Source organism: Nostoc sp. 'Peltigera membranacea cyanobiont' 210A, from assembly GCF_002246015.1.
Lineage (GTDB): Bacteria > Cyanobacteriota > Cyanobacteriia > Cyanobacteriales > Nostocaceae > Nostoc.
In genome coordinates, this window is the sequence record NZ_NOLJ01000004.1 from 194028 (window position 1) to 251698 (window position 57671).

Sequence of the window (57671 nt, forward strand, 5' to 3'; positions counted from 1 at the left end):
GTGGCAAAATTAACATTGAACTGACTAAAAGTAAGTCCAATCTTTAAATCCACACAATGTGTTTTTTTGCAATATCTATCAGCTAGCAAAGAACAGGGGGTTTACGTCGAGCTTGGAACTGTCTCATAATGAGAATCTTTTCTGCCATTGCTACCAGCACCTGTTGATTACCAAAAAACTAAAAAACACCGCGATCTGCTGATGAACATTTAACTTGCATATTTTCAGAGGACAGGAATTGTGATTAAGTATTAACCAGAAGCTATAGGGCTAGTATTTTATTTTTAAAATACGCGTAGTGACGTGGCAAGGCTAAAATAGTGCAGTTAAAAATATCTCAAATATTGAGATTTGAGAAACATAACTAATTTTCTATTGTACATATTTAGGCTTGCCATGTTATTACAAGAAAACTAAGACTTTTTTTTTAAAGTTACGGTTTTTATATAAACATTTATAATTAATACGAGTTTACTCATCATTAAAGATTTCAGACAGCTTTAGACCGTAATCTAGACCTCATATAATATAAAATATATTTTTTGTAGATAAAGTAGCATTAAACTATTTAATTACAGGTAACAATTAATAATTCAGTGTATGTATATTAGTATATTACATACGATACGAGCTAGATTTTTGAACTTATATTAAAGTAATATACTGTGATTTTATGAAATTTTATTCTTGATTAATTTGTATATAGATATTATACTTAGTATTTATACTTTCCTAATAAAAAATTATTGTATACATTTTAAAATCAGTTTTTGAGTGCTTGATAATTACATTCTAATTTGAATTTGATGTTTATTAGCATCATATTAGCTACATAAATTAATCAAAATTAGCTTTAGCAAGCATAGAAATTTTCGGAGATTAATAACATGATGCTATTTACTAATTAGTCAGTATTAATATCAAGCAATAATACAGGGTAGTTAGAGATTGTTTATGATAAGATAAGCGCTTTTGACTTGAGTTGACACTGACAACAAGAATCTGAACCTTAGCAAACAGGTTATCGTAACATGTTCGCCCGCAAAATCCTAGTTGTTGAGGATGAAAAAAATATAGCCTCAAATATTAGAAAAAGTTTACAAAAATTAGGTTACTTAGTATCAGAAATAACTGAATCTGGTGAAGAGGTAATAAAAAAGGTAGCAGAAACTCATCCACATTTAGTATTAATTGATATCTGTCTAGCTGAAATAGACGGTCTCCACGTAGCTGACATTATTCAGAATAACTTTCATGTGCCTGTAGTATATCTAACGGAGTATTCGGAATATAAAACATTACATAAAAATCAGCTAAGTGAGCCTTTTAGTTACATAGCCAAATCATTTATTGAAAGTGACTTACATTTTGTGATTGAAATGACCCTGTACAAACATCAGAGCAAAAAAATATTATACGAAGAAAAACAGAGGTTGATGACAATTATTAATAGTATGGGTTGTGCAGTGATTGTTACCTATGCAAATGGTTGTATTGAAATGATGAATCCCATAGCAGAACTAATCACTGGTTGGAAGCAAAGTGAAGCGTTGGGGAAAGATTTGATAGAAATCGTTAACTTAGTTAATAAAGATGTAGGAGAAAAAATTGAAAATTTAGCCACTTATGCAATCGAAGCAGGTGAAATTTTCAATTTACCAGAAAACTGTACATTAATTACCAAAGATGGCAAAGAAATAGCGATTGGGGATAATGTTGCACCTATCCGCGATCGAGATGGCAATATTACTGGCGCGGTTTTAGTTTTTCAAGACATTACTAAACGTAAGCAGACAGAGGCACAACTGATCCGCAATGCGTTTTATGATGGGCTAACAGAATTACCGAATCGTGTTTTATTTTTAGATCGGCTCAGACAAACTATTGAACGTAGCAAACGCAGAAGCGATTATTATTTTGCAGTTTTATTTTTGGATTTAGATGGCTTCAAAGAGATTAACGATCGCTTTGGGCATGGAATAGGGGATGATTTTTTAGTAGCGATCGCTAGACGTTTAGAGTCATGCTTACGCAGTGGCGATACTCTAGCACGATTTGGTGGTGATGAGTTTACTGTTCTTTTGGAGGATATTAAAGACATTACCGACGCTACCAATGTTGCCAAACGTATTCAAGACTCTTTACGATTGCCAGTGAATCTCAATGGATATCAATTATCTACTACAGCGAGCATTGGTATTACTTGGAATTTTAGTAGTTATGAGGAGCCGACAACTCTGCTGCGGGATGCTGATATTGCTATGTACCAAGCTAAACGCCAGGGAAAAGCTACTTATGCCATATTTAGTTAAGAATGAAATATGCTACTCTAGGCGCTACTAAGGTTATGGTATACAACCGAGAAGCCCTATAAATCTGTCATCGAAAAAACCGAAAAACAGAATTCAGCAGTCAGTAGCCAGAATGGGCTAAACCTTAGCTATCCGCTAACAGAAGTGAATTCTTTATGACTGGCGGACTTAGACAAGCGCTCAGGCAAAGGCTGAAAATAGGTTTAAGTTTGCCACTTTGATTCTGAATTCTGCATTCTTCTTCAAAACTTATAACCTCTAGCAATCCAATAGAGCCAGTCTGCGATCGCTTCTTGAGTTTCACTGTCAGCATCAATGGCTACTACTTCAGATAATTTTGCAGAATATACATCATCATCCTTACCATTAATATAAGCAACCTCTACAAACATATCTTTTAAACACTCATCATCTGGGGCCATTCCCAGTACTTCGACTTGTTTCTCCTCGACAGCACCTGATTTGCGTCCCTTCTTAGTCCATGTAGCCAAAAAGGGAAAATTCAGAACCTCTTCGAGGTAGTAGTACCAACCCATAGCCCGGTCTTCTTTGTCTTCAGCATCTACAATAATCTCTGTTTTAATGCGATGCTCTCGGTTTTCGTCGGCTTCAACACTAGGCATAAGATAACACTTTGCGTATAATTCATTTTGATAATACTACCAAAATGTTTCTAAAATCATACTTAAATATATCTATTATGTCCGCTTAATTACTTATTCACCTCTAAGAACCCCACCCTTTAATTGCCTCTTTGCAAACTCTTAGGGCAAGGTGGGGTGAAATCAATACTTTTCGGGTTTTGGGGGAAAGGGGAAAGGTTAAGGGTTTGAATTTACCTTTACCCCTTTCCCTTTAACTTTTCCCCAGACGAAAACAGAGATTGTTGGGTTTATCCGAAAAGTATTGGGGGTGAAATGACTGTGGAAATCATAACTAATTATTTGGGATATAAACTCTACAAAAAACCGCTTGTCATTGACAAGCGGTTTTCTAGTTATTGTTCTTAAGGGAAACTTATTCGTTGCACCAAGATGCAAAGTTTTTCTTAACGCTCAAGCGCAAAATTTATCAGAGATTAAACAAGTCTCAAATCAGGATAATTTGCTAACACATCATCAGATGTGAGGGTATCATTTTCAGCTTGAGGAGTCCAAAGAACTTCAATTGCTAGAAGCTTCTCGCTAGGGATACTACCAATTTGCCGCAAAGCTTGACGCAAATCGTCAGCACTATTAATCGCTGTGGGGATTTCAAACTTACCTAGTGTCGCCGCCAGCAAGGTGACGATAATGTATTCACCAGGGCCTTCGGTAAATAGGCGGGTGGGGTTGTCGAGTTCACCAGCTGGAGGTAAAGCATCTTTAGCAAGGGCTGCTTTGAGCTGGTTGTTGACATTAGAAAGAGTTTCTTCGCTAAACTTGCTGCGTTCTGCCAGTGAAAGCCGATTAAACTGACCTTCAGCTGAATTCAAGCTGGCTTGTTGAGTGCCACCACCTGCATATACAAAGTATTCGGGATGGCGGAGTAAAGCTAGGCTTGCTTCTTGGAGAATTTCTGCTCTGCCTTCTGGGGTGTTAGTATCAGCAGTTTCAGCAATGTGGTTGAGTTCATTTTGCAATTCACGGGCTTGAGCTAACAAACCTACTTGCAAACGAGTTACAGAAACAGGAGAGTTACTGCTGTAATCTGCTTCTGGAGTTTCACCGCTAGAGACGCGGCGGAAAGTTTGCAATAAGAAATTAGCGATCGCCAAGAAAATTAAGATGGTAAATATACCACCAAATCCTCCTCCAATACCCCAGAAGGGAACTATGAAGGGAAAGCCAAAGCCACCACCAAAACCACCACCAGGATAGTATCCGCCCCCACCAGGAGGTGCATAAGTGCGTGGTGTATAGGTGCGGCTAGAAGGCGCTCTAAAGGAGCCACCACCGATACGACCCCCACTGCGGGCTGCTAATGCGCCATCAGCGTGACCAAGAGCCAAAGCTAACACCAAGCTTAGGGCTAAGAAGGTTTTTAACAGCGGTTTGATGGTTTGTTGTAGTTTTTTACGCATAAGACAATCGCTTGAAAAACGGAATTATTAATTATGATTTCTCCCTATTCTGGGAGGAGTGTTGCAGGATGTCGCTAACGCTAGGCCGTAACAAGCAACTTTGTAGCATTCACTTTTAGAGGCTACATATTCAATTTACCGCGTCTTATCTTGGGTAAGTAGCGATCGCAGGGGGGATTTCTCGACTGGGGAACCGTACCTGAAGACATGTTTATCCTCACAGAAATTGCGATGTCTACGACGGTCACTGAGCGCAGCCGAAGTGCGGGCTATGTCTACGGGCAATAGTTTGCTATGCCTTGGAGTAGAAGTTTCAGACTACAGTCTACAGTTTTGAATTATACAGGTAAACAACTCACCGCTGAACGTAGCTAAATTTCGGAATTTTCGCAGTAGTTGTTCACTGAGCAATTTCGCTACAAGTGTTACCTTTGATTTTTTGTTCACTATGCACAGAAACTCTCAAATAATGAGAGATTTGCAACAAAAATAAAATCAACACAATAAAAAAACAATCTTCCTGCCTAATCTTCTAAAATAGGCTTCAAATTTGTCTACCAAATTTGTTTTAAAAGAAATAAAATAATAGTGATGGCTTTGAAAGTAATCCTAATTGTAAATATTAAAAACTATTTGAAATATAGTCATCAACTTTATTATGGAACATATTTCTCAACTAACAGCCGAAATCAGAGACAAAGCTGCATACCCAGATATCCTAGTTATATCCCGGATTTTCATGCCGAAAGAAGCTGTAATTGGGGAATATATCTACAATCGCTGTCTTCAAGATCCAGAACGAGTAATTGTGCTGGCAGCTAGTTGCTCAGGAGATCGAGTATTTGATGAAGGTCAACAGTTTCCTGTGTATCGCTGGTATTATCCTAGATGCTGGCGTAGCGGCTATGTGGGAAATATCCTGAAGCCTTTGGTCAATATCGTCTGCTCATTTGTCCTAGCAATTAAACTCTATTTTCGCTATCACTATCGTTATATAGAGTGGGGCCACGGCTATGATTTTCCTTCACTGTTGCTATTGAGCTATTTGTTACCTATTCGCTTTTTTATCTATCTACACGGCAACGATCTTCTTTGTACTTTACACAATCCCGTGCTGCGATCGCTATTTAAATTAACACTCAAACGCGCCGAAGGTATTGTTTGTAATAGTTCTTATACAAGAGACTACCTAAGAGCTGCTTTCCGATTAGATACTCCTACCCACGTCATTAACCCCGTAATCAGACCAGAAAAATTTGGTAATAATGTAGCCAGTCCCAGTAGTCTTGATGATTTACGGGTTCGCGTGCGTCAGGCATACAACATTCCTGATTCAGCAATCGTTATTCTCTCCATCGGCAGACTAGCAAAACATAAAGGTTTCGACCGAGTAATTGATAATATCCCAATCCTGCTAACTTTTGGGGTTGATGTCCACTATATACTCTGCGGGCAAGGGCCAAGTGAGTCGGAACTGAAATCTCTGGCGCATCGTTTGCGAGTTGATAAGCGCGTCCACTTTGCCGGATATGTACCAGAGCGAGAATTAGCAGGTTATTATACAGCTTGTGAGATATTTGCTATGCTGACTTTATCGGATACTAAACCTAATAATATGGAGGGTTTTGGTATGGCTTATTTAGAAGCAAGTTACTTCGGTAAGCCTATAATTGCCCCTCGTTTAGGCGGTGTTCTAGATACAGTTCAGCATGAAGAAAATGGGATACTGGTTAATCCCAATTCTGGTTATGAAGTTTTTCAAGCTTTCAATCGGTTGTGCAAAGACCAACAACTACGCGAGCAACTCGGTCGTAAAGGTAAAGAATTAGCCAAGCGTAGAACCCTTCATCGATCGCTTTATAAATCAGAGGGGAAAAACGCAATTTTGTGAAATAATTTTATTAACTAAACCGGATTGAATCATAAAATTCAAAAAATACCAAAAAGGGCAATTTACTATAAGTCATATTTCTGCATAAGCTTTAACAAATTACTTCACAAAAGAGCAAAATTAAAGTGTAAAATCTCGTTTGTGATGTAATTAAATGTGCAATGAAAAATATCTGGTTTAACATAGAGCAATTCCTTCGGTGTTACGCAAAGCGCCGAATTCAATCTTTTGTATTTACAGTAATTGGATGTCTTGCTGTTGTAAGTGTGATTACCTTTGGGGCAATGTATGTTGTGGCTCAACCTGCTTCAACTTCATCTGAACGTCCCGCTGTTAAAGCACCAAATTTCGGGCGACACTTTCAAGAATTTGGACGTGAAGGCTCTATCTTGATTTACGACTCAAAAAATAACCGCATCTATGAACACAATCCTCAACGTAATGCAACCGCAATTGCTCCAGCTTCAACATTCAAAATTTTTAACGCGCTGGTGGCATTAGAAACAGGTGTAGTTCCTGATGATGTGGCAGTTCTCACTTGGGATGGAATTCATCGAGAGATTGATGCCTGGAATCATGATACAAATTTGCGTCAAGCCTTTAAGGATTCAACTGTTTGGTTCTATCAAGTATTGGCGCGTAGGGCTGGATATGAACGGATGCAGCAATTTATTAATAAAGTAGGCTACGGGAACCGTCAGATTGGCACTGTCGCAGACATCGATCATTTTTGGCTACAGCAGCCTTTGCAAATTACACCCAAAGAGCAAATTAAGTTTTTGCAACGGTTATATCAAGGCGATTTGCCTTTCTCGCAACGGACAATAAATCTTGTCAAAGATATTATGGTACGCGAACAAACTCCAGACTACACACTGCGAGGAAAAACGGGATGGTTAACGAGTACTAAACCAAACATTGGTTGGTTTGTGGGTTATTTAGAGCAAAACAAAAACGTCTATTTTTTCGCGACAACCCTTGATATGCAAAAATCGGAAGATGCACCCGCTCGCATTGAGATTACACGACGTAGCCTCAAGGATTTGGGCTTGCTGACTCAAATCAACTAGCCACCACCAACAATAGTTACCACTTCTAAGCGATCGCCTGGCTGCACTTTTGTTTGTGGCCAAAACTGGCGGTGTAAAATTTCACCGTTATACTCCACAGCCACCAAGCGGGGGTTAAAACCCAACTGTTGGAGTAAGTCGGGTAAAGAAGTTTGAAATGAACAGCTATGGGTTTCCCCATTTACCTGAATCGTAATCTCGTTAGACATAAATGTGGGGAATGGGGACTGGGGAATGCGGTATTGGTTACTCACTTCGGGCTAATGACAAATACTTCGGCTTCGCTCAGTACAAGTGACAAATGACTCTTTTAAAGTTCTGGTTTAATGCGATTGAGTTGGGAGAGCAAATATTGTGTCACGAGGGTAGGCTGTTCGGCTTGCATGAGCGATCGCACCACAGCTACACGTTCGGCTCCCGCATCGATCGCATCATTGATATTATTGGCATCTATTCCCCCAATCGCAAACCAGGGAATTGAGCAATTTTTGGCTGCATAGCTGACATATTCTAGCCCTGTTGCTGCTTTACCTACTTTCGTGGGAGTTTCATAAACTGGCCCCACGCCAATATAATCTACACCTTCAGCAATTGCTGCTTGCATTTCTTCTTTATTTGTGGTAGAAAGCCCTATCAGACGTTGCGAACCCAGTAATTGCCGAGCAACAGCAATAGGCATATCTTGTTGTCCCAGATGCACCCCATCGGCATCGACAGCTAAAGCTACATCCACGCGATCGTTAACAATAAACAAAGCGCCGTAGATGTGGCATAACTGGCGTAATTTTCTCGCTTGTTCTAGACGCAAAGAATCATCGGCGGTTTTATCGCGGTACTGTAAAAGCGTTAATCCACCTTTGAGTGCAGCCTCGACATTGCTCAACAAATTTTCACTAGGGGAAGTAACAAGATACAAATGCGATCGCCACAACAATTGATGGCGCTGATGACCCATTAAACTACTTTCTAGGGTATAAACCTGATAGCGCATCTGCTTACAAGCCTTAGCCATATTTGGCTGGTAAAGCTTGCTGTATTCTTCCAACACCCGTAATGCTTCTTCTATCCGGCAAAAGTTAGCTTGCAAGACCGATTTTATACTAGCTCGTTGTTCTTCTTGAGGATGAGTTAACTCAGTCCCAAGATCGCCTGGTGTATCTCGCGCCGCCCGCAATTCTGAGGTATGCCACTTGGCTACCTCTTGTCGCAGCCGCTTGCATTCAAGAGCCAACTGGGCATTATTCAACCCAAACCGACACCATTCCTCAATGATTCGCAAGCCCTCACGAGCGCGGTCTAAATTGGCATCTAAAATGCGGTAAACAACTTGCTGTATTTGCTCTTTTTGGCTGTATGGCTCGACCATTACAACAACCCCGTTAGTGCTTTCATCGAAGTGTGAATTATCATAAGTCCTAGTAACCATAAGTTAATTAATTTGCTTTTTTTTTACTAATTTTTGCGGAATCTACGCAAAATAACGTAGTAGTGAGGGTTACGGTAGATTATCCCATGTTCCTATAGACAGTGATAAGGGTAGTTTGAGGCTACAGTTTCGCGCTAAGTTTAGTCAAGTATTTTACGGTAGACAACAAGCTTACAAAGGATTGGCAAAAGGGAATACACCAGAAAATTCACAAGAAATATATTAGTGAAAACAATGTAAATACTAGCAGCGTTAGGTCTCTACAAGGGTTTTGGATAAAGCATATTTAATTTCACTCTTATATCTAAATAGATATAAGAGTGAAAATGACGTAGGCACAATTCATGAATTGTACCTACCAATCATTTTGGGCAACGCACAATTAATTTCTGGAGATGTCCAATATCATTTATTACTATGTATTAAATATCGCCAATTGCTCAATATATGGGTAATATTATCGACATAATACTCTCTAGAGAGTATAAGAATTTATGATTACTTATAAGGAGCCGTGTTAAATATGATTCTCCCTCGTGTGTTTCCTGAGTACCGTAGAGTAGATGTTTTGTTTGCAAAGCTGAAGTTTCTGAAATCAGCAAGGCTTTTATTTTTTAGTTTTTCAGTATTATCTTTTACTGTAGGTATGGGGGCGGCAAGTATAGCGTTCTTGGGTATAAGCCTGGATAGTGCGTTAGCGTTCGCGGAGCGTTCCGTAGGAAAGCCCGCCAAAGGCATCGCTCAAATTCCATCGACACCAGATTCAACGCCTCTGAATCAGAAAACACCTTCTCAGGCTAATGTGCTATTTGTCAATCCTGGTGTTGGAGATGACAAGGCAGGCAATGGCAGCGAATCCGCTCCTGTAAAGACGATTACCCAAGCGCTGCGATTAGCTAATGCCAATACTGTAATTATGCTTTCCACTGGCACTTATAGCGCCGAGACAGGAGAGGAATTTCCCTTAATACTGAAACCGGGTATCTCAATTCAAGGCAACCCCAGCAATCAAGGTAAAGACATTATCATTCAGGGAGGCGGTGATTACCTCAGTCGGAGCTTTGCCGGTCAAAATGTCACAATTGTTGGAGCAAACCAAGTCTTGCTCACTGGGGTAACGGTGACGAACCCTAATCGCCGTGGTTACGGTTTATGGATTGAATCTAGCAATCCGGTAGTCGCAGAAAATACTTTTACTGGCAATACTCAAGATGGGATTTCTGTCTGTGGTAATGCTGCACCCACTATTAGTAAGAATTACTTCGATCGCAATGGAGCCAATGGCATCACAATTGCTGGTAACTCCAGTCCCCAAGTGAGGGAAAATGTCTTTCACCAAACGGGTTTTGGGATTAATATTGCCCAAAATGCCGCTCCTGTAATTATAGGCAATCAAATTCAGAACAATAGATCGGGAATTGTCGTACAAGCAAATGCTCGCCCGATTTTACGTAACAATATTATTCAAGATAATAAAGAAGATGGTTTAGTTGCGATCGCTCAAGCAATGCCAGATTTGGGTAGTGCATCCGAACCTGGGGGTAATACATTTCAAAATAATGCCCGCCACGACATTAACGCCAGTGCTGCTAAACAAGTGATTTCTGCTGCTGGTAACAACCTTGTGAGCGATCGCATCACTGGCAAGGTAGATATTAATGGTACAACAGCACTAGCAACCCAAAATTCTCAACCAGTTCCCAACAACGTATTACGACAAATACCATCAACTGGAGAAATCACCTTTTCGGCTCCCGAAATCTCTGAAACTACTAATGGGCAAACCAGCAACAGCATTTCAGCAAATAATCCTGTTTCTACACAATTAAACAGTCAACGGCTGCCATTAATGCCTGCCAATAATGTACCGCCTTCCCCGCCTATATCCAAACAACCACCTACTTCTAAAGTCGCCGGATTTCCTACTCCTAGCAGCTTGTCAGGTAGACAAATACCAACTAACGCACAGCCACTTGATACACCACAGTTAAATTACGTGCGGATCGATCCTAATACCATTGAGTTTACTGCCCCTGAGTCCCCATCCAATTCAGTTGCACAGCCACCAGTTTCAAGTATGAAGAATCAAACACAGCAACCATTACCAATATTAGAAACTGCTGCTTCCGGTGCTTCAGAACTTTTACCACTTCCCAATCGCAATATCCCCATTGTTAATACTCGCAATCTGCAAACAAGTTCTGCAAGTATTCCCTATAGTAGTAACTCTGCAACACAATTTGGTATACGTTATCGCGTAGTAGTGCCACTTGCAACTGATAAGGATCGAGATTTAGTAAAATTCCTTGCTCCTGGTGCGTTTCCCACAGTTTGGCAAGGTCAAAGAGTTATGCAAGCAGGAGTATTTAGTAGTGAATATAATGCTAAAGAAATGCTCAAAACACTCTCTAGTAAAGGTTTAAGAGTCATTATGGAGCCGTTGAATTAATTGGGCATGGGGCAAAACAGTTCCGTTAGCGTCAGCGGAGCGTTTAGCACGTTTTCAGTTGCGAGTGCTGAGTAAAGAAGTGAGATTCCCCACTCAGCACTCCTGAAGGGCACTGGGCATGGGACAAAAGATATGGAATTAGCGAGAAAAGCACCTCAAAATGAATATTGATCTACTTGAGATGAGCGATCGCTTTTCTAATGTGGAAGAGGCAATCGCTGTTTCATCAAAGGAGCGATCGCACACCCTTATATCTGCGCTGATTTGGCAACTTGCGTCTGAATACAGCAGGCTCAGTTTTTTCCGTTTTACCAATTACTGAGAAAGTGATTGCCCTATTAGACTTGCCCCTTACCCCCATTAATCTATGATGGCGGGTTATTTTCGATAAGCTCGCTGTGCGAACCGACGAAATGTAAACCGTTCTAGGGATGTGTTCCACCTTATAGCCCAAAGGTGTAATGCTGCACTACCCTGTTTACCCCTTAAACACTGGTAGTTTTATAAATACACCTAAAAATCCGAAATATTATGCAGTTAGGCTGTATATTACAGTGTTAATACTAAATTTAAGTGCAAGCTGATGGTAGAACCTTTAACGGCAGCAGTGATTGTCTCTTTATTTTTTTCAGAGGCAATTAAAGAAGGTCAACAGTTACGAAAACCTGGCATTACTCTACTATTCCCAAGGACGGTACAGCGGAGCCGAAACACTTTTGAAAAAAACATTAGAACTCCGGCAACGGCTGCTGGGAGAAGAGCATCCCGATGTCGCCACCATTTACAACAACCTGGCATTACTCTACACTAACCAAGGACGGTATAGCGAAGCCGAAGCACTGTATAAAAAAGCATTAGAAACCTACCAACCGCTGCTGGGAGAAGAGCACCCCCATATCGCCACCAGTTACAACGACCTGGCATTACTCTACTATTCCCAAGGACGGTATAGCGAAGCCGAAACACTTTTCAAAAAAGCATTAGAACTTCGACAACGGCTGCTGGGAGAAGAGCACCCCTATATCGCCACCAGTTACAACAACCTGGCAGGACTCTACAGTGACCAAGGACGGTATAGCGAAGCCGAACCACTGTTGAAAAAAGCATTAGATATCCAGCAACGGCTGCTGGGAGAAGAGCATCCCTCTATCTCCACCAGTTACAACAACCTGGCATTACTCTACAGTGACCAAGGACGGTATAGCGAAGCCGAACCACTGTTGAAAAAAGCATTAGATATCCAGCAACGGCTGCTGGGAGAAGAGCATCCCTCTATCTCCACCAGTTACAACAACCTGGCAGGACTCTACTCTGACCAAGGACGGTATAGCGAAGCCGAAACACTGTATAAAAAAGCATTAGAAATTGCTGAACTTAGCTTAGGAGTAGATCATCCCAGTACAGCCATTTGCCGTAAAAATCTGAAATTCTTGCGCGATAATTACACTTAAAAGCAGTGTAGGAAAAAAATTATAAATCATCTAGTAGTGCAGCATTACACGTATGAGCCATTACGTGTAATGGGGGGCGAAAAGTATTATTTTCTCGTGGTTGTGAGCAGCGTCACTAACCTTGAGTATTTTCCCAACTTAGGATCATAAGTTGGGATTTGAGTTCTGACTGGATTAAATAGTTGAATTATATTTATGATACTTTTGTGCGCGATCGCCTTTGCCATAAGTTAAGTTGAGCTAAGGAAACCCATCATTTAATACCTCAAAACGATTTCAAAGTACCTCAAAACGACTTTGAAGTACCTCAAAACGACTTTGAAGTACCTCAAAACGACTTTGAAGTACCTCAAAACGACTTTGAAGTACCTCAACACGACTTTGAAGTACCTCAACACGACTTTGAAGTACCTCAAAACGACTTTGAAGTACCTCAAAACGACTTTGAAGTACCTCAAAACGACTTTGAGGTACCTGTTGCTTATTTGATGTTATTTTTTTGACAATTTTAATAAAAACCTCAGTACAATCAACTAAAAATAATTAGGTCGATCTTAATTTGCTTTAATTTTTCCGAATTATCTCTCAGAGAAGTTTATTGTTGCATTGGCTAAAGTACATGCAGTAATCCTATAACTTCCTTCAGGAGCGCATTTTATGGCACGACTAAAACGCAGTTCACCGACTCTAGAAAACGCTCTCCGTCGAATTGCAGGAATGCGATCAATTAGCCCGACGCTAGAATTTGGCAACGGATTAAGTTTGACAGACTACGACAGCCGCATCCAAACCTTGCAAACCCAACTATCTACCTACAACACTTCACTCTCTAGCATAGATGAAATGGCAGGTCGCCTCTCTCTAATTGAAGAAGAATTGCGCAGCTACTCTGAAAAGATGTTAATGAGTGTAGCAACCCATTATGGCAAAGACAGTTTGCAATATATCCAGGCGGGAGGCAAGCCACGCAAGAAATTATCACGCCGTTCGAGCAACACCCAATCCCCATCTGAGAGTACAGCTACAATCTTGAATGGTGCAAACAACAATGGTAAAGAAACCTCTGTTGTTTTACCTTAATCGTTTAACTGCATCATGCTAATGAATTCTTAATTACGAATTACGAATTACGAATTACGAATTATTTGGTCACTGGCTCTGCGTCGGAGAACGCCACCTGATACTCCTTATCTCCCCACTCCCTACCCTGGTTTATGATCCAAACGGGTTGCTTGCTCTAGGGCGGCTTTTTCTTTGGCTCGGCGGACATAGGGTTGTAACTGGGCGCGATCGCAAGCTGTAAAAATACTCAGGTTTTCCAAGGTAATTCCCCGCATCAACATTTCTACGCGCCAGGTTTGTTGTGCTTGGGCGATCGCTGGCGTTTGTCCTTGGGGAGTTAATAGCCCTTCACTCCATACTTGCCAACGTGTCTCAAGTTCTGATTCTGAGATGGGTGTACCTGTTTCATTCAGAAACATCGCTGTTTGAGTATCTTTACGACTTTTCAGCCATTTGATTAAAGGATTATTGGTAAAAGAGCCGTAGCGTTTGCCCAAAATCCACTGATTCACAGGCACTTGACGGATAAATCCGGGAATTGTGATTTGTAGGAAGTGCCCTTGAGTATCGTAGATTTGCTGCGATCGCTCCAAACTAATTATTTCTGTAGCGGATAACCCAGCCCCAAATAACACATAAGCCAAGGCATGATCTCGTATTCCAAATTTCCTAGCTTGTTGCAAAATTTCGTGAACTAAAGTAGCAGGCAAATCAGCTACTTCTGTGGTAAGTAACCCTCCTTGTGAAGAGTTTATTATCGATTCTGCTGAAGATGACATGGCTCCATGTAAAAACAATTCCACCAAATTTTCCAGAAAATCATCCCTATCCTCCCAAAGTTCGTGAAATTCGCTGGTGAACTCAATTACGGCATATCCCAAGATCATCCCATTTAGTAAACTGGCTAATTTTTCTGCCGGTAAGTAGGTGTTTAGGTGTCCTTGCTGGATTACAGTAGCTAAATACTGAGCTACATAACGGTTTGCCTCTGTTACTCCCCTGCCTAGTGCGCGGCGATTTTCTGCCGGGAATTGGTCGGCTTCACCTACCACAGACCGGACGAACTCTGGCACTCGTTCTAATGTATGTAAAGTGTCACTTGCATAATCTTTAAGAGCTTGGTAAACATTGCCGGGAGGTGTTGCCCGTCGCACCAGCGACTCACCTAAATCCTTGAAGGCTGCGGACTCTTCCAGCACAGCCAAAAGCAGCCCATGTTTATTGCCAAAATTCCGAAATAGAGTCACTTCGTTGACTTCGGCTTTTTCAGCAATTTGGCGGGTTGTGGTAGCGCTAACTCCCTGAGCAGAAAACAACTCAAGTGCAGCTTGAATCAAGCGTTGACGAGTAGAAATGAGTTGAGATGACATAGAAAAATGCAAGTGGCACTTGCAGGGGGTATCAGAGTTCTGCTAGCATAACAAATGTAAGTGATACTTGCTTTACTCTACTGTAACTAACTAGTGACAGGGTGGATAAATCCTTAGTGGGATTATGCCCAATAAAAAGTAAATCACTGCATCATCCATCAACAGGAATTTTTATGACCGCAAATTTTGGGGCGATCGCTCCTGAGAGAGGCAACTCACCTCAACTCAGTTGGACAAATGTAGTATTTTTTGCTACATTTCATGCTTTAGCACTTCTGGCTCCTTGGTTTTTCTCCTGGCCAGCATTAGGTTTGCTAGTGTTTCTCCACTGGTTATTCGGGAGTATTGGTATTTGCCTGGGATATCATCGACTACTGAGCCATAAAAGTTTTCAGGTTCCTAAGTGGTTAGAGTATGCGATCGCCCTCATTGGAGCGTTGGCTTTACAAGGGGGGCCAATTTTTTGGGTAGGTGGACATCGCCAGCATCACGCCCACACAGAAGATATCAATTTAGACCCCTATTCTGCTCAAAGAGGATTTTGGTGGAGCCATATATTGTGGATTTTTTACCCACGTCCAGAATTTTTTGACTATGACACCTATAAAAAATATGCCCCTGACTTAGCCAAACAACCCTTTTATTGTTGGCTAGATCGCTACTTCTTGCTATTGCAAATACCCTTTGGGCTGCTGCTTTATGCTCTAGGAGGATGGTCTTTTGTATTCTACGGAGTGTTTCTCAGATGTGTCTTGCTTTGGCACTCAACATGGTTTGTAAACTCAGCATCACACCTATGGGGTTATCGCACCTTTGATGCTAATGATGGCGCTCGTAATCTTTGGTGGGTATCTCTCGTCACTTATGGAGAAGGCTGGCACAACAACCATCATACTTATCCCCACATGGCGAAATCTGGGTTGTCTTGGTGGGAAATTGATGTTACTTGGTGGAGTATCTTAGTGTTGCAGACTTTGGGTTTAGCTAAAAAAGTTGTCTCGCGTCCTCCTCAAGGTGCAACTCACGGCTAAATTGCAACTAAATTATCATGAATTTGTTATGCCGATTGCTTCTTGCAGTCGGCTTACTAATTTTATTGTGAAAAATGGGTTTAAAACCCCGTGCTTCTAGCACGGCTTTAATTAATTTGTGTTTTTTACAGAATATTTGATATAGATGTAAGGATGACACAAAAAGCTTTCAAATACCGATTCTATCCAACGCCTGAGCAGGAAGTCTTGCTCAGGCGAACGATGGGATGTACTCGTTTAGTCTACAACCGTGCCCTCGCTGCAAGAACGCAGGCATGGTATGAGCATCAAGAACGAGTTGGGTACATTGAATCGAATTCAATGCTTACTAATTGGAAAAAGCAAGAAGACTTGCAATTTCTTAATGATGTTAGCAGTGTGCCATTGCAGCAAGGCTTGCGACATTTGCAAACAGCATTTAGCAATTTCTTTGCAGGTCGGGCTAAATACCCAAACTTTAAGAAAAAGCATCATGGTGGCAATGCTGAATTTACCAAAGCAGCCTTTAGATTTAAAGATGGGCAAATATTTCTTGCTAAAAGTTCACAAGCTTTAGCTATTCGTTGGAGTAGGCAGTTGCCACTCGGCGTTGAACCATCCACAATTACGGTAAAACTTTCACCCTCTGGACGCTGGACTGTTTCAATGTTGGTAGATGTCGAGATTGAAAGATTGCCTGAATCTTCTAATCAAGTTGGCGTTGACTTAGGTATTACAAGTTTGGTTGCTTTGAGTTCAGGTGAGAAGATTGCTAATCCCAGGGGATTTAAAGCAAAAAAAGCGAAATTGCGTAAAGCTCAAATTGCTTTGAGTCGTAAGCAGAAAGGGTCAAACAATCGCCAGAAAGCAAGGCTCAAAGTCGCTAAGGTTCATGCAGAAATTAGTGATGCTCGTAATGATTTTCTTCACAAGTTGACAACCCGACTGGTTCGAGAAAACCAATTGATTGCAGTCGAAGATTTGTCTGTGAAGAATATGGTCAAAAACAAAAAACTCGCTCTCTCAATTAGTGATGCTAGCTGGGGTGAGCTAGTTAGACAACTAGAGTACAAGTGCGATTGGTACGGTCGTAACTTCGTCAAGATTGACCGATGGTTTCCTAGTTCAAAACGCTGTGGCAACTGCGGACACATTGTTGATAAACTGGATCTGTTTATCAGAGAGTGGAATTGCCCTAACTGTGGGACACACCACGACAGAGATATCAACGCTAGTAAGAATATTTTGGCTGCGGGACTCGCAGTTTCAGTCTGTGGAGCGAACATAAGACCCGATAGACTTGAGTCTAAAAGGCAGTTGCGAAAAACCAGCAATGGTAAGAAACAGAAACCTAAGTCGTGAGTCTTAGGAATCCCCAACCGTTTACGGCGGGGAGGATGTCAACAGTAGTATTTCACGGTAAAATCTAACGGATTAAATCACCGCAATACATCAAGTGTGAAAACTGACAGCATTTTTTATCGTCTTTTTCAAGAACTTCCTGGGATCTTTTTTGAATTAATTGGCAATCCACCCCAAACGGCAGAGACTTATCAATTCTCCTCAATTGAAATCAAGCAAACGGCATTCCGTATAGATGGTGTTTTTCTCCCAACACAAGGGGAAGAAAATCCGATTTATTTTGTTGAAGTCCAGTTTCAAACCGATACCGAAATTTATTCACGCCTATTTTCAGAAATTTCTTTATACTTACGCCAAAATAAACCGAAAAATTCTTGGCGAGGAGTAGTTATCTATCCCAATCGCAGTTTAGATACAGCAGATATCAAGAATTACAGTGAATTTTTCGCTAGCCAGCGCATCAGTCGCATTTATCTTAATGAATTAGGTGAAACTGCATCATTGCCAGTTGGAATTGCTACGATGAAATTAGTGGTTGATGAAGAAGAGACAGCAATTACATCTGCTAGGCAGTTAATAGACAGAACCCAGCAAGAAATCAACATCGAACCACAACGGCGGCAGTTACTAGAATTGATAGAGACAATATTAGTCTATAAGTTTCCGATGATGAGTCGACAGGAGATTGAAGGTATGTTTGGGTTAAGTGATTTGAAACAAACACGAGTTTATCAAGAAGGCAAGCAAGAAGGCAAGCAAGAAGGAGCGCGTGAAGAAAAGTTTAGAATGATACCTTTGTTGTTGAGATTGGGATTGAGTTTTGAAGAAACTGCGAAAGAGTTAGGTTTGAGCCTAGAAGAGATTCAGCAAGAAATGCAAAAACAGTCTCCAAGTCAGGATATCTAACCTACAATTACAGCATAATTCTGAATGGGCTACGCCCCGCTGCGCTAACAGAAATCAGAAGTCAGAAGTAAAACAGGCTTTATACCTGGCTTTGAGACTTAGCTTGCGTACCTCAATAACTTAAAATTCGCTGTATGCTTGATTGCGGATTTATCTACATATTCTTACTATTTCCCATTCCCATAATTTTTAATTTTTGCTATGATTTCGCTCTCTCCTATTCTTCAAGCTAGACTCTCCCAACCCTTAAAGATTGGCTCCTTTGAGGTAAAAAGTCGGGTTCTCCAGTCGCCTCTATCTGGAGTGACAGATATGGTGTTTCGCCGTCTTGTGCGTCGCTATGCCCCAGATTCGATGATGTATACCGAAATGGTGAATGCTACAGGGTTGCATTATGTCAAGCAGTTACCCAAAATCATGGAGGTAGATCCAAATGAACGCCCAATTAGCATTCAACTATTTGATTGCCGTCCAGATTTCCTGGCAGAAGCAGCAATAAAGGCAGTTGCCGAAGGTGCTGATACTGTTGATATTAATATGGGTTGTCCGGTTAATAAAATCACTAAAAATGGTGGCGGTTCTTCATTATTGCGGCAACCAGAAGTAGCAGAAGCAATTGTGCGGGAAGTGGTAAAAGCTGTTGATGTACCTGTGACAGTAAAAACTCGTATTGGCTGGAATGACAACGAAATTACTATTCTCGACTTTGCCAAGCGGATGGAAGATGCCGGGGCAAAAATGATTACGGTACATGGACGCACCCGCGCCCAAGGGTACAACGGTAATGCGCGTTGGGAATGGATTACCCGTGTCAAAGAAGTGCTTTCTATCCCAGTGATTGCGAACGGAGATATTTTTTCCGTTGAAGCGGCAGTGAAATGTTTAGAACAAACTGGCGCTGATGGGGTTATGTGTTCCCGTGGGACTTTGGGTTATCCGTTTTTGGTGGGAGAAATCGATCGCTTCCTGAAAACTGGGGAGATATTACCGACACCAACCCCAATTCAGCGTTTGGAATGTGCAAGAGATCATTTACAAGCCTTGTGGGAATATAAAGGCGATCGCGGTGTTCGTCAAGCCCGTAAGCACATGACTTGGTATGCTAAGGGTTTCGTTGGTGCTGCCGAACTTCGAGGACAGCTAAGTTTAGTTGAAAAAGTAGATCAGGGTTTGGCAATGATTGACCAAGCAATTGAAAAATTGGCTAATGGTTATGAACTAGAGGAAGAAGCAGAAGGTAGCTTGGTAATGCTTTAAGAAGTTGATTTGATCGCTAGCTTGGGGTAATATTGCTGATTGCTAAAAGTGATGCGATCGCTTGGATACTACTATTTCAGCTAGGTTTAAATTTTCTTATGTAACTCTTTTGAATTTTGAATGTTTAACTAGCCAAAATGGAGGCTCACAATGTTAGTTTCCAAACACAATGATGTTGTAATCGTCCCCGAAATCCTCTCATTAGAAGACTTCATGGCAAATCCCCCAGAGGGGATGGAGTGGGTAAACGAGCAACTAGTAGAAAAAACAGGGATGACATTAAAACATAGCGAAATTCAAGGCAACATCTACTTTTACTGGAGAAGTTACATCAATTCCAATCAACAAGGTGGGAAAGTTTACACTGAAGTACCTTGTCGTACATATAAAAAGGGTCGTCGTCTTGATGTAGCTTATCTAACGCCTGAGTTGGTAACTGAGTTTGGTGATGTTCCCACTTTGCCACAGAGTTTCCCGTTGATTGCTGAGATAGTTTCACCCACCGATTTAGCTGAAGAATTATTTCTCAAAGCGCAGGAGTATTTACAGTCCGGTTGCGAGGAAGTTTGGCTAGTGTTTCCTGAAAGTCGGTTTATTAATCACTGCTCTAAGTTAAATTTGATACCTCCATTCTCAAAGGCGATCGCCCTCTGAAGCATCGGTAACTTTAGCAGTTGATTGTAAAGACTTGAAAAACTCGCTTCAATCCCTAATAGGGATTTTATTGAATTGCAATTTCAAGGTTCAGTTGCGCGGATGGTTTGAAAGTACCATCACCCTGAAAGTCTTGTCTAGAAGTAGCGTACAGCCTTTTTCGCTCCTTCTCATTTTGTACATCTACCCATCCGCGCATTTGGTAAGAAAATTAGTCTGATTGGCGATCGCTACCACCATTAAAATAAGCGATCGCCTAATCCTTGCACACCTTAATTTACCAAATCAGGGAATACCTCTTGTACAGCAGGATGCACTAAGCGATGATTTTGCACATTCACACCCTTAGCTAATGCTGGGTTAACCTCCAATGCCAAAATTCCCAAATTTGCCAACTGGACAACATAAGGTAATGTACTATTATTAAGTGCCTGAGTTGCTGTCCAAGGTACTGCTCCTGGCATATTGGGAACGCCATAATGCACCACACCTTCTTCAATGTATACGGGATTTGTGTGCGATGTTGGGTGTAAAGTTTCTATACAACCGCCTTGGTCAACAGCTACATCAACTATTACCGAACCAGGACGCATTTGTTTGACCAATTCGCGAGATACTAATATTGGCGCTCTACGTCCTAACACTAAAACTGCACCGATGAGCAAATCGGCTTCTTTGACAGCAGCTTCAATATGAGCAGAGTTGCTGTAAAGTAATTCAACTCTAGAGCCAAAGATGGTTTCCAAGTAAGATAAGCGCTCGACACTCACATCTAAAATCTGCACGATCGCACCCATGCCTACGGCAATTTTAGCTGCTTCTGTACCGACAACGCCGCCACCTAAAATTACTACTTTGCCCGGTTTAACTCCAGGGACACCGCCCAAAAGTACACCTCTACCACCTTGTTGACGTTCTAAGAATCTGCCTCCAAATTGTACTGCTAGCCGACCGGCAATCACGCTCATCGGGGTGAGCAAAGGTAGTCTGTTAGCGCCTGGTTGTTCTACAGTTTCGTAAGCGATCGCACAAGTGCCACAATCAATTAAATGCTCTGTCAACTTGCGATCGGCTGCTAAGTGTAAATAAGTAAATAATATCTGCCCTTTTTGCAAAAATTTATACTCAGATGTTAGCGGCTCTTTGACTTTAACAACCAATTCCCGATTCCAAGCCTTTTCTAATGTGGGGACAATTTCGGCTCCAGCACTTTTGTAGTCATCATCGGAGAATCCAGCACCATTACCTGCTTGCGTCTCGACGAAGATGCTATGACCATTTTCTCGCAGCACCCGCACGCTAGAAGGACTTAACCCTACCCGAAACTCTTGATCCTTATTTTCCTTGGGAACGCCGATTTCCATATATCGCCTCTGATAATTTTTTTGTTTAACTGTAGTCTTCCAATCTCAAGCTTGCTACTTCCGTCTTGCTAGTTCCGTATTAGAGATAGCTGGATTAGAGATACCTAATCTCTGTTCTAACTTTCTTAATTCAATCTGAGTAGCCCAAACTCTTACCCTTGACTATTGCCCCAGTATTTATACAATATATAAAGAATAGTAACAATTTATTAAAAGAGCGTTTGTATAGCTCCCTACTAGGAAGCTTTTGCTGAATTTATCAAGTCATCTTGGCATTCCAGCATTGCAATCAAGCTCATAAGCTACGAAGTGTACGGTAAAAGAACGAGTTTATTCCTTAAACTTTTACCGCTTATCCCCACTTTTCACGACTTTTACCAGAAGTCTCATATCAAGTCCCCTTTGCCAAAAATAAGGTTTCTTAAAAAATGACACAAACACAACCAACAATTACACCTAAACTAGAAGAGCCTAAGTTTGGCTTTAACGAATATGCCGAACGCTTGAATGGTCGAGCTGCAATGATTGGCTTTGGTTTGATGCTGGTGATTGAATACGTCACCAATCAAGGGGTGCTATTATGGCTGGGTCTGAAGTAGTGCCATCAACAAGCACAATCTTGAAGTTGTAAGCTAGTAATTAAAAGAGTTTCAACCAGCTGGAACAACCAGTTGGTTTTGACTTCAATAATTAATAGCGGAGTACTTCGCCCTAGATAGATTAATTATACTTATTCATAAATAACTGCCCTAAAATGTAAGCAAGAGAGGAATCGAAATACCTATTAGCGATTGAAATATCGTAGACTTGCAACTAATATGTGCAAGGCGATTAATGAGTAAATTTCCTCCCCCCTACTAAAAAATCATAACTTAGTGTCTGCCTTGAATGAGAAAGGCAAATTATGGGTGAGGTATTCTTGGTAAATATACACAAAAGGTGAACTGGAACCAACCAAGCTGTGATGAATGCTGTATTACCTCGTTTTTTGAAGTCAACCTACCGAAAAGAGCCACTAATCAGTGTATTGATGACGATGGGTGTTATGGATGCCCTGATTGGCGGATTGAATGATAGCTGGTCGTTGTTTGCTTTTGGTTTGGGAACGGCAGGGATAGCGCTAGGCTTTAAGTTGTGGCGTTTTCAGCAGCGTCGTCCTTTACCAGAGGAGCCTGTAGTGCAACATTATTTGCCCTCTCGTTCTTCTAGTGCGCCTTTACCAATGTTAAGCGTTTCTAAGAAAAAACCACCTCTTTAGGATGTGCAGAGTTATGACTGAAATAACTCTGCAAAATTTATTGGGTTTAACTATATCTATAAAAGTGAGGAAAAAGAGTGAGTAGTGAGGGAAGAGGTGGCGGTAATTTTCTGCGGCCGTATATTGTCCTGGCATTTATGGCAGCTGTTGCCCTTCCAGTGAGTACCTGGGAAGGGTTTTATATTCATCAAGCTCATGCTGCTATTGAAGAAGTAACGCCAAACTTCCCCCCAGCTAACACTAACTTTGCTAATGCTCAACTACTTTATACACTCAAAGGACATAACGGAACCGTTAAATCCCTCGCTTTCAGTCCAGATGGCAGAATTCTTGTGAGTGGAGGTGCAGAAAACGAGGGTATCATTCGCCTGTGGAATCCAGCAAACGGCAAAAAGTTGGCGACTATTAACAAAGCACACAAAACAGCCGTAGAATCTTTAGTGATTTCACCAGATGGGCAAACCCTCGCTAGCTGTAGTGATGACAATACAATTAACCTCTGGAGCCTGAAAAATTTAAAATTTAGCCGCTCTTTTGTCGGACATACCACTAACGTCTTATCTTTAGCAGTGTCTCCTGATAGTAAAGTTCTCGTCAGTGGAGCTTTGGATGGAATTCGTCTGTGGGATTTGGTACAGCAGCGCCCTCTAGGCACTCTAGTAGGTTTTGATAACTTGATTTATACTCTGGCCATTAGTCCTGATGGACAGACCTTAGCTAGTGGTGATAATAAGGGTGTAATCAAGCTGTGGAATTTGAGTACTGGTAAATTAATCAGTGAATTGGCAGCTCATTCTAATGTTGTTAGCGATGTAATCTTTACACCAGATGGACAAACATTAGTCAGTGCTAGCCGCGATCGCACCATAAAACTGTGGAATATTAATACTGGAGAATTAGTCCGCACCCTTACAGGACATAATAACTGGGTAAATGCGATCGCCCTTAATCCCGATGGACAAACCCTTGCTAGTGCCGGTAGAGATGGGATTAAATTGTGGGATTTAAATACAGGTGAGTTAATAAATACACTGAGTGGACATACAGACTGGGTAAGTGCGATCGCTTTTAGTCCCAATGGTAAAATTCTTGCCAGTGGTGGATTCGATCAAAAAATCAAGATTTGGGGGATTCCAACAAAACGTAATTAACAGCGATCGGCCAAAATAATCGTGAAAGAGTAGACTATATCCCCGATTTCTTTTAAGAAGTCGGGGATATCATTTGAACGCTCCTTTCAAGGCTTGGTGAATCGCCATAGCTCAAATTCTCACCTCGTGTAGAAAGTCAGGCTATCGCTAACGCCGAAAAATTCCCCCAATCATTTCCCGTATCTGCTAAACTTTGGTCTTGCCTTTTTAGAGTTTTTGTAGTAAAAAATCAACCAAAGCTCAGATAAAATTTTGCTATAACTAGTCAAAATCAATCATGGTGGCAACCAATAGCGATGTCTACGATGGTCACTGAGCTTGCCGTTCGCGGAGCGTCTCGTAGAGAAGTGCGGGCTACGCCTACCCCAAATCTTGAAGAACTGTGAATACTTGATGAAAATACAGCCGAACTAATATCTTATCCAGCAAATTACTGTAAGTATAAACATAGGTAATTTCAAATCATCTGTGCAGTTACTTGCCCTCTAGATCGGAACAATTTCTGAACTTAGACAATCTTAGAAATGGTCATCGTCAGTAAATGCACTCAGTTAAAAGTCACGAACTCGTGTTAAGCCAAGGTTTGTAGTGCTTAACCGCTATTTTGAAGATAGGATAACTTGCTACTTAAATGATGTTTAATTTTCCCGAACTGCTTTTGATCCCCATTTCGATAGAATGACTAGGCAGAACCCTAAAACTAAAAACCGCTTTTGACTGCGACGCACATGAATCAACTGAACAATGGTTTTACGCTATTTTTAAGTCTGCTAGTCGAGGCGATGCCTTTTTTGCTTCTTGGGGTTTTATTCTCCAGTTTGCTGCTGTTTTTTGTTGATGAGCGCAAACTAGTAGAAAAAATGCCCAAAAATCCGCTGTTGGGTGCTTTAGTTGGCAGCATGATCGGCTTTTTGTTTCCGGTGTGTGAGTGCGGGAATGTACCGGTAGCGCGGCGATTCCTGATTCAAGGAGTACCCACACCAGTCGCAATTGGTTTTTTGCTAGCAGCACCAACAATTAACCCAGTTGTAATTTGGGCCACTTGGACAGCATTTCGAGATCAGCCAGAAATAGTAGTCTTACGAGTCGTATTTTCCCTAACAATTGCCACAATTATCGGGTATGTTTTCAGTTTTCAAAAGGACTTAAATCCCATAGTCCAACCTGCGATCGCTCGTTATATGAAGTTTAATCCACCCGCGCAGCCTGAAACCAAACACCGTGGTAAGCGTTACCAAGGACAACAAGAAGAAACAGTACCGAATCTGTTGCAATCCGGGACTTATATCTTAGGAGGAAAAGCAGGTATACCTCTACGGATAGATCCTAATTTAGCACCGCCTACCTCAGTCTCTACTGCTGATAAACCGCTAGCAGCTAAACTGCGCCTAGTTGTGGATAATAGCATCCAAGAATTGCGGGAATTGGGCGGAGTGATGATTTTAGGAAGTGCGATCGCTGCTGCTATTCAAGTCCTAGCTCCCCGTGAATTAATTCTCAGTTTGGGTGCTGGGCCCATTACCTCAATTGTGGTTATGCTGATATTAGCTGTAATAGTATCAATTTGTTCTACAGTCGATTCTTTCTTCGCCCTATCTTTTGCCTCAACCTTTAGCAGCGGTTCATTGTTGGCATTTCTGGTGTTTGGGCCAATGATTGACATCAAAAGTGTTGGTTTGATGTTATCTATTTTTAAACCCAAGACCATCTTTTACTTATTTGCTTTAGCAGCACAATTGACATTTGTCTTCACTCTTTTCCTGAACTTGCACGTCTTTTAAGGAAATATTTATCATTTGTCAGTTGTCCTACCCTGCGGGAAGCCGCTGGCGCGTCTATGTCCCTTGTCAGTTGTCCTTTACAAATGACCAATGACCAATACAACTCTTGGAGAGGCTGCACTTCTCTACGAGACGCTCCGCGAACGACTAAGCTCAGTGACCACGCCAACGGCTACGCGGTAGTTGAATCTCGACTTCGCTCGATTACCGCGCAGTCGAAACTCAGTACAAGTGACCAATGACCAATGACTAATGACTAATGACTAATGACTAATGACTAATGACTAATGACTAATGACTAACAAAAATCCCAAATCTAAAATCCCAAATCTGTTACTCCCTTGGCTGGATACTCTAGCAATTACTGCTTGGGGCATTTTGATGTTGAGATATTGGCTAACTAATAAGTTGAATCTGTTGATTCATCCAAATTACTTTTGGTTAGTGATTGTGACTGGTATCAGCTTCATCATTATTGGTTTGTTCAAGATGCAGGAACTTTGGCAACGGCGTCGCCGTGATGTTATGCCAAACACCCAGCATATTAGTTTATTTCCCCCTGGTTGGGGCAGTGGTTTATTGTTGACTACAGCAATTCTAGGTTTTATCATTACACCGCAAGTTTTTGCTAGTGACAAAGCACTCCAAAGGGGGGTGACGACTGATTTATTGGGAAGCACACGTGTCAAACCCCAAGCTTTTCGCGCTACTGTTCGTCCAGAGGAGCGATCGCTTGTAGACTGGGTACGCACTGTCAATGTCTATCCTGAACCAGATACATATACAGGACAAAAAGTCAAGGTGCAGGGATTTGTGATTCACCCGCCCGATATAGGAAAAGAATATTTGTTTTTAGCACGATTTGTCTTAAGTTGTTGTGCAGCAGATGCTTACCCTGTGGGATTGCCCGTCAAGCTACAAAATAATCAAGAGCTTTATTCTGCTGATACATGGCTGGAAGTAGAAGGACAAATGGTGACAGAAAATTTGGCAGGTAAACGCCAACTTACCATTGCCGCTAACTCTCTGAAAAAGATTCCTCAACCTCAGAATCCTTATAGTTATTAGTTATTTGTTGATGACAAATGACAAATGACAAATGACAAATGACAAATAACCAATGACTAAATCTAAAGCATTCCAACCACTAGATCGGATAGCGATCGCACTAATGTTACTGCTAAGTGTGCTGATTGGGTTAATCATCTTGCAAGGTGATGTGGTAACTGCTCGTGTCCGGGAATTTACTTGGCAAAATCAACAAATTGGGGCAGAAGATAATTCCTTCACCCTCACCTTCAGCCGCCCAATGGAAACAAAAAGCGTCGAGGATAACTTGAAAATCGAGCCACCCCTAGCAGGTAAATTCAGTTGGGCAGGGCGGCGGATGGTTTATACACTGGTGACACCAGCCCCTTATGGCACAAATTATAAAGTGCAGTTACAAGGAGCTAAAGATAAATTTGCGGAGCAAGAGGGCAAAAATCGGCTGATACAGGCCTTTACAGGTAGCTTCCGTACACGCGATCGCGTCATCCTTTACATCGGAACCGACAAAGAAGAACAGGGACGCTTAGTTCTTTACAACTTAACCCAAGAGCAAAAAAGGGTACTTACCCCCAAAGACCTGATAGTAATCGACTTTGAGTCATTTCCTGATGGAGAGAAAATTTTATTTTCTGCTCGCGCTGCAAACAATCAAGACTTACTTTCAGCCCAACTGTATACAGTGACAACAGGTGTTTCTGCGAAATCTGGACAAAAAGCACAACCAGAAGGCAAAGTTGACCTGACTTTAGATAGTAAAGATTATCAAAACCTGAAATTTGACTTATCACCTGATGGGCAAACTATTGTCATCCAGCGAGGAAATAAAACTAATCCTGGTGACTTTGGACTATGGTTTATGCCAGCAATCAGTGATGGTTCCGCAGAAAAACCCACCCCGAAACGCCTAAAAAGCCAGCCGGGAGGAGACTTTATGGTGACACCAGATAGTAAAGCCGTAGCTGTTGCTCAAGGACAGGGAGCAGCGATTTTACCACTGCAAGGTGATGCCAGTAAACCTTTGGATTTTCTGCCGCAGTTTGGTTTGGTACAAGCTTTCTCCAAAGATGGCTCTCAAGCCGCGATGGTAAAGTTTAATACAGATTACACGCGGGATTTGTTTTTGGTGACAAACCAAGGTGTGCAGAAACAACTATTAAAAACAACAGGTTCAATTCTCAGTTGCCAATTTGACATCGCCTCACCCACCCTCTACTGCTTGCTAACACAGCTAGTATCCAAGGAACAATACATAGAGCAGCCCTATGTGGTGGCAATTGATTTGAAAACCGGGCAACAGAAACCATTGTTAGTACTGCCTCCTGCCCAACGGAATGTGCAAATGAGTTTATCTGCCGACGGTTTGGGCTTGTTATTTGACCAAGTAGTACCGCAGACAAATCCCCCAGCATCATTACCCACAAACACTTTAAAAACTGATGATGGAGATACGATCGCTACCAGTAGCCTGTGGTTAATGCCTCTGTTGCCCATCGCTGATGCTACAACTGTTGAAATTAAACCAGAACAACTCCCCTTGGCCGGGTTTCATCCTCGATGGCTACCTTGAGAGAATAATTGCTAAGTCGATTTCGGAAGGTTAGTTAAGGTGTCGCCACCAAAAATCAAGTTGAACCTAATGGAGTTCAGTTCCATCCTTACGGAGCAGATAGCGATCGCTAATCAACTTCAAGACTACTCTACCTATTTCTGGATGCATTTTCTCAATGACTGGTTGCACAATAACGCCTTCCATGATGCAGTCGGGACTGACTACACTATTGGCATTATTGAACTGAGACACCGCTCCCCAAGTGTAAGCACCGATATAAAGCACAGGTACTCTTGGCAAAGCAAATTCCTCGCAAAAAGTCACAAAATCGCTGTAATTGAGAAAATAACTGCCGCGACGCACAGCAAATATAGCAATTCCAATGTTCCCATTATTCAAGCCATATTTTATATCTTGTACGCCGTAGATTTCTCCAAAAATCTGAGTTCCTGGTGGAAGTTTTTGGAAAGCCTCGTTTTCGTTGTAAGCACGAATATAAACTAATTTTTTGTTGAATTCGCTGTTTTTCCAAAAGTAATTATGGCTGCCAATTTTAGTTGTGCCATCAGCATCAACTAAGACAGTGAAGTTATTTCCGTGCAACTTCTCTGTTACAACAACTTCTTCACCTTCAATGAGGATATTTTTGTAACGTTTTAGGTTTTCTGGACTAGGGAATTTGTAATGTCCAATAAAACTCTCTACTTCCCCGCTCATTCCTTGAGGAATTGGATATTCGTACTTTGTTACACCAAAATACTCCGTGTAGTCGTCTCCAACATTTCCCGTAAAGTTTTTACCAACGGGAATAAGCAAACCCTCAGAAAAAATTCCGCGAAGTTTCGCAGCACGCAGTTTTTTTGAGTAGTAGTTACGAATACCAAACTCATCTAAAAAGTTTTCTGGAATAACACTATCAATAGGAAAGTAAAAAGCTAAATCTCCAGGATTCAAGTTACCTTTGACTATAATTACCTGATACCCCATATCTTCAATAGAGGCAATATCTAGCCGATCGGCATTGGGATGAGGATTAATGCTATTGATTTTGACAACTTCAACTTTAAAAATACTCATAGCTCATCTCTTTTCAAAAAAATCTATTTTAGAAAAACTCTAAATTTATTACAAAGTATGTGCGCGTAGCTAGCCGTGCATACTTTTCAAATTAAAGCTGAAACCTTTGAAAACCTAAACTTTGACTGTTTTGTAGTAGTGTGGCAAGGCTAAAATAGTTTTTGAAGCTAAAGGCTCATAGTCGTCTTTAGCTTCAAAAATAAAGCATAAATATAATGTCTTGCCACGCTACTAGGGTGCATTAGGCTGGGTCTTTGGGTTTAATTAAGTAATCAAGCAAACCTGATATTACGAATTATAAATTAGTAATTATTTGTTGATAATTTATCCAAGCTTCCCAAAAAATATAAATTGATAGTATTCCTAAGAAGATGCGAAGTACTAAGCTCACAGTAGAATCTGGTAGTTTTGGCAATGTGCGAGTACTCATTTGAACGCCTAAAAGACCGCCACATCCCAAAACCATACCTTGAGTAAACAGAATATTTCCTTCTAATGTATGTCCTGTGCAGGCAGCTAAACCAGTAATGACAATCACACCCAAACTAGTCTGAATTGCTACTTTAATTTCTTCTCCCAGTAATAACATTTGCAGCGGAACCATAATCGTACCGCCACCTAAGCCGAATAAACCTGCTAAAATTCCTGCTGCTCCCCCGGTTCCAATTTTAGAAACTAATGGGTTGAATATTGGGGCTATATCCTCTTTTTCCTGGAAGGACAGTTGCTTGCGAAGCTCAATCAGATAGATGTTAGCAAGTAGTATGATGCCAAATGTAAATAGTATTATATAAGATGGAATTTTATTGGCAAAATATACACCTATTCCAGTAGTTAGAAAAGCTGGGATTCCTAAATAAATTACTCGTTTAAAGTCAAAGTAGCCCATCCACCAATTTTGCAAACTTCCAGAAATTGAAGTAATTACAATAGCAAGGCTACTAGTAGCGATCGCCTGAACGGGAGTATAACCTAGTGTGACTAAAAGAGGAATTGTGATAATGCCGCCACCTATTCCTAAAAGTCCAGCTATGACTCCAGATATTAAACCTCCACTCCCTAAAATCAACCAACTAAAATCAATCATAAATAATTCTTTTTCTAAAGACTGACTTAGTGTGATTAACCTTGTACTGTCACCGGATGGCTAACAACACCTCCGTAAAGCAATCCAGAGTCATTCCACGGAACTGTACTCGGTTGTGTATTACCTAAATTGTCAGTAGCACGAGCCTGGAGAAAATATTCCCCAGGAAGTGGGTTCCATTCAATGTCCCAGCGTACCCACGCAAATGGAAAATTTGGTTCTCTCAGTCGTGCAAATTGCCAAGTTTTACCACCATCTAGACTGACTTCCACACGAATAATTTTTCCTTTCCCAGACCAAGAACGTCCACGTAGTAAGTGGGTTTTAGCCGAAAGCGTAGCTGGCCAAGCCAACTCAAAAGCGCTCTTAACATTTTGGTAGGTAATCAGCTTACCTTTATATGGTGCGATCGCTGGGTAGTCTGTACCAACTAGCACCATCTGCTCCGTCACCCACTGGGTATATATCGGTGTTTCAGAAACCTCAATCCGTTCAATCCATTTAACGTTGGCGTTTCCTCCCCAACCAGGGAATAAGACACGGCACGGCTGACCATGATCTGGAGGTAATGGTTCTCCGTTCATGGCGTAGACGACGAGCGAGTTATCTGCTAATGCTTTGCTAATTGGAACTACACTGCTGAACTTGGATTTATTTGTCTCCTTTGAGTCCAACGAATCCACATCTGCACCCTCAACGAGTACATCTTTTGCTGTGGATTTCAATCCAGCTCGTTCTAATAACATACCAAGTGGTACACCAGTCCACTCAGCCACACCAATAGCCCCAAGTCTCCAAAGTGTTCCAGGGAGTGGTGTGTTGTAAGCTTCTTCAAAGAAGCGCCGACCGTTAGCAGCACACTCAATAGCGCAAGTGACTGAGATGGATGGCATGGCGATGATTTCATGGTAAGTAAATTCGCAAGGTGCAGAAACGCCAGTTCCATGAATTTGCAAACGCCATGTAGATGGGTCAAACGGGGGAGGTGCGCTGCGGTTGTGAACATAGAACCAATCATTTGGTACTAAATAGCCACGCCCATACATCGCTTCCCAGTTCATCTCTAATGTGCCTTTGCTATGAGAGATGTACCCTGGTGGTAATGGCTTAAGTATTTTGCTGCCTTTAGTTTTAATAGCTGTCTGACTGTGAGCAGGCGCAGGTTTAGCTAACCCCGCGATGGCTGTTGCGCCAACCATAGTGGCTAGTATTTTCAGAAAGCGCTGGCGCGAAATACCCACATCTGTACTTTTTTGCCAAATGCACTGTTCAACCCGTGCCTTTAGATAATCCTCCTGGTCAAAGAGGTTTTCATCGCTCAAGCTATTACCCCCTTTTAATTCGTAATTCGTAATTAAGAAACAGAGAATGAATGAGTAGGGGAGAAGTTGCAGTAAGTCTTTCCCCTCTGCACCTCTGCTTCTTCCAATGCCCTGAAAAAACTAGCTGTTTATCGCTGTCCAAACACCAGTTATCTGATCTTGTGTATAGTTGGGCAAATAGTGAGCCAATCCGTTTTTAGCTATTTGAGCGATCGCATTTATAAAGCGATCGCAATCTTCTAATGTATTATATACAGCAAAGCTGGCTCGGATAATACTAGGAATATTACGTGTAATTCCTCTATCTACTTCCTCAGCAATCTCACAGTCTTGCTCGTCTGAAACATTCTTGAGTTTGCGAATATATTCATAAGTGCAGAAAGCCCCAGCCCGAACGCCAATGCCATATTCTTGTGCCAGAATCTCTGCTACTAAGCGTCCGTCAAATCCATCAATATCAAAGGGAATAACATGGGCTAAGTTATCTCCGGGAATATGTATTTTGACACCAGAAATCAGCCCAAGCCGTGTATACGTAAATTCAACTAGAGAGTGTTCATACTGAGCAATGCGATCGCGCCCTACTGTTTCGATAATTTCAATCGCCTTGGCAATGGCGATCGCACCCATTGCGTTTGGTGTTCCGGGGTCATGGGCCCGTTCTGTATAAAAACGCTTGATCTCTAGGTTTCTCGTGATATAAGGCAGGTTTCCACCCCCAATTTGATAAGGGTAGGAACTATCAAAAAATTCCTTTGGCCCTAGCAAAACCCCGGTTCCATAAGGGGCGTACATCTTATGTCCAGAGAAAGCCACAAAATCTAAATGACATGGGTCATCATCAGCACGCATATCAACTCGTTCATGCTGAATCAACTGACACACGTCGGCAAATATCTTCGCACCATACCGATGTGCTAAAGCTGCAATTTCGTAAATTGGGGGTCTGTAACCTGTAATTGTTGAAGCACCTGTAATAGTTACTAACTTAATTTGCTCGGCTTCGGGGAGATTTTGGTGTGCTTTGAAAATATCTTCAATTTCTGCGACATTTACACTTCCATCCGGCTGGGTTCTGTACTGCACAACTTCGTCTCTAGTAACCCAAGGCAGAAGGTTAGATGAATGCTCAATATCAGAAACTAAGATTTTCCCAGGTTTTTTTGCCCAAAGTGTGGCAGCTCCATTAATTGCTTCTGTTGTATTCTTCGCAAAGATTACATAGTTGTCTAAAGATGACCCCACAAAGTCGCGAATAATGTTCCGACTAGCGTCATATTCTCGTGTAGTGATGACGGACTTTTGCCCAGAACCTCGATGTACGCTGCCATAGGTATCAAGCATTTCGTCCACATACTGCTTGAGGGTTGCAAAGGGTGTGGTTGTAGCTCCATTATCCAAGTTGACGTACTTGACATAGTTTCCGTTAAGAGTTTTCACCTTGAAAGATAGAGACTCATCTGTAAATAACGGTCTGATTTCTTTGTCCCAAAAGCTGTCACAATTTTCTACAAGCAGCGGTAATTTAGCAGTCTCTTGCTTGATATTTGCGCCTATTGCAAGTATATCAGTCATCTTTAGCACCCCGATTTTAAATTTTGATTTTTTGGAAAAAGCCTAACTGCCGCAGCACTTTATTTCGCGCTACAACCAGATTAATTACCAGTAACTATGGTCTTTATAATTACTTTATTTCTAGTAGAAAACGCGGTCATTACAATTATTCTTTAATAAAATAATTAAAATTGATATCCGTAACAATGCTTAAATCTAGTATTTTTATTGTAAATTAACATACAGTGTAAATAAAATTACTAAGTAATAAAGTATACTTTAAACGATTTTATTCCAGTCATTAAACAAACTTGACGTATTGAAGATAAGTCGATCGAAAAGCTTATAACCAATAAAACCTGCAATTGCTTACTGGCAATATATTTATCGAGAAAAAAGCCCTGACTAAGTTGAGATTACTCTTTAAAAAAGTTTTATATTTTACTTAGGCCACTTGTTACATCTTTATTAAGACTTTATAAGTATTTACTCGCATGGTTCGGGATCTCTTAACATTGCAGTTATAGTGGAAGCTCTTAGTTGTTTGCTGACATTAAATAGCGATCGCTTAGGATGAGAGAATTATCATTGAAGAGTAGATACTTGTACGGATATCTATATTTAAGTACTCAATAAGGCATTACAAAATGTATTTCAGGAGACAATCATAATTTATTTCTTAAGACAGATGCGATTTTAAAAAATAAAGTATAATCTGAGGCAGTTTTTTCATATAAAAAACTTCATCAGCCAGCCAATACAGTTTAATTTTTAATGTATCGGGTTTCTCCTCTCTCTCGCTTATCCTCAAAGGCGGCCAGAGTTACCCTTCCACCTCTTCTTGACGGGGCAGAGCATCATAGTGTTATAACGGCATCAGTCTAGATACAAAATGGGGAACACCAATTGATGATTAATTGCTGGTGCTTGGAGAGAGTTAAACTTAGCTTCTAGAGCAAACCCTGATTAGACACAGTTGATAAGCAATGCTAATGCCAGCGCTGCTGAATATTTTTAAGCAGGTGAGTCGAGAGTGATGAATGAAGCTGACACCTCAAACAAGGGGGCTGTGATGGAATCCCTAAATTCTGCTAATTCGCCACAATCAGAACAGGCGAGTTGTCCCTTTTACTCAGTTGTGCCTAATGACAATATGACAGTTAAAAAACTGCCACTCCTCATGCCAGCTGAAGATACACAATTTTTACAAGATACTCAAGATACTACCCAGCAGGACTGGGTTGCAGAGCCTGAAAGCGGCAAACAAGCACTTATTGACTCGGAATTTCAGAACCTGCTGGCATTGAACGAAGAATTACGTGCGGCTAACAATAATTTGTATGCACAAGTGGAGCAGCTAAAAGACAACCTAGCTGAGTCAGAAAAGGTTTTGCAGTGGCAGAAAACGCGTTCTAGCGTTAGTGAGTCGATGCTCAACCAACACACTCAGGAATTAGCGGCGGCTCAAGAACAGATAAAATCTTTATTTCAACAATTAGAAACTGCCGTACAAACTGTTCAACGTCAGGAAATTTTCACTGATACTTATAAAGCACAGCTACAAATTAGCCAACAACGCCTGGCCCAGTTAGAGCGAGAATGTACGTTGCTACACACTAATAACAACGAACAATCTCAGCAGTTATTGCAGTCAGAAAATGTTTGTCGGGAGTTACGTACAAGACTGATGCGACAACAACGCCAGACGCTGCAATTCAAAGCAGCTTTGGAAAAATGTCTAGATACATCGGTTCCTAGCTATGACTCCTTAGAGGATGCTGCAAAACATCCTAAAGACATAACTAGTAGCCAAGGAAGATTTTCTAGAAAAGCTCGGTCTTTGTTTCCTAATGCACAGCCAATTCAACCTTGGTCAGCAGAAGAAGAATCCTTAAGTAACGATCTTGATAATTCTTGGGGTGAACCTTCAGCACCAATCCCATTCCAAAGAAATGAAGCCTTTGCAACGCCGCCATCATCTCCTTGGAACTGGACAGTTAAGAAAGACACGCCAACACCAACACAACCCGCCCCATCTCCAGAAGTTGATGATTCTCCAGATACAACTGAAGCGGTTTCACCTTCGGGTTCATCAAATTTAGATCAGCAATTAGATAGTCTAATCCAAATGTTTTTCACCTCCCAGCCTGCATCGACATCACCACCAGCTACTGCGAAAACGGATGTTAGTGATGCCCCGATTTGGGAGACTTTAGCAACAATTTTAGAAGACGATAAGGAACTAGAAAATCCACAGGAGGAGCAGTTGGAAGCAGAAATTAATCCTCCTGCAACTACCTCTACTTCTTGGACGACGGATTCTGTGCTTTCACCAGCCAATAACTTGCTGGTTTCCTCCACTCCATCTCACACCGAAACGCCTGTTGGAGAAACTGAAGACTACTGGTCAGAAGTTTCACAATTGTCAGCAAGTGATTTGTCCTCAGAGTTATTAGGTGATAACACCAATGATGACAATTCACCTTCACCAGTAGTTTATCCCCAGCGTCCACCCAAGGGGCGTAAGTCATTGGCATCTGTAGAACTGCCGAATTTTCGCCCCAAGAGTTAGTCATTTGTCATTTGTCCTTTGTCCTTTGTCTAAATACTAATGACTAATGACCAATGACCAATGACTAATGACTAATTCAGAATCCTTGCTTCTGACTTCGGAATTATGGCTTCTGGGTTGGATTTTGCCACCTGACTTGGCGATCGCGGTTTGCCTGTGGCGATCGCATAATTAATCGCCAATAGCCACAGCCATAAGCCGGGATTCCGGGGTTCTAGCCAAGAACCTACCCGGTTTAAGAAGCGCGGGAACCACGGACTCAGTAAAGCACTAATCAGCGCATGACGACCGAAGTTGAAATAACTACCAAGCCATCGCACTAAATCTCTAGGGCCAGCAAGTTCCCAAATCCATAAAAGTAAAGCAGGATTTTTCCTAGCGGCTTTCAGTGCTAGGCGGTTAAAGGTTAACCAATCACACCGATCTTTGATGAAGTTATCTGCCACCTCTGGCGGTTCGTCTGCTAACAGCCCAAAGAAGGTGTTGAGCATGGAGTTAATCCGCTGCGGCGGTAAAAATTTCCCTGTGGGTACCATCATCCCTTTGGAAAATAGCCAAGTCACGGAAACGTTGCTTTGGTAGGCGCGAATTTGGTTCAGGTGGCGGAAACTCAACAAGTCATGTTTGAGAGCAGTATCCAACAGCGTTGTTAAGCGCTCTAAGTTGCGAACTAGGGAACCAAAACCGGTGAAAACGAGGGGAGACTGGAGTGATGCCGCATCACCGATCGCAATCAATCGATCGAAAGCAACTGTGCGATCGCGACTTCCCACACTAAAATGCCCTGGTATATACCCAAATGTCGGCTTTTTCCACACCAATTTGTCCATATCGCACCTGCGATACTCTGGCAAAATTGTGAAAAAGTCTTCGTACATTTCTAGCAAGGAACCAGGATTTTCAGCATTGACTTCGTGGTAATGAAATAAATAAATCGTCAGTTCCTCATTTGCTGCGGGAAACAATTCCCAAATCAACTGCCTTCCCCGCGAAATATCCCCATGACTGTAAAGAACGTCCCCATATTGGGAATCCCATACTCCCTGCTCAAATCCGCTCTCAATTGCCGCTCCCACCGTCGGACAGACACTATCAAAGGCACGACCACCGTTTAATTGCCAAGCAATGGGTGACGCAGTTCCCATTGCATCTATTAGCAGTCGTCCACTTACTTGCTTCTCAATTTGACTGGGCAAGTGCTTGACTTGCAAAACTACCTGTGATATATCAATATCTGCACGGATAAATTCTGTTTCATCCCAAATTTCACCGCCTGCCGCTTGCAGTTTTTGCCCACACATTTGGAGCCATTTTTCGGAATCCAAGCCTAAATTTAGGACTGTGGGTGTGTGGAGGACGGGCGATCGCAGTTTGGCTGGATTATTAGCATCAAAAAACTTATTGAATCCGTCTTTGTATTCCCTGGCAATGATGGTTTCTAACTCAGCGGGGGTGACTAAACCCAAGTTAACCAAGCTTTGAATCTCGTCGCGCGAAATATTCCATTCTCGGTTCATCCGCCCAAAGGGCATTCGTTCCACCAGCAAGACTTTATATCCGAGTTTTGCCATCAGTGCTGCATGGATTGCACCGAGTGCGCCACCGATATAGATAATGTCGTACTGGGCATGGGGCACAAGGGGCAGAGGGGAAAGACTTACTGCAACTTCTCCTCGGTCACTGAGCGTAGCCGAAGTGCTGCTCCCCTGCTCCTCTGCTCCCCCGCTCCCCTGCTCCCTGTTCCCTGCTCCCTGCTCCCNTTCTCCTCGGTCACTGAGCGTAGCCGAAGTGCTGCTCCCCTGCTCCTCTGCTCCCCCGCTCCCCTGCTCCCCGGCGAAAACACTACTTGACGCGGCTGCTGCGGATTCCGCACTCCTTCGCGCCATCGTTTTTCCCACCAATAGGCACGAGTTAGGTCATATTCACCGTTGGGCATTTTCTGAAAATACTTGACGGTCAGGGGGTAAGTAGAGCCTAGTGCGGCAAATATTGATTGCTGGGATAAATCAATTGCTGGCGGTTCTGGGTAATGATGCGGAAAACGGCTTCTGATTTCCTTGGTCAAGCGTTGCAGAATTTCTCCTTCACCGGGAAAAGGTTGTTCTGCCCAGCGAAACACTTTCAGATAGGTAGTTCGTTGCACCGACCAGACAAATACCGAAAGTTCTGTAGGTAAGTTTTCGGAAAGACTCACTCCAGCAGGTGTAGTAGCACTGGGTATTTGAAGGCGAAAACCTTCCGAGGTAAGCACTTTTTCTCCATTTCCGGGTTCAAAATCTGTTTGTAACCAACTACGCACAGTTTCTATATCTGGAGTTGGAACTTCTAAATAAAGGATTTCTTTCATGTTTTCCTGACATTTCCCATCAATCTACTCACTAAGACAGATTTTCTTAAGGCACAAAGTAGGGTAAACTCCGCCCTATTAGTTTCATAAAGATTCAGTGAAGAAATTTTAAGAGTTTGTCAAATTTATTGTTCATTTTGTATTTCTGTAAACCCACGCCATGAATTATCCCATTCCAGACAGTCCCCAAGAAATTATTGCTCTGCGACAACAGCCGATTGATGAAGAACTAGTTGCCAGTGCGATCGCTGGAGTCATTAAAATTGTCCGCGCTCAGGGTCAATCTTTGGAAGAGTTAACTGCTCAGTTGTTAGCAGACGATCCACTGCTGGATCAGCAACAACGTCGCTGGTTAAGCCAATTAGTTGCCCAATCCTGGGAAAAGTTCTCCTAAAACCTTGGATAAGATGAAGTTTTGGTCGCAGCATTAGATTTCTAGGTCTGTACCTAAATGTTGGCGATGCCTGCGGCGGGCTGCGCCTACGCATTTCCGGTATAGGAGTAATAATAATGCTCAGTATGGGATTGTCGATTGGGTTGCTATTTTTACGTTCATGGCACAGAAGCCATTAAATTAACCATATCAGCGTTTTACATTGCTTATGAATTTTACAACGTTCTGAAACGGAAAGACCTCTGCTTTGCGCCAGAGGTCTTTTTTTGGGAGCAATCTTTATGCTGTTGGAGCAACATCTCGGCACATAACTCAGTTGAGCGATCGCTAACTAACTAAGTAAGTAAAAATAAATATATTTGAAAGCCTTGACCATGAATAATCGTAGTCAGCGACTCTAGCAATTTAAAATCTTATGCAGAGCGATAAATCGCTCACTACGAACAAAAGTTTTATTTTAAATTTAATTATGTCTACATACTTATCCACTGACGATCGCTTTCAACCCATCAACCTTTTTGAGTACGAAAAGCTAGCAAAAGAATATCTGTCTCAAACGACACTTGATTACTATAGCAGTGGTGCTTGGGACGAAATCACATTGCGAGATAATCGTGCTGCTTTTGAGCGAGTCAAACTGCGACCTCGGATATTAGTCGATGTGAGCGATCGCAATCTAAATACTTCCATTTTAGGACAACCCCTACAACTACCTTTGTTAATTGCACCGATGGCTTTTCAATGTCTAGCTCATCCAGACGGAGAAGTTGCCACGGCTTTAGCTGCTGCATCAGCTGGTGTGGGTATGGTGTTAAGTACAATGGCAACAAAGAGTATTGAAGAAGTGGCGGCTGCATGTAATCAGTTTCCAGATTCTCTGCGATGGTTCCAGCTTTATATCCATAAAGACCGGGGATTAACTCGTGCTTTGGTAGAAAAAGCCTATAAAGCAGGCTACAAAGCACTTTGTCTAACTGTAGATGCACCCGTTCTCGGACAGCGAGAGAGAGATAGACGTAATGAGTTTGCCTTACCCCAAGACTTACATCTGGCTAATCTTGCTAGTATCTCAGGGCTAGATATTTCCCATGAAAAAGGTGAATCTGGATTATTTACCTACTTTGCCCAACAGCTAAACCCAGCAGTTACTTGGGACGATTTGGAATGGTTGCAGTCTTTATCTCCACTACCTTTAATTATCAAAGGAGTTTTACGCCCAGATGATGCTGTGCGGGCTGTAGAATATGGAGCCAAAGCAATAGTCGTTTCCAATCATGGTGGCAGACAACTCGATGGTGCGATCGCTTCTTTAGATGCCCTCGCTGAAATAGTAGCGGCAGTGGATGGTAAAGTAGAAGTGGCCTTGGATGGCGGCATTCGTAGAGGCACAGACATTCTCAAAGCTCTGGCATTAGGAGCAAAAGCAGTACTGATTGGACGACCCATTCTGTGGGGACTAGCGGTAGCCGGGCAAATCGGCGTATCTCATATCATCTCACTACTACAAGATGAGTTAAATGTGGCAATGGCACTTAGCGGCTGTGCCAAAATGCAGGATATTGACCCTAGTTTATTGACTCTGCCACGCTTTAAGTCGGAGAACTGTTAGAAATGTTATTCCAGCAAAACTTTCAGAAATAATTTTCAGACTTGTTACAAAATCTCTTAATTTAGAGTATACTAGTTAAGGTTAGATATAAGGGCGGGTGGCGGAATTGGTAGACGCACCACACTCAAAATGTGGCGGCCTTACGGTCATAGGAGTTCGATTCTCCTCCTGCCCACTACCAAAAAAGTGCTAAAGAGGTTAAAAACTTATGCGCCTGAAAAGATGGGAATCTCCCCGTAAAGAAGGCAGAAATGATAAAGGTAGAGGCGGTTCTGCTAGGAAGCGTCAACTGAAAAAACAAAGGCAAATGTTACGCCAAAGACTCAAAGAAAGTAACAAGCCAGACAATAACAAAAATGAAAGAGCAGGGAAAGATAAATTTATCTTTCCCTTATTTTTTGGGCTTTTATTTCAGAAACAAATAAAATTTAGGGATTTTTCAATACAGAGACTAAATTAAATCTGTCTGTAATAAATTTGGAAATCATAATAAAAAATTATTAGCCATTAAAATATACTAATTTTATTAATTCAACCTCTTAAGCGCATATTTACGTATAAAAACGGCAGACTAAGTGGCTAGCATTTTACTTACCTACTTAAGTAGTAAGTACTATATACTACTTTTTGTGCAGCATCTCTCTAAGAATTTATCGCAATTATAATGCTTGGATGAAATAACCAAAAATTAATTATGAAGGAAGTATGAATTTTGTCAAGCAGTGTGTAAAATCCTTAACATAAAACAGTAAACTAAGACACAGCAGTAAATAATTCTAGTATTACCGATTAAGCCAAAAGTATACTAAAAAGGCAATTGCACCTCCATGTGTTAACTTCCAACAATGACACAAGCCTACAAAAAGTCAGGAGTTATCCAATCCGAATATTAAATCATTGGGATTGGTCTAGGTAATCTATGAATTGTTTTCTTGGATACAGGAGTTATTGATGGTGGCGAGAGTGCTTCTACCTACTAAAAAAGTGCTTGATTTTCCTATTACTGCTTTACGGTTTGACGACCAGATACAAACAATAGTGAAGTGGGCGAGTAGGCGTGAGAGTAAAACTGTATATGTAGCCAATGTACACATGCTCATTGAAGCCCATTGGAATCCAGAGTTTGCCACCATATTGCGAAATGCAGATATAGTTACTCCTGATGGTATGCCTCTGGTGTGGATGATGCGAAAGATGGGAGCGCTTTACCAAGACCGTGTGGCAGGGATGGATATTTTTCTCGCATTGTGTCAGCTAACTCAAACACAAAATCTGAGTATTTTCTTTGTAGGTTCCCAAACAGAAATTCTGTCTAGGATGCAAAACAGGTTAGAGAAGGAATTTCCGCAGATAAAGATTGCGGCAATGGAACCTCTACCCTTTCGTCCCCTAACTGAAATTGAAGACGAAGCCTTGGTTCAAAAGATTAACTCTAGTGGTGCTAGCGCTGTCTTAGTGTCTTTGGGATGTCCCAAACAAGAAAATTGGATAGCTCAACATAAGGGCAAAGTACAAGCTGTAATGATTGGACTGGGTGGAGTTTTCCCAGTTTATGCCGGAATTCATAAGCGGGCACCCCGCATAGTTCGAGACTTAGGACTTGAATGGCTGTATCGATGGATTCAAGAACCGCGCCGACTTTGCGGCCGCTATGCTAAGACTATTCCACTCTTTATATGGCTGGCTACTAAGCAACTACTATCATCAAGTCGGATTGCAGGGGTCTTTCTTCACGAGACTGGAGACTAAAAAAAAAGAAATAGGTGAGACTGACTTTAGGGCGTCGATCATCAAGATAAAGCAGATTTTAGATGCGAAGGAAAGAATTTTATGCCTTAAGCATGAAGATTCAAGGGTTCAACCTCAAAATGATGAAAGATTCTAAGTGTAAGGATTCCGACCCATCAATCTCCTGCTGTAAAAACCCATTATCTGAAATCAACTATTAAAGTACTTGACATTAACCCAGGACTAAGTGTTATATTAACCATAGTGAAATTGTTGGGGCGTCGCCAAGTGGTAAGGCAGCGGGTTTTGGTCTCGCCATCCCTGGGTTCGAATCCTAGCGCCCCAGTTAATCTTAAGACAGGCTCTTATGCCTGTCTTTTAGAGTATTTAATTGCATTTTTAAGATGTGTCTCAATGCATCTAATTCTGTAAATGTTACTTATCAGGAGATTTGAGAGCTTGATCTAGAGTCTGCCGAGCCAGTTCTGCTTTAGACCGCGCTTCTTGGTAACGCACATTAGCTTGAGCAAAATTTTTGAGAACTTTAAAACCTTCCTTGAGTCGAGTAATTTCCTCTTCAGTCACCGAGTCATCAGTAAACAGAATATCAACAGCTTTGCGAATTTCCAAGGCTTCAGATCGTGACTCCTGAACTTTCAGCTTGAGCGTCGCCAAGTTACTCAGAATCTGGACAGCTTGTGTAATACTATCCTCACCACTAGCAGTATCAATAGTTGACTCTTTTACCTCAATTAATTGTTGAGGGCCAAATCCTTCTTCCAGTTCCGTGGGTAGCTTACCTGCATCCATCAGTTCCATTAGCTGATCCATTGCTTTATCACGAGCTTTGGCTGAATCTTTTCCAGAAACAGTAAGGATAATTTCTGGGCTTTGAGCGAGAGTGTATTGAACCATATTTGAGTAGAAAATTTGCTGATTTAACCAAGCTGAGGAGAGTAATTATATCATTTTGCGTGTCAGATCATTTGTTGATTGTCTAGTCAATTAAAGAGTTGAAGACCGAACGTCAACACTTTGAATTTTGAATTGTTACCTCTACCCCTGCTAAGTCGCTCAAAATAAAACTTTATACTTAAGAAAAGGAATAATTTTCAATAGGAGGGGAGAGCAATGGCTCCCAGTCCCACCATCATGCAGGCTGTGGAACAACTGGGCTACCGTGTCACCGTTGGTGATGTGGCAACTCAGGCAGGATTGAACGTCGCTGAAGCTAATCAAAGCTTGTTAGCCCTGGCATCTGATGCTGGCGGACATTTACAGGTAGCGGATTCCGGTGATATAGTTTTCCTTTTTCCACAAAACTTTCGAGCAATTTTGCGTAATAAATACTTCCGGCTACGATTGCAGGAATGGTGGAAAAAAGTCTGGAGTGTTCTGTTTTACCTGATTCGCACTTCTTTTTTAATTTTCTTAATTGTTTCCATCACCCTGATAATTATTGCCATCTACATTATTACTACCTCTGCCAATTCAGATCGTGACGGTGGCAATCGGGGCAGTAATTCCGGCGGTGGGGGGTTCTTCTATTTTCCAAATTTATTTTGGTATTTTAGCCCAAATTATGACAACCACTACCAGGAACGGCGACGTGAAAGGCAGGAAGAAAGCAATCTGAATTTCTTTGAAGCCGTGTTTTCGTTTTTGTTTGGTGATGGTAATCCTAACGCCAACTTAGAAGAACGCCGCTGGCAAGAAATTGCTACGGTGATTCGGAGTAACCGTGGTGCAGTGGTAGCAGAACAAATTGCCCCATATTTGGATGATATTGGCGAGGGATACACAAGGGAGTACGAAGATTATATGCTGCCCGTTCTGACGCGATTTAATGGGCAACCATCAGTAAGTCCAGAAGGGCAAATTGTTTATTACTTCCCAGAGTTGCAGGTGAGTGCAGTTAAAAAGCGCCGTTATGCAATATCAGATCGCTTGGAGGAATTTCCCTGGCGTTTTAGCGCCGCAAGTTCCGGGCAAATTATGCTGAGTGCTGGGTTAGGGGTACTAAATTTTGTTGGTGCTTTAGTACTGGGAAGTTTATTGAGAGATGGAACTGTTGCCGTCCAGTTAGGTGGACTGGTAGCTTTTGTGCAAGGAATTTATTGGCTGCTATTGATTTACGGAGCAGGTTTTTTAGGTATACCGTTATTGCGTTATTTCTGGATTCGGTGGCGTAATCGCAAAATAGGCGATCGCAATCGCGATCGCCTTTCCAGAGCAAGATTATTGGCAAGTCCTGATGCACCTTTGCAACAAAAAATCGACTATGCCCAACAATTTGCAACAGAAAAAGTCATTGGCAATGAAGATTTAGTGTATTCTAGCGAAACTGACTTACTCGACCAAGAAGTTGAACGTTCTGCACAAATTGATGCTGAATGGCAACGGCGCTTAGAACGTGGGAGTGGGGAATAGGGAGCAGGGAGCAGGGGGCAGGGGGCAGGGAGCAGGGAGCAGGGAGCAGGGAACAGGGAGCAGGGAGCAGGGAGCAGGGAGCAGGGAGCAGGGAGCAGGGAACAGGGGAAAATTTTTCTCCTCTGCACCCATCCCCAATCCCCAATCCCCAATCCCCAATCCCCAATCCCTGATTACTTCGCTTGAATTGGTGTTAGAGCTACACCTTGATAATAATGTCCCAAAATTTGCAGGTGGTTCACTCCTTGCCGAGCCAGATTGTACGCCCCCCACTGACTCATACCTAAAGCATGACCGTAGCCAAGCCCTTGCAGTACAAAACTACCATCAGCCCCCTTGGTGACGCTAAATTTGGTACTTTTTAACTTGAGGGCTGTTCGCACTTCCTCGCCCTGTAGCACCTTCGTGCCTTTGTTGCCGACAATTTTTAAAACTTTAACACTGCGGAAAGGCGAGTATGTCTCTGGAATCATCGCCGTCACACTGCCCACCTCTGGAAATTTAGCGCTAATTTCACTCGGCGAGAAGGTTTTCACCCAATTACACTCGCGGATATTTTGATCGTAGTCTTGAACAGCACGTAGGTAGGGGAGGGTATTTCCCCAAACATCTTCTACGTTTTCAGTGTGTCCCCCAGAACAAGCATGGAAAACTGAGAGAATAATCCGATTTTTGTAAGTTAGTACCTGCCCTAGAGTAGAATCCACTGCGGCGTAAGTAGCAGGAGATTCACTGATGACACCTTTGTAAATTTGCCAGCGATCGGGGGTATTGCCTAAATCGTAAACGGGATTATTCCGTTGTTTTTCTCGTTCGTAGAGGGCATAAGTGCGGGCTGCGATCGCTTGGGCTTTTAAAGCTTCTTGGGGCCAGCTAGCATCCATTTCGCCACCCAGAACGCTGTAGAGATATTCTTGGTCATCCACCCAGTTAACAGCCGTTAAGCCTTTTTCTGTGGGGACAACCAGAGTTCTGCCTCGATACCAGCGATCGCCAATATAAACAAATCCTTTACCAGTTGGCTCAATCCAAAATAAACCAGACTGCCACTTGTCTAAAGCAACTCCGCCAGGAACTGCTTGGGCATAATATGCACTCATTGCTGGCAACTGTCCAAGAGTCCGGCCAGTACTATCCTTAACGATGCCAGTGGTGGAACTACCCACTTTTACCTGATTAACACCCCTCTCAATTGCCACGCGTAGGATTACAGACGCTTGGGCTGGGGCAACCAAAGCAATCCACAAAAAGATACTTACCCACCAATAACGTACTTTAATCTGAGAAAGTAAAGAGCCTAAGTAAAGTTGGAATTTCATACCGATCATCTAATCACACTAGTATCTAATTGACGCTCTGGATTATGGCGTCTACTACTTTAAGATGAGACAGTTCTCCAACGCCGGAGGTTGCCACCTCCTACTAATTATGCATTTTGCTTTAACTATAAGGTAGAAATCAGAAATTGGGGAAAGTGAATAGTCCAAATCTGACTGCTGTGGGAAAGAAACTTTTATTCTTCGATTTACGATGCCAATACCTTTTGAGAATTGCTCACTTCATTAGCGATAATTCCAATTAAATTCAACTTACTCAAAATTTCTATTGCTTGAGTCAGTTCAGTTCGAGTCACTTTCCCCATCCGCTCTACCATTACAATACCACTGCAAAAAGATGCCACAATCCTGGCATCAACCGTGCCTAAAATAGAGGGAGCATCTATTAGTACTAGGTCATAATTTTGCTCAAACACCTCTATTAGTTCTTTCATCCGTTGAGAACTGAGCAACTTCACTGTGTCTTCTGGTTCTGGCCCAGCAGTCAAAATATCAATGGAGGGGTGAATGGGCTGGATGTAATCTTGAAAATGAGTAGTTGTCTCATCAACTAATAACAGAGATAGTCCCCAATCATTGGATAGTTCCAGGATTTTGTGCAAGCTAGGATTATGTAGATTAGCGTCAATTACCAATACCCGTCTATGCATTCGGGCAGCGCTAGCTACAAGCCCTAATACTAAGGTTGTCTTTCCTTCCCCTGGTAGTGCGGAAGTAAACATCAGCGACTTGAACGGTAAGGGATATTTTAATATTTGAATATTTTGGTAGATCATATCCAAAGTTTCATGGACGGGCAATTTATTACTAGCTTCTATTACAGAAGAATCTGAGCTTCTTCTGATATTCCAAGGCAGGCCAAGCCGCCGTTTTTTGACACCAGGTGACGGTAGTTTTGGTACCGATCCCAATACACGTAGATTCGTCAGTTTCTTTAAATCTCCGGCACAATAAATAGCGTCATTAAACTTTTCCAAAATCAGGGCTGCTAAAATACCTAAAATCGGCCCAATTACTGCTCCTCCAACCAAAAAGAATAATCTGTTGTTACCCATATAAATACTAGGAGAAGGTTCTGCCAAAACTTGCCAGTTATATCCTTCCTGAGCAATTTTCAGTCCTAATGACTGTTGTGACTGGATTAGTTGTTCAAGGTTTTTGCGACTAGTTTCTACCTTTGGCAGCAGACGATTATATTCTGCTATTAAACTTGGGTATTTGTTTAGCTCAGAGCGGAGTTGCTGTTCTGAATCGACTAGATTTTTTTCATTAGCCGTTAGTCCTAAAACACTTGTTTGTACTAAAACAAACTCATCTACTAGCGTTGGATCAACCCCTAGTACTTGTCCTTTGAATAAAGGCTTTTCCTTACTAGTATTAGTAATAATTTTCACCTCTTCTCGTAAGAGGGAAAGTTGACTTTGGCGTTGCTGTTTTAATTTTTGTACCGATGGATAATCATCTGTATAGCGGAGCCGCTCCTTAGCCAATGCTAGTTCAGTCTTTTGAATTTCACTTAATAATGCTTGATAGCGGCTTGACTGATTTAAACGAGAAGAAAGTAGTGTATTCTGCTGGGACGAAGATGCTATTAGTTGCTCTAGATTATCGTAGCGAGCGTTTACATCTTGAAGATTGGCACGAGTAGTTTGCAGCTGTTGTTGAATATCGGCTAGAGATTCTAGCAGAATTTTGCTTTGGACTTCGGGATCGAGTAATTTATGCTTTTTGCGAAACTGTTCTAAGTTTTTCTCAGCTTTACTTACCTCTTTTTTTATTTCAGGTAGACGAGTGTTTACAAAAGCTAATCCCTGATTAAGACGTTCTTTTTGCTGCTGTTTGTTGTAGTTTTGATAGACTTTCTGTAGCACTTGAAGTACTTTTTGTGCTTTTACTGGATCGTCATCATGAAAAGAAACTTTAAATGCCTGATTAAAAACTTTATTAGCTCCTATACCTCCCGCTTCTGGAGTTACTTCTAAAGGTGCTTTTCTGTTATGTTCTTTTTGACCATTGATGTCTTGTAAAGTAAGATCGGGATAATCAGAATGTAGTAAATCTACAGCTTTCTGAAGTAATTTAGAACTCAGCATGAGTTTCATCTGAGTAGTGGAATCAACAACTTGAGAATTTGAATCAGTAACCTGAGTATTTGACTGTGCCTCTTCAGATAAATTGGAATTCACCAATATCTGCATATTGCTCTGGTAAGTAGGTTTGACCATGACAGCCAAGAGGCTAGCAGCTGACATAACTACACAGGAAACTCCAAAGATCAGAAAGCGTCGGCGAAGCAAAATAGTAGATAGTTGTCTAATGTCAACTGCGCTTTGTGCTGAAGTAGTAACCTGTTGCTCTTGATTCAGACTAGTCTTAGCCACTATTAAACTCCTCTAATATCGAAACACTATATTTATTTGGAAGATTTATGATAAATATGAAATGATTTTTTTTACACCTAATAGCTGCGATCGCATACTTAATTCTTCTTCCAACAATGACAAGCTAATTTGGCATAACATTATGCCAACTGGCGCTTTCATGTTCATCAATTCATGCATATAAATTCTGAATCAGTGTTAGAAGGATAAATTTTTAATAAATATTTTATTTAAGGAATAAAAATCTTGACAAAAAATTAATTATTTTTTCTAAGTATTTGAGTATAAAACTATCCAACTCACAATATTACTAGATATATTAAAGTTATTTTGATAACTTGTGATAGAAAAAACACATTGATAAAAATATTTAAACCATACTATTTGTATATTCTTGATACATCTAGTTAACCGTAAATTATTGGTTAAATAATTGACTTATATCATGTCCGCTTGATTACTTACTAAACCCCAAGAACCCCACCCCGCCAAAGCTATGCTTTGTCTCCCCTCCCCGCCGGCGGGGAGGGGCTGGGNGTGGGGTGCAATGACTATGGGAAGCACAACTAATTACCCGAACATGATATTACTCGAAAAACGAAGCTACCGTTTATTTGCTTGATCTTATGATTGAGACTATTAAAATCTAAGATAGAACCTGGTTAATTTTAGATTTTAGATTAGAAGCGTTCAATAGGAAATCTAAAATCTAAAATCGTTAGACTTAGCGTAGCTGTACCCTTCCAGGGAAGCAAGCTACGCGTAGCGTTACGCCGGAAAGTCCAAAATTTAAACGCTTACCTTGGTTAACTCTATTTCCCGTCGTCTGGGTACTTCATGAATCATAAAATCGTAAGCCATATCAGTACGGGGAAAAATAGCACGAGCTTCCTTGAGAAGATCCTTTAACTCCAAGGTATTTCCGGGAGCATAGCGGGGACTGAAATGACTCATAATCAGCCGACGTGCCCCAGCAGCTAAAGCTGTTTGCGCTGCCATTGTCGTTGTAGAATGCAACCGCTGAAAAGCCATATCTGCATCTTGATGGGCAAAGGTTGCTTCGTGAATTAATACATCGACATCATCAGCTAATTCCACTGCACCATCACAATAAATTGTGTCTGTACAATAGGCAATCTTTCGACCAATTTCTGTAGGGCCGCACAATTGGGTGCCATCAATCACCCGTCCATCCGCAAGGGTGACAGTTTCACCGCGCTTGAGTTGACCGTAAACCCGACCAGGAGGAATTTGCAACGCCTTGGCTTTTTCCACATCAAAGCGTCCGGCTCGGTCTTTTTCGGCTACGCGGTAGCCAAAAGCTGTAATGCGATGATGCAAATTACCACAGCTAACGGTGAAGTCATCGTCTTCAAAAATTACCCCTGGACGGATGGCGTGAACTTTGATCGGGTAAGAAAAGTGTGTGTAGGAGTAACGTGAAGCGGATTGAATGTAATCATTTAATCCAGGTGGCCCATAGATATCAATTCGTTCCACATTACCAGCCAAGCCGCAAGTAGCAAGAAGTCCCATCAAGCCAAAGATATGGTCGCCGTGCATGTGGGTGATAAAAATTCGGGAGAGTTGACTCATTTTGAGTTCACTCCGCATAATTTGATGCTGAGTACCTTCGCCACAGTCAAATAACCAGAGTTCTGCCCTTTGGGGTAATCTCAGAGCGACACTGGAAACATTGCGCGATCGCGTGGGTACACCGGAACTCGTCCCTAAGAATGTTATCTGCACAATGTTCTTTAGTCTTCCTATTGCTCAATTTGCAGCTCTATTTTCTATAGTGCCACGGTTATTGAGCAAAATACTTAGGAATTTGGGCATTGGGCATTGGGGAGCCATTGCGTTGGGCGGCTCTGCCGACTTGTTCGCGCAGCGTCTCCCCTTCTCCCAAAGGGAGAGGCTAGCGCCAAGGGAGAAGCAAGTGGCGTCATGGGGTATTAGTTACTAGTTATTCTCGTAATTCAGTATCCACAAGTAACTAAATAACAAGTTGATAAATACCAAATAACTGCTGTATTATTGATTTTGTTATGACTTCTTATTTGGAATCGAAGTACATCTCTTAATACAAACATAAGCTTGCACTGAATACTTGATTTTGGGCTGAAACAGATAGATTGTTTTTCTTAGCTAAATGGCTTGAGAAAAACTTCAACTTCTTTGCTTCTCATATCTTCGGAATGGCGCTCCAACTGAGTTAAGTCTCTATTTGCAATTAAGGAGAATGTTCATGAGTTCTTTCCGAAAAGTCTTGCAGGCACTGTGCTTTATCGTTTTTCTTGCATTCTGGCTTCCTTCAGGAATCGCTCATGGTGTACAAGTTACATCTTTGCTAGGAAGTCCTACGCAATTAACGATTACTACCTTTAATGTCGAAAACCTCGATCCTAAAAAGGAAAACGTCTCTAAGGTTGATGATAGGTCGGCCAGAAACGTCGATGATGATGTAAAAAACGGTAAGTTTACAGCTTTAGCAAACCAGATTGTTACTAATCTTGAAGCACCAGATATTATTGCTTTGCAAGAAGTACAAGACAATGATGGAGCTGAGTTAAGTTCTGTAGTTGATGCTACTCTGACTGCTAACACTCTCATCAGTTCTATCCAATCTGTAGGAGGCCCAGCCTATGAATATCGGGAAATTCCTCCTCAGAACGGACTCGATGGAGGCCAACCAGGTGGCAATATCCGGGTAGGCTTTTTGTTCAATCCTCAACGAGTTAAGCTACAAAAGCTTGAACGCTTTGCCGACGATCCAGCTTTTTCAGAAAGTCGCAAACCTTTAGTGGGTGAATTTACTTTCAACGATATTCCCATCACCCTGATAAACAATCACTTTGCGTCTAAAAGTGGAGGAGCAGCTTCCAACCCAAAACGGATACAGCAGGCAACAATTGTTAACAAATTTGTCGAAAATCGCTTAACTACTGACCCAAATGCAAATATTGTCGTTCTTGGCGATCTAAACGATACTCCAGACTCCCAGCCGATTAAAATCCTTGAAGGAAATCAGCTGAAAAATTTGGTAAACAAAATTCCTCAAGATGACCGCTTCTCTTATGTCTTTCGAGGGAATAAGGAACAAATTGACCAAATCCTGATTACCCCAAATTTGTTTAACAATGGAAATCCTGAGATCAATGCTGTTCACGTTAACGCAGGGATTTCTAGAGTAGTCAGCGATCACGACCCTGTGATTGCTCGATTTACTCTATCAGCTATTGGTGAGACTACTCCCATTCCATCAGTCCCAGTTAGCAGTCCTGAACCACCAGTTACACCAGGCACAATTCTTTCTGGTGTTACAGGAGACAATTTACTGGAAAAACTAGATAGCCTTTACTCTCCTCGCGTTAGTCTCGGATATGGTAGTGCCCGTGATTTGCTCTACACCAAAATAGATAACCAAGCTGGCACAGTAACGGACATCTACGCTGGTTACAGTGTTCCGATTGACCCAAATTCAGATAAACCCAGAGAGGAAGCTGCACAACGCAGAATCAATGCTGAACACGTTTGGCCCCAGAGTATGGGAGCTGAAGGCCCAGCAAAAAGCGATTTGCATAACCTCTTTGCTTCACGTGTGGAAGTTAACAGCGATCGCGCCAACTTTCCATTTGGAGATATTCCTGATAATCAAACTACGTCTTGGTATCTCGATGATGATGAACTAAGTTTCAAACCGAGTCCGCAGGATATTGACAAATACAGTGAATTCAAACGGGGATTCTTTGAACCACGGGAGGCAAAGAAAGGAGATATTGCTAGGGTAATTTTCTATTTCCGCACAGTCTACCCACAATTGGCAAATGCAAGCTTCTTTGAAGCACAAAAGGATACTATCTGTAAGTGGCAAGCAGACGATCCAATTGATGCTGGTGAGGTAGCACGCAGTCATGCGATCGCTAAAACACCCCAAGGTAATGATAATCCCTTTGTGTTAGATTCTACCCTGCCACAACGAACCTACTGCAACTAAAAAGTATGGAGGTCTTAACCCGGATTTCTCACGCATAGTGTAGGCTTCAGGGGAAGAGGAGTGTGGGGAGTGTGGGGAGTGTGGGGGGTAAGACTTCTTCCCCATCCTCCCACACCTCCCACACCCCTTGGATTTCTCACTTGTGATAAATCCAGGTTAAGTCTATCCTGGTGGGAAGAGTTTTAGAACTCCGTTTTTGAGAAATTGAGCAGATGGGTTTTTCGACAGTCGTTGAAGTTGCTGACTATTGACTGTTAATTGTGGGATATTTTTTTATTTGGAAGTCCCATTGCAATTTTTTTATGTAATATTCTTTACAAGGCGATCGCGAATTGTTTGGAGTTGGTCTTGAGTTTTAATTGGCTCTCGCGGTGCTGGCAATTCAGTATTTGGCCAGTTAGGTAAATCATTACAGGGACATAACAACGCGGGCATCCCGACGTTTCGCGCGGCTACTGGCATACTGCATCGGCTGCAAGGTAGCATATTCCATGCTGGTGTCAACAATTCAGCAATAGTTTCGTATGTACCCTCAAGGTAACAATCACCCGATTCCGGTGAAATAATTTTTTGCCAGCATTCTTCAAATTCTTCACTATAGCGATCGCCATTTAGCACCGACTGGGGCAAAAAGCTTGCCTCCCCGTTGCCCTTAATCACTTTCTTACCCAACTGAAACCAGTAGGCAAGGTATTTTCTAACTTCTTGTTTGGTTGCCATAAGACAATTCTAGGTTTTAGATTTTAGATTTTGGATTAATTTGAATCAACAGTTAAGAATCTTGACTTCTGAATGTTCCAGCATCTCCTTTATTTGGCAATGGCGAACCAAGGATGCTGAGATTGAGAACATGGCCGCCAGTCACTAAATAAACAGTTTCGCTAAGTGTTGCTAGCTGGCGTACTAAAGAACCGAGGCGATCGCGGAACGCCCTTCCAAGTGGATAAGCTGGTATCACACCCCAACCCACCTCTTCTGCTACGAACAGGATATCAGCAGCAACCAATTCCACCGTCTCCAAAAACTCTGCAAGGGTATTTTCCCAGCTAGATTCATCCTGTTCTAGGAGATTGGCAACCCAAGTTCCTAAAGAATCAACTAAAAGACAGGTATAGGGTTTGGCATCAGCAAGGGTAGCAGACAGTTCCACAGGTACAGATAAAGTTACCCAGTCTTGGGGACGACGTTGTTGGTGTTCTAAAATGCGTTGATGCCATTCTTCATCGTCTGGGTTATCGGTGGCTGTTGCTACATAAACAACTGCTTTTCCTGACTGCATGGCTAAAGTTTCTGCCCATTCACTTTTACCAGATCGTGCTGGCCCTGTTACTAAGATGATTTTACCCAAAGTTTTTTACTGAGTATTTTAACAATATGCCTACGGTTACAATTCATCACCACATTTTTTTACTTCATCGGTGAGATTTTTGGTTTCAAATAACTTTTAAGGGATAAAATTAGCACCAGCATCATTAGATGTTACAACTGGCAAAAGCCAAAAATCCCAACTACCCCATTTTCAATTATTCAATACTACTGGGGACAGCATACTTTAGGATGTCTTTATGAACGCAGGCTTAAAACGCATTGAAGCAACTCTACACGATTTAGGGAATCGCGGCACTGACTCTACTGCCGAAACAACTGATTCGACAACAAAACGGCCTTTCTCTTTTAGAATCAGCGTTGGAGCTAACGAAACTACAGAAAGTACACAAATTCCATCCTCTCAGGATGAGGAAGTAAAGTCACAAGGACAAACAGTTGACTTAAATGTAAATACTGAGGTTGATTATCCTTCTGACCAAAATTTCTTTCCTCATCATGAATCTGTGCAGACCTTTCAAGCAGAAGAGAATGGTAACAGAACACCCAGCCTACCCAAGTTGAAAACTCCGACCTTTAGTAGCCATCGCCACGGTGCGAATCCAGCATTGGCGATGAATCTATTGCAAGAAATTCAGGAAACTGTCGCTGGTTGGCAAACAGAATTGCAAAATATTTTGAAACAAATTCAGGATATTTACTTAGAAGGGCCAATTGTCAATGGCTGGTTAGAATCCAATCCCACCGAACCAGAACCAGGAGGAACTGCGACACTGCGCCATGCAGAAGTTGACCGCCTGATGAACTACGTAGAAGAAATTTGTGCCACTGGTGGAAAAGTATCTTATCAATCATCTATTACTGGCTATCGCCTCTGTGGTGTAGACGATACTGGTAAAGTTTGGTCGCGTCCATGTCCACCGGATCAGGTTCCCAATGTTAGTATGGCGATCGCTCGTTACCAAAAGTTACGTCAACTGTTAGGGCGCAAGCAATCTTTGGAAACCCGCCTTAGTCAACTGGCGCAAACTCTTGTAGTTTTACACAGTCATATTCAACAAACGTAAAGTTTTAAAGATTATTTCCGAAGAAACTCGGTTGGTAGGTCGGTAACTTTTGGTTTAGATTAACTCTCAGCAGTTATAGCGTTGGATTTAAGATTTTAATCTAAAATCGTTCGACTGAGCGTAGCGTTCCGCAGGAAAGCCCCAAATCTCAAATCCAAAATTAAATCTATGCCAGACACTCAAATCTCTGCCATTATCTGTACTCACAATCGAGATACCTATTTAGGGGCTGCAATTGATAGTCTTTTAGATCAGGATTTTGCTGCTGACTTTGAAATTGTAGTAGTTGATAATGGATCTAGCGATCGCACCCGTGAGGTTGTAGAAGAAAGGGCCCACAATCCTCGCCTGAAGTATGTTTTTGAACCCACCATTGGTTTATCTGTCGCCCGTAACACGGGTGCAAAGGTAGCCAGTGGTGATATTCTTGCTTATCTAGACGACGATGCCGTTGCCAGTAAGGGCTGGCTACAAGTTTTATATTCTGCCTATTACAATAACTCTAAGCTAGCGATCGCAGGTGGCAAAGTCACTCTCCTGTGGCCTCCAGGAATTCAACAACCACGATGGCTATCTCCGGGGCTAGCTGCAAATCTGGGTGCATACGACTTAGGTGACAGTAACATCTACATTGAGCAACCTGGCTCAACACCCAGAGGCTTAAATTACTCCATCCGCCGCAGTTTCCTCGAAGAAATTGGCGGTTTCGATCCTCATCTCGGTCGAGTGGGTAAAAATTTATTATCTAACGAAGAACTGCAAATGACCGAATTTGCTCTACAGCGTGGTTGGCAAGTCGCTTATCTTCCCGAAGCACTCGTCGCTCACAATGTAGCTCCAGAGCGCCTCCAACGCTCCTGGTTTTTAAACCGGGGCTGGTGGCAGGGTATCAGCGAATGCTATCGAGAACAACTCGCTGGTAAAGCTGGGATCGCTCAATTACAGCGAGGTAGCGAAAGGTTTGTCCGAGGCTTGTATAAGGCTTTACAGTATTTCTCCGATCCAGCAGAACGGTTTGACAAACTGGTGTATGCTTACGGTCAGATTGGTTACTTAAATGCTGCTATTCAGGGTCTTTTATCTACATCAAATAAGAAATAACTAGTAACATAATTTCTACTCAATATGTCATCCAAAATACCAGTTTCCGTCCTAATCCCGGCAAAAAACGAACAAGCTAACTTGCCTGCTTGCCTTACTAGCCTCAGCAGAGCAGATGAAATATTTGTAGTAGATTCTCAAAGTACTGACAACAGCATTGAAATTGCTAAAAGTCACGGTGTAAATGTCGTGCAATTCAACTTCAATGGACGCTGGCCCAAAAAGAAAAATTGGTCTTTAGATAATCTACCTTTTCGTAATGAATGGGTACTAATTGTCGATTGTGATGAGCGCATCACCCCCGAACTTTGGGAAGAAATTGAGCAAGCAATTCAAAATGATGAACATACAGGCTATTATCTCAACCGCCGCGTATTTTTCTTAGGAAAATGGATTCGTTATGGTGGTAAATATCCTGATTGGAATCTACGTTTATTTCAACATAAAAAAGGTCGCTACGAAAATCTAAATACAGAAGATATTCCTAATACTGGTGATAACGAAGTTCACGAACACGTGGTTTTGCAAGGGAAAGTTGGGTATCTCAAAAGTGATATGCTCCACGAGGACTTCCGCGACCTTTACCACTGGTTAGAACGCCACAACCGCTATTCAAACTGGGAAGCCAGGGTTTATTTTAATATTCTTACAGGTAAAGATGATAGCGGTACTATCGGCGCTAATCTATTTGGCGATGCCGTGCAACGCAAACGATTTCTGAAAAAAGTTTGGGTACGCCTGCCATTTAAACCAATTTTGCGATTTGTTTTGTTTTATATAATTCAACGCGGTTTTTTAGATGGCAAAGCGGGATATATCTATGCTCGTTTACTGAGTCAATATGAATATCAAATTGGCGTTAAACTTTACGAATTACGCAACTGCGGTGGTCACTTAAATACTGCAACTACGCCGAAGGAGGGAGCAGAGGAGCAGGGGAGCAGAGAAGCACAAGCAAAGCTATTGACTATTGATTCTTGATAATGACTAATGACCAACCTTTCGTAGATTTACGCAAATATGACCAATCTTGGTTTGACCGAGGGCGTCCAAGTTGGTATGTTTTATTATGGTGGTTTGTACAAGCGATCGCCTTTCCCCTCACACCTCAACCGTTAAATATTCTGCGTTGTGCTTTGCTACGATTATTTGGCGCTCGTATCGGCAAAGGTGTATTAATTCGGCCCACAGCCCGATTTACCTACCCCTGGAAAGTCACCATTGGCAACTACAGTTGGATTGGAGATAACGTAGTTTTATATAGCCTCGATCAGATCCATATTGGTGAACATTGCGTAATTTCCCAAAAAAGTTACCTGTGTACTGGTACTCACGATCTCCAAGATCCTGCTTTTGGGTTGAAAACAGCGAGTATTACCATTGAAAATGGTGCATGGGTAGCAGCAGATTGTTTTGTTGCGCCAGGAGTGCAAATCGCAGCTAATGCTGTGATTGGCGCTCGTAGTAGTGTTTTTACTAATATGCCTTCTGGGCAGGTTTGTTGGGGAAGCCCATGTCGCCCCAAAACAGCTCGGCTAAAACTCGATCCCTCCACAACCCCGTGATTTTATAGATAAACATAATAAGGTAGTACAACTAGTTGTGCTACCTTAACTTTTCTATATATTTATTTGTTTTTGGGAAGAGAATAAAAGTGCGATCGCTATATAGCTTTTTCTAATAAGAATGAAGTATAGGAATCATATTTGATTTTTGAAATACACGTAGTAGCCTGTCTTGCCTAAAATAGTGCATTAGACGTAGGTTGGGTGGAGCGGAGCGCAACCCAACATATATCAGAATGTTGGGTTACGCAAAGCCTCCACCCAACCTACAATTTTTTTGCAACTTTTTCTAATAAGAATGAGGTATATAGGACTAGTACCGCAAGGCGGAATTCAAAATTC

48 protein-coding genes and 2 tRNA genes (1 of these 50 only partly in view) are annotated in these 57671 nt (G+C 41.9%); 32 read left to right on the top strand and 18 right to left on the bottom strand.

Features of this window, described 5'->3' with window-relative positions; all coding sequences use genetic code 11:
* Window positions 1-47, top strand: the 3' portion of a protein-coding gene (gene folB / locus CDG76_RS13830; protein ID WP_094349575.1) for a dihydroneopterin aldolase. It extends 322 nt beyond the left edge of the window; the window shows 47 of its 369 coding nt (coding positions 323-369); the start codon falls outside the window, past its left edge; the stop codon is at window positions 45-47.
* A 984-nt stretch (window positions 48-1031) separates the two neighbouring features.
* The gene (locus CDG76_RS13835; RefSeq protein WP_094349576.1) at window positions 1032-2312 is read left to right on the top strand and encodes a diguanylate cyclase domain-containing protein; all 1281 of its coding nucleotides are present in this window, start codon (window positions 1032-1034) and stop codon (window positions 2310-2312) included.
* Window positions 2313-2554: 242 nt separating this feature from the next.
* On the opposite strand, the gene CDG76_RS13840 is transcribed toward CDG76_RS13835, so the two are convergent.
* Both CDG76_RS13840 and CDG76_RS13845 read right to left on the bottom strand, forming a co-directional pair.
* Entirely contained in the window at window positions 2555-2935 is a 381-nt protein-coding gene (locus CDG76_RS13840; protein ID WP_094349577.1) for a calcium-binding protein, read from the bottom strand.
* A 455-nt stretch (window positions 2936-3390) separates the two neighbouring features.
* Window positions 3391-4374, bottom strand: a complete 984-nt coding sequence (locus CDG76_RS13845) for a DUF1517 domain-containing protein (RefSeq protein ID WP_094349578.1) — start codon at window positions 4372-4374, stop codon at window positions 3391-3393.
* Between the two features lie 658 nt (window positions 4375-5032).
* Here CDG76_RS13845 and CDG76_RS13850 point away from each other — a divergent pair.
* A complete protein-coding gene (locus CDG76_RS13850; protein ID WP_094349579.1) occupies window positions 5033-6265 on the top strand; it encodes a glycosyltransferase family 4 protein in 1233 nt (410 codons plus the stop codon).
* Between the two features lie 161 nt (window positions 6266-6426).
* Window positions 6427-7335, top strand: coding sequence for a class D beta-lactamase (gene blaOXA / locus CDG76_RS13855; RefSeq protein ID WP_223265232.1), 909 nt, complete (start codon window positions 6427-6429; stop codon window positions 7333-7335).
* On the opposite strand, the gene thiS is transcribed toward blaOXA, so the two are convergent.
* Together thiS and CDG76_RS13865 are read right to left on the bottom strand one after the other, a co-directional pair.
* Window positions 7332-7544: a sulfur carrier protein ThiS gene (thiS, locus tag CDG76_RS13860; protein WP_094349580.1), complete on the bottom strand. Its 213-nt coding sequence runs from the start codon at window positions 7542-7544 to the stop codon at window positions 7332-7334. The two genes, blaOXA and thiS, sit on opposite strands and share 4 nt — an antisense overlap.
* 101 nt (window positions 7545-7645) lie before the next feature.
* Window positions 7646-8761, bottom strand: coding sequence for a thiamine phosphate synthase (locus CDG76_RS13865; RefSeq protein WP_094349581.1), 1116 nt, complete (start codon window positions 8759-8761; stop codon window positions 7646-7648).
* Between the two features lie 523 nt (window positions 8762-9284).
* Here CDG76_RS13865 and CDG76_RS13870 point away from each other — a divergent pair.
* The 4 genes from CDG76_RS13870 (at window position 9285) to CDG76_RS13880 (ending at window position 13741) form a co-directional block, all read left to right on the top strand.
* Window positions 9285-11210: a DUF1565 domain-containing protein gene (locus CDG76_RS13870; protein ID WP_094349582.1), complete on the top strand. Its 1926-nt coding sequence runs from the start codon at window positions 9285-9287 to the stop codon at window positions 11208-11210.
* 160 nt (window positions 11211-11370) lie between these two features.
* On the top strand, window positions 11371-11532 hold the full coding sequence (locus tag CDG76_RS37295; RefSeq protein WP_190240848.1) for a hypothetical protein: 162 nt from the start codon (window positions 11371-11373) through the stop codon (window positions 11530-11532).
* A 289-nt stretch (window positions 11533-11821) separates the two neighbouring features.
* Complete coding sequence (locus CDG76_RS13875) at window positions 11822-12661, top strand: tetratricopeptide repeat protein (protein WP_094349583.1); 840 nt, start codon at window positions 11822-11824, stop codon at window positions 12659-12661.
* A 657-nt stretch (window positions 12662-13318) separates the two neighbouring features.
* A complete protein-coding gene (locus CDG76_RS13880) occupies window positions 13319-13741 on the top strand; it encodes a hypothetical protein (RefSeq protein WP_094349584.1) in 423 nt (140 codons plus the stop codon).
* Window positions 13742-13863: 122 nt separating this feature from the next.
* Here CDG76_RS13880 and CDG76_RS13885 read toward each other — a convergent pair whose 3' ends face one another.
* Entirely contained in the window at window positions 13864-15093 is a 1230-nt protein-coding gene (locus tag CDG76_RS13885) for a TetR family transcriptional regulator (protein WP_094349585.1), read from the bottom strand.
* A gap of 173 nt (window positions 15094-15266) precedes the next feature.
* Between CDG76_RS13885 and CDG76_RS13890 the strand changes: the two genes are divergently transcribed.
* The 5 genes from CDG76_RS13890 to CDG76_RS13910 all read left to right on the top strand — a co-directional run bounded on the left by CDG76_RS13890 (window position 15267) and on the right by CDG76_RS13910 (window position 20282).
* Window positions 15267-16124, top strand: a complete 858-nt coding sequence (locus CDG76_RS13890; protein ID WP_094349586.1) for an acyl-CoA desaturase — start codon at window positions 15267-15269, stop codon at window positions 16122-16124.
* A 153-nt stretch (window positions 16125-16277) separates the two neighbouring features.
* Entirely contained in the window at window positions 16278-17465 is a 1188-nt protein-coding gene (locus tag CDG76_RS13895) for an RNA-guided endonuclease InsQ/TnpB family protein (protein WP_094349587.1), read from the top strand.
* A gap of 96 nt (window positions 17466-17561) precedes the next feature.
* Window positions 17562-18371 carry an Rpn family recombination-promoting nuclease/putative transposase gene (locus CDG76_RS13900; protein ID WP_094349588.1) on the top strand — a complete coding sequence of 270 codons (810 nt, stop codon included), beginning with the start codon at window positions 17562-17564 and terminating at the stop codon, window positions 18369-18371.
* Between the two features lie 201 nt (window positions 18372-18572).
* The gene (gene dusB / locus CDG76_RS13905; RefSeq protein WP_094349589.1) at window positions 18573-19628 is read left to right on the top strand and encodes a tRNA dihydrouridine synthase DusB; all 1056 of its coding nucleotides are present in this window, start codon (window positions 18573-18575) and stop codon (window positions 19626-19628) included.
* Between the two features lie 150 nt (window positions 19629-19778).
* A complete protein-coding gene (locus tag CDG76_RS13910) occupies window positions 19779-20282 on the top strand; it encodes a Uma2 family endonuclease (protein WP_094349590.1) in 504 nt (167 codons plus the stop codon).
* 272 nt (window positions 20283-20554) lie between these two features.
* Here CDG76_RS13910 and ald read toward each other — a convergent pair whose 3' ends face one another.
* The gene (gene ald / locus CDG76_RS13915) at window positions 20555-21646 is read right to left on the bottom strand and encodes an alanine dehydrogenase (protein WP_094349591.1); all 1092 of its coding nucleotides are present in this window, start codon (window positions 21644-21646) and stop codon (window positions 20555-20557) included.
* Window positions 21647-22074: 428 nt separating this feature from the next.
* Here ald and CDG76_RS37300 point away from each other — a divergent pair, with 428 nt between their 5' ends.
* The 6 genes from CDG76_RS37300 to CDG76_RS13945 all read left to right on the top strand — a co-directional run bounded on the left by CDG76_RS37300 (window position 22075) and on the right by CDG76_RS13945 (window position 28453).
* Window positions 22075-22245, top strand: a complete 171-nt coding sequence (locus CDG76_RS37300) for a hypothetical protein (protein ID WP_094349592.1) — start codon at window positions 22075-22077, stop codon at window positions 22243-22245.
* Between the two features lie 365 nt (window positions 22246-22610).
* Window positions 22611-22904 carry a hypothetical protein gene (locus tag CDG76_RS13925; protein WP_094349593.1) on the top strand — a complete coding sequence of 98 codons (294 nt, stop codon included), beginning with the start codon at window positions 22611-22613 and terminating at the stop codon, window positions 22902-22904.
* A gap of 77 nt (window positions 22905-22981) precedes the next feature.
* Complete coding sequence (locus CDG76_RS13930) at window positions 22982-24055, top strand: WD40 repeat domain-containing protein (protein ID WP_223265233.1); 1074 nt, start codon at window positions 22982-22984, stop codon at window positions 24053-24055.
* Window positions 24056-24783: 728 nt separating this feature from the next.
* The gene (locus tag CDG76_RS13935) at window positions 24784-25836 is read left to right on the top strand and encodes a permease (RefSeq protein WP_094349595.1); all 1053 of its coding nucleotides are present in this window, start codon (window positions 24784-24786) and stop codon (window positions 25834-25836) included.
* Between the two features lie 294 nt (window positions 25837-26130).
* Window positions 26131-26904, top strand: a complete 774-nt coding sequence (locus CDG76_RS13940; protein ID WP_094349596.1) for a TIGR03943 family putative permease subunit — start codon at window positions 26131-26133, stop codon at window positions 26902-26904.
* A 52-nt stretch (window positions 26905-26956) separates the two neighbouring features.
* Window positions 26957-28453 carry an Ig-like domain-containing protein gene (locus CDG76_RS13945; protein WP_094349597.1) on the top strand — a complete coding sequence of 499 codons (1497 nt, stop codon included), beginning with the start codon at window positions 26957-26959 and terminating at the stop codon, window positions 28451-28453.
* A gap of 66 nt (window positions 28454-28519) precedes the next feature.
* Here the strand turns inward: CDG76_RS13945 and CDG76_RS13950 are convergent, their stop codons facing one another.
* The 4 genes from CDG76_RS13950 to CDG76_RS13965 all read right to left on the bottom strand — a co-directional run bounded on the left by CDG76_RS13950 (window position 28520) and on the right by CDG76_RS13965 (window position 33496).
* Window positions 28520-29512, bottom strand: coding sequence for an RNA ligase (ATP) (locus tag CDG76_RS13950; RefSeq protein WP_094349598.1), 993 nt, complete (start codon window positions 29510-29512; stop codon window positions 28520-28522).
* Window positions 29513-29807: 295 nt separating this feature from the next.
* Window positions 29808-30599 (bottom strand): sulfite exporter TauE/SafE family protein, encoded by a 792-nt coding sequence (locus CDG76_RS13955; protein ID WP_094349599.1) that lies wholly within the window; start codon window positions 30597-30599, stop codon window positions 29808-29810.
* A 35-nt stretch (window positions 30600-30634) separates the two neighbouring features.
* Window positions 30635-31921, bottom strand: coding sequence for a sulfite oxidase (locus tag CDG76_RS13960; protein WP_094349600.1), 1287 nt, complete (start codon window positions 31919-31921; stop codon window positions 30635-30637).
* 120 nt (window positions 31922-32041) lie between these two features.
* On the bottom strand, window positions 32042-33496 hold the full coding sequence (locus CDG76_RS13965) for an aminotransferase class V-fold PLP-dependent enzyme (protein ID WP_094349601.1): 1455 nt from the start codon (window positions 33494-33496) through the stop codon (window positions 32042-32044).
* 1015 nt (window positions 33497-34511) lie between these two features.
* Here CDG76_RS13965 and CDG76_RS13970 point away from each other — a divergent pair.
* Window positions 34512-36047, top strand: a complete 1536-nt coding sequence (locus CDG76_RS13970) for a hypothetical protein (protein ID WP_094349602.1) — start codon at window positions 34512-34514, stop codon at window positions 36045-36047.
* 71 nt (window positions 36048-36118) lie between these two features.
* Here CDG76_RS13970 and CDG76_RS13975 read toward each other — a convergent pair whose 3' ends face one another.
* Window positions 36119-37684, bottom strand: a complete 1566-nt coding sequence (locus tag CDG76_RS13975) for an NAD(P)/FAD-dependent oxidoreductase (protein ID WP_223265234.1) — start codon at window positions 37682-37684, stop codon at window positions 36119-36121.
* 870 nt (window positions 37685-38554) lie between these two features.
* Between CDG76_RS13975 and CDG76_RS13980 the strand changes: the two genes are divergently transcribed.
* From CDG76_RS13980 to CDG76_RS14005, 6 genes are all read left to right on the top strand, one after another.
* Window positions 38555-38788 carry a hypothetical protein gene (locus CDG76_RS13980; protein WP_094349603.1) on the top strand — a complete coding sequence of 78 codons (234 nt, stop codon included), beginning with the start codon at window positions 38555-38557 and terminating at the stop codon, window positions 38786-38788.
* Window positions 38789-39257: 469 nt separating this feature from the next.
* Window positions 39258-40397 (top strand): alpha-hydroxy acid oxidase, encoded by a 1140-nt coding sequence (locus CDG76_RS13985; protein ID WP_094349999.1) that lies wholly within the window; start codon window positions 39258-39260, stop codon window positions 40395-40397.
* Between the two features lie 91 nt (window positions 40398-40488).
* Window positions 40489-40572, top strand: a tRNA-Leu gene (locus tag CDG76_RS13990).
* A 33-nt stretch (window positions 40573-40605) separates the two neighbouring features.
* Window positions 40606-40857: a hypothetical protein gene (locus tag CDG76_RS13995; RefSeq protein ID WP_094349604.1), complete on the top strand. Its 252-nt coding sequence runs from the start codon at window positions 40606-40608 to the stop codon at window positions 40855-40857.
* A 491-nt stretch (window positions 40858-41348) separates the two neighbouring features.
* The gene (locus CDG76_RS14000; protein ID WP_094349605.1) at window positions 41349-42146 is read left to right on the top strand and encodes a WecB/TagA/CpsF family glycosyltransferase; all 798 of its coding nucleotides are present in this window, start codon (window positions 41349-41351) and stop codon (window positions 42144-42146) included.
* Between the two features lie 253 nt (window positions 42147-42399).
* A tRNA-Gln gene (locus CDG76_RS14005) sits at window positions 42400-42471 on the top strand.
* A gap of 89 nt (window positions 42472-42560) precedes the next feature.
* Here CDG76_RS14005 and CDG76_RS14010 read toward each other — a convergent pair.
* Window positions 42561-43040 carry a hypothetical protein gene (locus CDG76_RS14010; protein ID WP_094349606.1) on the bottom strand — a complete coding sequence of 160 codons (480 nt, stop codon included), beginning with the start codon at window positions 43038-43040 and terminating at the stop codon, window positions 42561-42563.
* 216 nt (window positions 43041-43256) lie between these two features.
* Between CDG76_RS14010 and CDG76_RS14015 the strand changes: the two genes are divergently transcribed.
* Complete coding sequence (locus CDG76_RS14015; protein WP_094349607.1) at window positions 43257-44555, top strand: hypothetical protein; 1299 nt, start codon at window positions 43257-43259, stop codon at window positions 44553-44555.
* Window positions 44556-44728: 173 nt separating this feature from the next.
* Here the strand turns inward: CDG76_RS14015 and CDG76_RS14020 are convergent, their stop codons facing one another.
* The 3 genes from CDG76_RS14020 to CDG76_RS14030 all read right to left on the bottom strand — a co-directional run bounded on the left by CDG76_RS14020 (window position 44729) and on the right by CDG76_RS14030 (window position 50022).
* The gene (locus CDG76_RS14020; protein WP_094350000.1) at window positions 44729-45874 is read right to left on the bottom strand and encodes a SpoIID/LytB domain-containing protein; all 1146 of its coding nucleotides are present in this window, start codon (window positions 45872-45874) and stop codon (window positions 44729-44731) included.
* A 206-nt stretch (window positions 45875-46080) separates the two neighbouring features.
* The gene (locus CDG76_RS14025; RefSeq protein ID WP_190240849.1) at window positions 46081-48273 is read right to left on the bottom strand and encodes a GumC family protein; all 2193 of its coding nucleotides are present in this window, start codon (window positions 48271-48273) and stop codon (window positions 46081-46083) included.
* Between the two features lie 789 nt (window positions 48274-49062).
* Window positions 49063-50022, bottom strand: a complete 960-nt coding sequence (locus tag CDG76_RS14030) for a ribonuclease Z (protein WP_094349608.1) — start codon at window positions 50020-50022, stop codon at window positions 49063-49065.
* A gap of 499 nt (window positions 50023-50521) precedes the next feature.
* Between CDG76_RS14030 and CDG76_RS14040 the strand changes: the two genes are divergently transcribed.
* On the top strand, window positions 50522-52270 hold the full coding sequence (locus CDG76_RS14040; protein WP_094349610.1) for an endonuclease: 1749 nt from the start codon (window positions 50522-50524) through the stop codon (window positions 52268-52270).
* Between the two features lie 14 nt (window positions 52271-52284).
* Here the strand turns inward: CDG76_RS14040 and CDG76_RS39075 are convergent, their stop codons facing one another.
* The 3 genes from CDG76_RS39075 to cobU all read right to left on the bottom strand — a co-directional run bounded on the left by CDG76_RS39075 (window position 52285) and on the right by cobU (window position 53618).
* Window positions 52285-52410, bottom strand: a complete 126-nt coding sequence (locus CDG76_RS39075) for a hypothetical protein (protein ID WP_262984327.1) — start codon at window positions 52408-52410, stop codon at window positions 52285-52287.
* Window positions 52411-52570: 160 nt separating this feature from the next.
* Window positions 52571-52990 (bottom strand): hypothetical protein, encoded by a 420-nt coding sequence (locus tag CDG76_RS14045; protein WP_094349611.1) that lies wholly within the window; start codon window positions 52988-52990, stop codon window positions 52571-52573.
* Window positions 52991-53042: 52 nt separating this feature from the next.
* Window positions 53043-53618 carry a bifunctional adenosylcobinamide kinase/adenosylcobinamide-phosphate guanylyltransferase gene (gene cobU / locus CDG76_RS14050; RefSeq protein WP_094349612.1) on the bottom strand — a complete coding sequence of 192 codons (576 nt, stop codon included), beginning with the start codon at window positions 53616-53618 and terminating at the stop codon, window positions 53043-53045.
* Window positions 53619-53835: 217 nt separating this feature from the next.
* Here cobU and CDG76_RS14055 point away from each other — a divergent pair, with 217 nt between their 5' ends.
* The 4 genes from CDG76_RS14055 to hpsU all read left to right on the top strand — a co-directional run bounded on the left by CDG76_RS14055 (window position 53836) and on the right by hpsU (window position 57329).
* Complete coding sequence (locus tag CDG76_RS14055; protein ID WP_094349613.1) at window positions 53836-54663, top strand: hypothetical protein; 828 nt, start codon at window positions 53836-53838, stop codon at window positions 54661-54663.
* A 168-nt stretch (window positions 54664-54831) separates the two neighbouring features.
* The gene (locus CDG76_RS14060) at window positions 54832-55764 is read left to right on the top strand and encodes a glycosyltransferase (RefSeq protein ID WP_094349614.1); all 933 of its coding nucleotides are present in this window, start codon (window positions 54832-54834) and stop codon (window positions 55762-55764) included.
* 24 nt (window positions 55765-55788) lie between these two features.
* Window positions 55789-56745 carry a glycosyltransferase family 2 protein gene (locus CDG76_RS14065; RefSeq protein WP_094349615.1) on the top strand — a complete coding sequence of 319 codons (957 nt, stop codon included), beginning with the start codon at window positions 55789-55791 and terminating at the stop codon, window positions 56743-56745.
* Window positions 56746-56747: 2 nt separating this feature from the next.
* A complete protein-coding gene (gene hpsU, locus CDG76_RS14070; protein ID WP_094349616.1) occupies window positions 56748-57329 on the top strand; it encodes a hormogonium polysaccharide biosynthesis acetyltransferase HpsU in 582 nt (193 codons plus the stop codon).
* The last annotated feature ends 342 nt before the right edge of the window (window positions 57330-57671 follow it).

Coding starts and splice junctions, on each gene's coding strand:
- CDG76_RS13835 (WP_094349576.1), top strand. CDS start 1,032: ATGTTCGCCCGCAAAATCCTAGTTGTTGAGGATGAAAAAAATATAGCC.
- CDG76_RS13840 (WP_094349577.1), bottom strand. CDS start 2,935: ATGCCTAGTGTTGAAGCCGACGAAAACCGAGAGCATCGCATTAAAACA.
- CDG76_RS13845 (WP_094349578.1), bottom strand. CDS start 4,374: ATGCGTAAAAAACTACAACAAACCATCAAACCGCTGTTAAAAACCTTC.
- CDG76_RS13850 (WP_094349579.1), top strand. CDS start 5,033: ATGGAACATATTTCTCAACTAACAGCCGAAATCAGAGACAAAGCTGCA.
- blaOXA (WP_223265232.1), top strand. CDS start 6,427: ATGAAAAATATCTGGTTTAACATAGAGCAATTCCTTCGGTGTTACGCA.
- thiS (WP_094349580.1), bottom strand. CDS start 7,544: ATGTCTAACGAGATTACGATTCAGGTAAATGGGGAAACCCATAGCTGT.
- CDG76_RS13865 (WP_094349581.1), bottom strand. CDS start 8,761: ATGGTTACTAGGACTTATGATAATTCACACTTCGATGAAAGCACTAAC.
- CDG76_RS13870 (WP_094349582.1), top strand. CDS start 9,285: ATGATTCTCCCTCGTGTGTTTCCTGAGTACCGTAGAGTAGATGTTTTG.
- CDG76_RS37295 (WP_190240848.1), top strand. CDS start 11,371: ATGAATATTGATCTACTTGAGATGAGCGATCGCTTTTCTAATGTGGAA.
- CDG76_RS13880 (WP_094349584.1), top strand. CDS start 13,319: ATGGCACGACTAAAACGCAGTTCACCGACTCTAGAAAACGCTCTCCGT.
- CDG76_RS13885 (WP_094349585.1), bottom strand. CDS start 15,093: ATGTCATCTCAACTCATTTCTACTCGTCAACGCTTGATTCAAGCTGCA.
- CDG76_RS13890 (WP_094349586.1), top strand. CDS start 15,267: ATGACCGCAAATTTTGGGGCGATCGCTCCTGAGAGAGGCAACTCACCT.
- CDG76_RS13895 (WP_094349587.1), top strand. CDS start 16,278: ATGACACAAAAAGCTTTCAAATACCGATTCTATCCAACGCCTGAGCAG.
- dusB (WP_094349589.1), top strand. CDS start 18,573: ATGATTTCGCTCTCTCCTATTCTTCAAGCTAGACTCTCCCAACCCTTA.
- CDG76_RS13910 (WP_094349590.1), top strand. CDS start 19,779: ATGTTAGTTTCCAAACACAATGATGTTGTAATCGTCCCCGAAATCCTC.
- ald (WP_094349591.1), bottom strand. CDS start 21,646: ATGGAAATCGGCGTTCCCAAGGAAAATAAGGATCAAGAGTTTCGGGTA.
- CDG76_RS37300 (WP_094349592.1), top strand. CDS start 22,075: ATGACACAAACACAACCAACAATTACACCTAAACTAGAAGAGCCTAAG.
- CDG76_RS13925 (WP_094349593.1), top strand. CDS start 22,611: ATGAATGCTGTATTACCTCGTTTTTTGAAGTCAACCTACCGAAAAGAG.
- CDG76_RS13935 (WP_094349595.1), top strand. CDS start 24,784: ATGAATCAACTGAACAATGGTTTTACGCTATTTTTAAGTCTGCTAGTC.
- CDG76_RS13940 (WP_094349596.1), top strand. CDS start 26,131: ATGACTAACAAAAATCCCAAATCTAAAATCCCAAATCTGTTACTCCCT.
- CDG76_RS13945 (WP_094349597.1), top strand. CDS start 26,957: ATGACTAAATCTAAAGCATTCCAACCACTAGATCGGATAGCGATCGCA.
- CDG76_RS13950 (WP_094349598.1), bottom strand. CDS start 29,512: ATGAGTATTTTTAAAGTTGAAGTTGTCAAAATCAATAGCATTAATCCT.
- CDG76_RS13955 (WP_094349599.1), bottom strand. CDS start 30,599: ATGATTGATTTTAGTTGGTTGATTTTAGGGAGTGGAGGTTTAATATCT.
- CDG76_RS13965 (WP_094349601.1), bottom strand. CDS start 33,496: ATGACTGATATACTTGCAATAGGCGCAAATATCAAGCAAGAGACTGCT.
- CDG76_RS13970 (WP_094349602.1), top strand. CDS start 34,512: ATGAATGAAGCTGACACCTCAAACAAGGGGGCTGTGATGGAATCCCTA.
- CDG76_RS13980 (WP_094349603.1), top strand. CDS start 38,555: ATGAATTATCCCATTCCAGACAGTCCCCAAGAAATTATTGCTCTGCGA.
- CDG76_RS13985 (WP_094349999.1), top strand. CDS start 39,258: ATGTCTACATACTTATCCACTGACGATCGCTTTCAACCCATCAACCTT.
- CDG76_RS13995 (WP_094349604.1), top strand. CDS start 40,606: ATGCGCCTGAAAAGATGGGAATCTCCCCGTAAAGAAGGCAGAAATGAT.
- CDG76_RS14000 (WP_094349605.1), top strand. CDS start 41,349: ATGGTGGCGAGAGTGCTTCTACCTACTAAAAAAGTGCTTGATTTTCCT.
- CDG76_RS14010 (WP_094349606.1), bottom strand. CDS start 43,040: ATGGTTCAATACACTCTCGCTCAAAGCCCAGAAATTATCCTTACTGTT.
- CDG76_RS14015 (WP_094349607.1), top strand. CDS start 43,257: ATGGCTCCCAGTCCCACCATCATGCAGGCTGTGGAACAACTGGGCTAC.
- CDG76_RS14020 (WP_094350000.1), bottom strand. CDS start 45,874: ATGAAATTCCAACTTTACTTAGGCTCTTTACTTTCTCAGATTAAAGTA.
- CDG76_RS14040 (WP_094349610.1), top strand. CDS start 50,522: ATGAGTTCTTTCCGAAAAGTCTTGCAGGCACTGTGCTTTATCGTTTTT.
- CDG76_RS14045 (WP_094349611.1), bottom strand. CDS start 52,990: ATGGCAACCAAACAAGAAGTTAGAAAATACCTTGCCTACTGGTTTCAG.
- CDG76_RS14055 (WP_094349613.1), top strand. CDS start 53,836: ATGAACGCAGGCTTAAAACGCATTGAAGCAACTCTACACGATTTAGGG.
- CDG76_RS14060 (WP_094349614.1), top strand. CDS start 54,832: ATGCCAGACACTCAAATCTCTGCCATTATCTGTACTCACAATCGAGAT.
- CDG76_RS14065 (WP_094349615.1), top strand. CDS start 55,789: ATGTCATCCAAAATACCAGTTTCCGTCCTAATCCCGGCAAAAAACGAA.
- hpsU (WP_094349616.1), top strand. CDS start 56,748: ATGACTAATGACCAACCTTTCGTAGATTTACGCAAATATGACCAATCT.